Annotated in this window: 50 protein-coding genes and 1 tRNA gene (2 of these 51 cut by a window edge); 17 read left to right on the top strand and 34 right to left on the bottom strand. The window is 66.3% G+C overall.

The window, feature by feature from the left end; genetic code table 11:
- The 11 genes from bamA to ACZ1I5_RS09020 all read right to left on the bottom strand — a co-directional run.
- A protein-coding gene (bamA, locus tag ACZ1I5_RS09070; RefSeq protein ID WP_465173363.1) for an outer membrane protein assembly factor BamA crosses the window boundary here: on the bottom strand, positions 1–2,525 show its 5' portion. It extends 226 nt beyond the left edge of the window; 2,525 of the gene's 2,751 nt are visible here — the first part of the coding sequence; it begins with the start codon at positions 2,523–2,525; its stop codon lies beyond the left edge, outside the window.
- A 64-nt stretch (positions 2,526–2,589) separates the two neighbouring features.
- Complete coding sequence (gene rseP, locus ACZ1I5_RS09065; RefSeq protein ID WP_465173362.1) at positions 2,590–3,723, bottom strand: RIP metalloprotease RseP; 1,134 nt, start codon at positions 3,721–3,723, stop codon at positions 2,590–2,592.
- The gene (locus ACZ1I5_RS09060) at positions 3,720–4,877 is read right to left on the bottom strand and encodes a 1-deoxy-D-xylulose-5-phosphate reductoisomerase (protein WP_465173361.1); all 1,158 of its coding nucleotides are present in this window, start codon (positions 4,875–4,877) and stop codon (positions 3,720–3,722) included. The genes rseP and ACZ1I5_RS09060 overlap by 4 nt, the downstream gene beginning before the upstream one ends.
- A complete protein-coding gene (locus ACZ1I5_RS09055; protein ID WP_465173360.1) occupies positions 4,874–5,668 on the bottom strand; it encodes a phosphatidate cytidylyltransferase in 795 nt (264 codons plus the stop codon). Before ACZ1I5_RS09055 ends, ACZ1I5_RS09060 begins: the two co-directional genes overlap by 4 nt.
- Positions 5,665–6,390 (bottom strand): isoprenyl transferase, encoded by a 726-nt coding sequence (locus ACZ1I5_RS09050; protein ID WP_465173933.1) that lies wholly within the window; start codon positions 6,388–6,390, stop codon positions 5,665–5,667. Before ACZ1I5_RS09050 ends, ACZ1I5_RS09055 begins: the two co-directional genes overlap by 4 nt.
- 14 nt (positions 6,391–6,404) lie before the next feature.
- Positions 6,405–6,962, bottom strand: coding sequence for a ribosome recycling factor (gene frr, locus ACZ1I5_RS09045; protein ID WP_372854200.1), 558 nt, complete (start codon positions 6,960–6,962; stop codon positions 6,405–6,407).
- Positions 6,949–7,692, bottom strand: a complete 744-nt coding sequence (gene pyrH, locus ACZ1I5_RS09040) for a UMP kinase (RefSeq protein WP_465173359.1) — start codon at positions 7,690–7,692, stop codon at positions 6,949–6,951. Before pyrH ends, frr begins: the two co-directional genes overlap by 14 nt.
- A 206-nt stretch (positions 7,693–7,898) precedes the next feature.
- Complete coding sequence (tsf, locus tag ACZ1I5_RS09035) at positions 7,899–8,819, bottom strand: translation elongation factor Ts (protein WP_465173358.1); 921 nt, start codon at positions 8,817–8,819, stop codon at positions 7,899–7,901.
- Positions 8,820–8,905: 86 nt separating this feature from the next.
- Complete coding sequence (rpsB, locus tag ACZ1I5_RS09030) at positions 8,906–9,787, bottom strand: 30S ribosomal protein S2 (protein WP_465173357.1); 882 nt, start codon at positions 9,785–9,787, stop codon at positions 8,906–8,908.
- A gap of 401 nt (positions 9,788–10,188) precedes the next feature.
- Complete coding sequence (locus ACZ1I5_RS09025) at positions 10,189–11,043, bottom strand: CDP-alcohol phosphatidyltransferase family protein (RefSeq protein WP_465173356.1); 855 nt, start codon at positions 11,041–11,043, stop codon at positions 10,189–10,191.
- A gap of 10 nt (positions 11,044–11,053) precedes the next feature.
- Positions 11,054–11,785: a phosphatidylserine decarboxylase gene (locus ACZ1I5_RS09020; protein WP_465173355.1), complete on the bottom strand. Its 732-nt coding sequence runs from the start codon at positions 11,783–11,785 to the stop codon at positions 11,054–11,056.
- Between the two features lie 157 nt (positions 11,786–11,942).
- On the opposite strand from ACZ1I5_RS09020, the gene ACZ1I5_RS09015 reads away from it, so the two are divergent.
- Positions 11,943–13,163 (top strand): NADP-dependent isocitrate dehydrogenase, encoded by a 1,221-nt coding sequence (locus ACZ1I5_RS09015; protein WP_465173354.1) that lies wholly within the window; start codon positions 11,943–11,945, stop codon positions 13,161–13,163.
- A 145-nt stretch (positions 13,164–13,308) separates the two neighbouring features.
- Positions 13,309–15,084 carry a cation:proton antiporter domain-containing protein gene (locus ACZ1I5_RS09010; protein WP_465173353.1) on the top strand — a complete coding sequence of 592 codons (1,776 nt, stop codon included), beginning with the start codon at positions 13,309–13,311 and terminating at the stop codon, positions 15,082–15,084.
- On the opposite strand, the gene ACZ1I5_RS09005 is transcribed toward ACZ1I5_RS09010, so the two are convergent.
- Positions 15,085–16,824 carry an alpha/beta hydrolase family protein gene (locus ACZ1I5_RS09005; protein WP_465173352.1) on the bottom strand — a complete coding sequence of 580 codons (1,740 nt, stop codon included), beginning with the start codon at positions 16,822–16,824 and terminating at the stop codon, positions 15,085–15,087.
- 122 nt (positions 16,825–16,946) lie between these two features.
- On the opposite strand from ACZ1I5_RS09005, the gene ACZ1I5_RS09000 reads away from it, so the two are divergent.
- Positions 16,947–17,708 (top strand): NRDE family protein, encoded by a 762-nt coding sequence (locus ACZ1I5_RS09000; RefSeq protein ID WP_465173932.1) that lies wholly within the window; start codon positions 16,947–16,949, stop codon positions 17,706–17,708.
- A 9-nt stretch (positions 17,709–17,717) separates the two neighbouring features.
- On the opposite strand, the gene alaS is transcribed toward ACZ1I5_RS09000, so the two are convergent.
- Together alaS and ACZ1I5_RS08990 are read right to left on the bottom strand one after the other, a co-directional pair.
- Complete coding sequence (alaS, locus tag ACZ1I5_RS08995; RefSeq protein WP_465173351.1) at positions 17,718–20,375, bottom strand: alanine--tRNA ligase; 2,658 nt, start codon at positions 20,373–20,375, stop codon at positions 17,718–17,720.
- Between the two features lie 258 nt (positions 20,376–20,633).
- The gene (locus ACZ1I5_RS08990) at positions 20,634–21,854 is read right to left on the bottom strand and encodes a M24 family metallopeptidase (RefSeq protein WP_465173931.1); all 1,221 of its coding nucleotides are present in this window, start codon (positions 21,852–21,854) and stop codon (positions 20,634–20,636) included.
- Between the two features lie 133 nt (positions 21,855–21,987).
- Here ACZ1I5_RS08990 and ACZ1I5_RS08985 point away from each other — a divergent pair, with 133 nt between their 5' ends.
- Positions 21,988–23,280 (top strand): dicarboxylate/amino acid:cation symporter, encoded by a 1,293-nt coding sequence (locus ACZ1I5_RS08985; RefSeq protein WP_465173350.1) that lies wholly within the window; start codon positions 21,988–21,990, stop codon positions 23,278–23,280.
- Positions 23,281–23,648: 368 nt separating this feature from the next.
- Here ACZ1I5_RS08985 and ACZ1I5_RS08980 read toward each other — a convergent pair whose 3' ends face one another.
- The 4 genes from ACZ1I5_RS08980 to ACZ1I5_RS08965 form a co-directional block, all read right to left on the bottom strand.
- Positions 23,649–24,281 (bottom strand): glutathione S-transferase family protein, encoded by a 633-nt coding sequence (locus ACZ1I5_RS08980; protein WP_465173349.1) that lies wholly within the window; start codon positions 24,279–24,281, stop codon positions 23,649–23,651.
- 13 nt (positions 24,282–24,294) lie between these two features.
- Positions 24,295–25,128: a class I SAM-dependent methyltransferase gene (locus ACZ1I5_RS08975; RefSeq protein ID WP_465173348.1), complete on the bottom strand. Its 834-nt coding sequence runs from the start codon at positions 25,126–25,128 to the stop codon at positions 24,295–24,297.
- A 214-nt stretch (positions 25,129–25,342) separates the two neighbouring features.
- Complete coding sequence (gene recA, locus ACZ1I5_RS08970; protein ID WP_465173347.1) at positions 25,343–26,437, bottom strand: recombinase RecA; 1,095 nt, start codon at positions 26,435–26,437, stop codon at positions 25,343–25,345.
- 116 nt (positions 26,438–26,553) lie between these two features.
- Complete coding sequence (locus ACZ1I5_RS08965) at positions 26,554–27,003, bottom strand: hypothetical protein (RefSeq protein WP_465173346.1); 450 nt, start codon at positions 27,001–27,003, stop codon at positions 26,554–26,556.
- Between the two features lie 133 nt (positions 27,004–27,136).
- Here ACZ1I5_RS08965 and ACZ1I5_RS08960 point away from each other — a divergent pair, with 133 nt between their 5' ends.
- Both ACZ1I5_RS08960 and ACZ1I5_RS08955 read left to right on the top strand, forming a co-directional pair.
- Positions 27,137–28,147, top strand: coding sequence for an adenosine deaminase (locus tag ACZ1I5_RS08960; protein WP_465173345.1), 1,011 nt, complete (start codon positions 27,137–27,139; stop codon positions 28,145–28,147).
- Positions 28,144–28,659 carry a phosphoribosyltransferase gene (locus ACZ1I5_RS08955; RefSeq protein ID WP_465173344.1) on the top strand — a complete coding sequence of 172 codons (516 nt, stop codon included), beginning with the start codon at positions 28,144–28,146 and terminating at the stop codon, positions 28,657–28,659. Before ACZ1I5_RS08960 ends, ACZ1I5_RS08955 begins: the two co-directional genes overlap by 4 nt.
- A 128-nt stretch (positions 28,660–28,787) precedes the next feature.
- On the opposite strand, the gene ACZ1I5_RS08950 is transcribed toward ACZ1I5_RS08955, so the two are convergent.
- From ACZ1I5_RS08950 to mutL, 6 genes are all read right to left on the bottom strand, one after another.
- The gene (locus ACZ1I5_RS08950; RefSeq protein WP_465173343.1) at positions 28,788–29,141 is read right to left on the bottom strand and encodes a response regulator; all 354 of its coding nucleotides are present in this window, start codon (positions 29,139–29,141) and stop codon (positions 28,788–28,790) included.
- Between the two features lie 37 nt (positions 29,142–29,178).
- Positions 29,179–31,575 (bottom strand): hybrid sensor histidine kinase/response regulator, encoded by a 2,397-nt coding sequence (locus ACZ1I5_RS08945; protein WP_465173342.1) that lies wholly within the window; start codon positions 31,573–31,575, stop codon positions 29,179–29,181.
- A 41-nt stretch (positions 31,576–31,616) separates the two neighbouring features.
- Complete coding sequence (locus ACZ1I5_RS08940) at positions 31,617–33,665, bottom strand: M13 family metallopeptidase (protein WP_465173341.1); 2,049 nt, start codon at positions 33,663–33,665, stop codon at positions 31,617–31,619.
- An 84-nt stretch (positions 33,666–33,749) separates the two neighbouring features.
- Positions 33,750–34,259 (bottom strand): DUF2062 domain-containing protein, encoded by a 510-nt coding sequence (locus ACZ1I5_RS08935; RefSeq protein WP_465173930.1) that lies wholly within the window; start codon positions 34,257–34,259, stop codon positions 33,750–33,752.
- A gap of 46 nt (positions 34,260–34,305) precedes the next feature.
- Positions 34,306–34,788 (bottom strand): SsrA-binding protein SmpB, encoded by a 483-nt coding sequence (gene smpB, locus ACZ1I5_RS08930; RefSeq protein WP_372854156.1) that lies wholly within the window; start codon positions 34,786–34,788, stop codon positions 34,306–34,308.
- Between the two features lie 608 nt (positions 34,789–35,396).
- Complete coding sequence (gene mutL / locus ACZ1I5_RS08925) at positions 35,397–37,169, bottom strand: DNA mismatch repair endonuclease MutL (RefSeq protein WP_465173340.1); 1,773 nt, start codon at positions 37,167–37,169, stop codon at positions 35,397–35,399.
- A 158-nt stretch (positions 37,170–37,327) separates the two neighbouring features.
- On the opposite strand from mutL, the gene ACZ1I5_RS08920 reads away from it, so the two are divergent.
- The 6 genes from ACZ1I5_RS08920 (at position 37,328) to ACZ1I5_RS08895 (ending at position 43,181) form a co-directional block, all read left to right on the top strand.
- Positions 37,328–38,374, top strand: a complete 1,047-nt coding sequence (locus tag ACZ1I5_RS08920; RefSeq protein WP_465173339.1) for a rod shape-determining protein — start codon at positions 37,328–37,330, stop codon at positions 38,372–38,374.
- Positions 38,375–38,430: 56 nt separating this feature from the next.
- Entirely contained in the window at positions 38,431–39,300 is an 870-nt protein-coding gene (mreC, locus tag ACZ1I5_RS08915; RefSeq protein WP_465173338.1) for a rod shape-determining protein MreC, read from the top strand.
- Positions 39,297–39,809, top strand: coding sequence for a rod shape-determining protein MreD (mreD, locus tag ACZ1I5_RS08910; protein WP_465173337.1), 513 nt, complete (start codon positions 39,297–39,299; stop codon positions 39,807–39,809). Before mreC ends, mreD begins: the two co-directional genes overlap by 4 nt.
- On the top strand, positions 39,806–41,893 hold the full coding sequence (gene mrdA / locus ACZ1I5_RS08905; protein ID WP_465173336.1) for a penicillin-binding protein 2: 2,088 nt from the start codon (positions 39,806–39,808) through the stop codon (positions 41,891–41,893). Before mreD ends, mrdA begins: the two co-directional genes overlap by 4 nt.
- Complete coding sequence (gene rodA / locus ACZ1I5_RS08900) at positions 41,890–43,002, top strand: rod shape-determining protein RodA (RefSeq protein WP_465173335.1); 1,113 nt, start codon at positions 41,890–41,892, stop codon at positions 43,000–43,002. The genes mrdA and rodA overlap by 4 nt, the downstream gene beginning before the upstream one ends.
- A 103-nt stretch (positions 43,003–43,105) precedes the next feature.
- Positions 43,106–43,181 (top strand) — tRNA-Lys (locus tag ACZ1I5_RS08895).
- A 42-nt stretch (positions 43,182–43,223) separates the two neighbouring features.
- Here the strand turns inward: ACZ1I5_RS08895 and ACZ1I5_RS08890 are convergent.
- Entirely contained in the window at positions 43,224–43,676 is a 453-nt protein-coding gene (locus ACZ1I5_RS08890; protein ID WP_465173929.1) for an Lrp/AsnC family transcriptional regulator, read from the bottom strand.
- A 112-nt stretch (positions 43,677–43,788) separates the two neighbouring features.
- Here ACZ1I5_RS08890 and phhA point away from each other — a divergent pair, with 112 nt between their 5' ends.
- From phhA to ACZ1I5_RS08865, 5 genes are read left to right on the top strand one after another with little or no spacing between them, the layout of a single operon-like run.
- Positions 43,789–44,655, top strand: coding sequence for a phenylalanine 4-monooxygenase (gene phhA, locus ACZ1I5_RS08885; protein WP_465173334.1), 867 nt, complete (start codon positions 43,789–43,791; stop codon positions 44,653–44,655).
- Positions 44,652–45,869, top strand: coding sequence for an amino acid aminotransferase (locus ACZ1I5_RS08880; RefSeq protein WP_465173333.1), 1,218 nt, complete (start codon positions 44,652–44,654; stop codon positions 45,867–45,869). The genes phhA and ACZ1I5_RS08880 overlap by 4 nt, the downstream gene beginning before the upstream one ends.
- A gap of 7 nt (positions 45,870–45,876) precedes the next feature.
- Positions 45,877–47,193 carry a fumarylacetoacetase gene (gene fahA, locus ACZ1I5_RS08875; RefSeq protein WP_465173332.1) on the top strand — a complete coding sequence of 439 codons (1,317 nt, stop codon included), beginning with the start codon at positions 45,877–45,879 and terminating at the stop codon, positions 47,191–47,193.
- Positions 47,190–47,594: a Rieske (2Fe-2S) protein gene (locus tag ACZ1I5_RS08870; RefSeq protein WP_465173331.1), complete on the top strand. Its 405-nt coding sequence runs from the start codon at positions 47,190–47,192 to the stop codon at positions 47,592–47,594. The genes fahA and ACZ1I5_RS08870 overlap by 4 nt, the downstream gene beginning before the upstream one ends.
- Positions 47,572–47,865, top strand: coding sequence for a 4a-hydroxytetrahydrobiopterin dehydratase (locus ACZ1I5_RS08865; protein ID WP_465173330.1), 294 nt, complete (start codon positions 47,572–47,574; stop codon positions 47,863–47,865). The genes ACZ1I5_RS08870 and ACZ1I5_RS08865 overlap by 23 nt, the downstream gene beginning before the upstream one ends.
- 5 nt (positions 47,866–47,870) lie before the next feature.
- Here ACZ1I5_RS08865 and ACZ1I5_RS08860 read toward each other — a convergent pair whose 3' ends face one another.
- The 9 genes in view from ACZ1I5_RS08860 to ACZ1I5_RS08820 are tightly spaced (at most 19 nt apart) and all read right to left on the bottom strand, a layout consistent with a single transcriptional unit that may run on beyond the window.
- Positions 47,871–48,326 carry an acyl-CoA thioesterase gene (locus ACZ1I5_RS08860; RefSeq protein WP_465173329.1) on the bottom strand — a complete coding sequence of 152 codons (456 nt, stop codon included), beginning with the start codon at positions 48,324–48,326 and terminating at the stop codon, positions 47,871–47,873.
- Complete coding sequence (locus ACZ1I5_RS08855) at positions 48,319–48,903, bottom strand: carboxymuconolactone decarboxylase family protein (RefSeq protein WP_465173328.1); 585 nt, start codon at positions 48,901–48,903, stop codon at positions 48,319–48,321. The genes ACZ1I5_RS08860 and ACZ1I5_RS08855 overlap by 8 nt, the downstream gene beginning before the upstream one ends.
- A 1-nt stretch (position 48,904) precedes the next feature.
- The gene (locus ACZ1I5_RS08850) at positions 48,905–49,657 is read right to left on the bottom strand and encodes an SDR family oxidoreductase (protein ID WP_465173327.1); all 753 of its coding nucleotides are present in this window, start codon (positions 49,655–49,657) and stop codon (positions 48,905–48,907) included.
- A complete protein-coding gene (locus ACZ1I5_RS08845; RefSeq protein WP_465173326.1) occupies positions 49,654–51,432 on the bottom strand; it encodes a hydantoinase B/oxoprolinase family protein in 1,779 nt (592 codons plus the stop codon). Before ACZ1I5_RS08845 ends, ACZ1I5_RS08850 begins: the two co-directional genes overlap by 4 nt.
- 3 nt (positions 51,433–51,435) lie before the next feature.
- Positions 51,436–53,490, bottom strand: a complete 2,055-nt coding sequence (locus ACZ1I5_RS08840) for a hydantoinase/oxoprolinase family protein (protein ID WP_465173325.1) — start codon at positions 53,488–53,490, stop codon at positions 51,436–51,438.
- A 1-nt stretch (position 53,491) separates the two neighbouring features.
- Positions 53,492–54,424, bottom strand: a complete 933-nt coding sequence (gene kce, locus ACZ1I5_RS08835; RefSeq protein WP_465173324.1) for a 3,5-dioxohexanoate:acetyl-CoA acetone transferase — start codon at positions 54,422–54,424, stop codon at positions 53,492–53,494.
- 19 nt (positions 54,425–54,443) lie between these two features.
- Entirely contained in the window at positions 54,444–55,769 is a 1,326-nt protein-coding gene (locus ACZ1I5_RS08830; protein ID WP_465173323.1) for an MFS transporter, read from the bottom strand.
- Positions 55,769–56,536: an SDR family NAD(P)-dependent oxidoreductase gene (locus ACZ1I5_RS08825; protein ID WP_465173322.1), complete on the bottom strand. Its 768-nt coding sequence runs from the start codon at positions 56,534–56,536 to the stop codon at positions 55,769–55,771. The genes ACZ1I5_RS08830 and ACZ1I5_RS08825 overlap by 1 nt, the downstream gene beginning before the upstream one ends.
- Positions 56,533–57,671, bottom strand: partial view of a serine hydrolase domain-containing protein gene (locus ACZ1I5_RS08820; protein ID WP_465173321.1) — the 3' portion only. Its footprint extends 1 nt past the window's final position; only the last 1,139 of its 1,140 coding nucleotides appear in the window; its start codon straddles the right edge of the window (only 2 of its three bases are visible, at positions 57,670–57,671); the stop codon is at positions 56,533–56,535. Before ACZ1I5_RS08820 ends, ACZ1I5_RS08825 begins: the two co-directional genes overlap by 4 nt.

Below are 57,671 nucleotides of genomic sequence, written 5' to 3'. Positions count from 1 at the left end.
CCACCGAGCGTCGCCGAATAGCCGACGGTACAAGTGGTGGCGAGGCCGGCGTGATCCGCGTCGGTCGAGGGCACCACATACAATGGACGCCCGCTGCTGTCGAACTGCGGGGTCTGGAGCGGCAGGACGGTCACCCGGCCAGTGACCGGATCGGTGACCGTCGGGAAGGTCGCGGTCGGCGGCGGACGGGTGATGCCGAACAAAGCGCCGGCCTGAAGATAGATGGACGGCCGCAGCCCCATTTCGCGCGCGCCCGCGCCCAGAGGAATCTCGAGCTCGATCCGGCCGAGATAATAGGCCCGGCCGCCGAGCGCGTCGTCGATGAATTGCGTGCGGTCAGTCTGCAGAATCTGGTTACCAGCGCTGTCGGTGGTATAGCCGATGCGCTGAATGCGCGGGCCTACGCCGCGGATGTCGAAACCACGGAAATCCGGTTCACCCAGATAGAAGCGGTCGGTGATGCGGACCTTGTCGATCCCGTCGCCACGGCTCTTTTCGAGCGAGCGGATATAGCCGCCTTCGCCATTTGCCGACAGGATGAAGCCGCTGCCGACATTCCAGTATTTGGCGCCTTCGAACCGGGTGCGGACATATTTCACATCGCCGCCGAGCCCGGCGACGTCCGTGCTGAACACCAGGCGCTTGCCGGCGCTCGGGCGCAAACGGCTGTTCAGGCTGTCGTTGATCAGCGAGAAACCGACCGACGACGTCACGCGGTTGCCGATCGCGTCGCACAGATAGCGTCCCGCAACCAGGTTGTTGCAGGTGCCCGCCGCCGTGAAATAGCTCGAGTCGAGCCCGACCTGATCATAGGAAAGGCCGTAGCGACCCGATAGCGACCAATATTCGGTAAGCGGCAGGCCGGCGCGGATCTGGAAGCCGGTCGAAACCTGCGTGTAGGTCGTCTGGCGCTCGTTGTTGATGCCGTAGTTGAACGCATTATAGTCGCGCCGGAAGATGTCGCCGCCAACGGCGATGTTCTTGTCGAACAGATAAGGCTCGGTGAAGCCCACTTCGACTGACTTCGAATAGCTTGAATAGTTGACGCTCGCGCGCAGCTCCTGGCCCTTGCCGCGGAAGTTGCGCTGGCGGACCGACGCCTGGATGATGAAGCGCTCGAGGCTCGAATAGCCCGCGGAAAGCGACAGCTCGCCGGTCGACTTTTCCTCGAGATCGGCGGTGAGCACGACGCGGTCGGGCGCCGACCCCTGCGCCTTCTTGATCTCGAACTTCTCCTGGAAGAAGCCGAGCGAATTGATGCGGTCCTGCGAACGCTTGAGCTGGAAGCTGTTGAAGGCATCGCCCTCGGACAAGCGGATCTCGCGGCGGATCACCTTGTCCTGGGTCTGGGTGTTGCCGTTGATATCGATGCGCTCGACATAGGAGCGCTGCGCCGCGGCGATGTGGAAGTTGATCCCCATCGTCAGCGTGTCTTTGTCGCGGTTGTACTCGGGATTCACTTCCGTGAAGGCATAGCCGAACAGGCCGGTCGATTCGCTCAGGGAGTCGATCGCATCCTCGACCTGCTTGGCGTTGTACCATTCGCCCTTGTGCATCGGCAGCGTCGCGGCCAGCCGCTTGTTGTCGAAGTCGCGGATGTCGCTGTCGACGGTCACGTCGCCGAATTTGTAGCGCGGGCCCTCCTCCACCACATAAGTGATGATGAAGTCCTTCTTGTCCGGCGTCAGCTCGGCGACGGCCGACGTCACGCGGAAATCGGCATAGCCTTCTGTCAGGTAGAACTGACGCATCTTCTGCTGGTCATAGGCCATGCGATCCTGGTCGTAGCTCGTGTTCGAGCTCAGGAGCGTGGTCAGGCGGGCCTGCTTGGTTGCCATCTCGCCGCGCAGCTTGCCGTCGGAGAACACCTCGTTGCCGAGGATGTTGATCTGGCGGACCTTCGACTTGGGCCCCTCGGTGATCTCGAACACCACATCGACGCGATTCTGGTCGAGCGCGACCATCTTCGGTTCCACGACCGCCGCGAAACGGCCCTGGCGCCGATACAGTTCGATGATGCGGCCGACGTCCTGCCGGACGGCGGTGCGGGTGAAGATCTGCCGCGGCGCGAGCTTGATCTCCTTCTTGATCTTGTCTTCCTTCAGCCGCTTGTTGCCCTCGAGCAGCACGCGGTTGATCACCGGGTTTTCACGGATGCGCAGCACGATGTCGCCCGATTCCGCGCCGCTGATCGACACATCGGCGAACAGGTCGCTGGCGTAGAGATCCTTGATCGCCTGATCGAGCGTCTCGTTGGTGAAGGCGGTGCCTACCCGGAGCTTGGTGTAGGACAGCACGGTGTCGGATTCGATGCGCTGCGATCCCTCGACGCGCAACGTCTTGATCGTCCGCGTCACCGGGGGGGCGACCTGCACCTCCGGCAAGGCTGGCGTCGTGGCGGCGGGTGTCGCGGGTGCCGGAGTCGTCTGGGCGCTCACGGCCATCGGCACGCCAGACAGCATCGTCCCCGCGAGAAGCAGGACGGTGGCGCGGGCGCCGAAACTTGAAACCTTGATCGCTGTCACTATCCCACCCCAGTCGGAGAAATTACGCGGGCCGCTCTTGAAAGCCTGCCCTGCCTCAACCACGTCAGCCGATCAACCCGGCCAATTTGTTCCACAACCCGAACGATCCGAGATCGTTGAACGTCACGAGGACCATCAGCGCCAGCAACGCCGCAAGGCCGCCGCGGAACGCCCATTCCTGCACCTCGGGCCCGACCGGCTTACGACGGGCCGCCTCGATCGCGTAGAAGAACAAATGACCGCCATCCAGCATAGGAACTGGCAACAGGTTGATGAATCCCAGATTAATCGACACCAGCGCGATCAGCCAGACAAAGGCCGGAAGACCGAGGGAAAGCTGCTCGCCGGACACTTTTGCGATGCTCAGCGGCCCGCCCAGCTCCTTCACGGAGCGGCGGCCGGTGATGATCTGGCCGATCGTCTCGACCATCATGCTGACGATTTCGCCGGTCTGGCGCACCGCCACCTGAGGCGCCTCGGTCAGGCTCACCTGCACAAGTACCGGTTGCGAATTCTCGATTCCCAACCGGCCGATACGATACTCGTTTCCGAACCGGTCACGCTGGAGTTCCGTCGCGATGACCGCATTACGCTTTATCGGTGTGGTGCCCCGCACGAAATCAATGGTCACCGGTTCACCGGCCCTGATCTGTACGTAGCGAACCATGTCGCTGAATGTTTCGACCGGGCGGCCGCTCAGCGCGACGATCCGATCGCCTGGTTGCAGGCCCGCTTTCGCGGCGGCACCGTTTGCGACGATTCTGCCGACAATGGTCGGCGTGCGGCTGTCGCCATAAGCAAGCGCGAACCCGGCCAGGATCAGGATGGCGATGACGAAATTGGTGACCGGCCCCGCCGCGACGATGATCGCCCGCTGCCATACCGGCTTCGAGGGGAAGGTCCGTGCGCGTTCCTCGGGCGGCAGCAACAGCCAGTCCGCGTCGGGCACGCTTGCCGGGTTCATGTCGCCGGCGAAGCGCACATAGCCGCCGAGCGGAAGCCAGCCGAACTTCCAGCGCGTACCGCGCTTGTCGGTAACGCCGAAGACTTCACGCCCGAAGCCGATCGAGAAGGCCTCCACCTTCACCCCGAACAGCCGCCCGGCAAGGTAATGGCCCATCTCGTGAAGGAACACGAGCGGCCCGATGACGAGCGCAAAGGCGAGGATAGTCAGCAACAGGCCGGGGCTGTGGATCAAGCGACGCAGTCCTTTACACGCTCGCCCGCAAGCCTTCGTGCTTCAGCGTCCACGGTCAGGACGTCATCAAGCGTTGCGGGGGCGGGCGGATCGTAGCGATCGAGGGTATCGGAGACGATTGCGGCAATTTCGAGGAAGCCGATGCGCCGCGCCAGGAAGGCGGCCACCGCGATCTCGTTGGCCGCGTTCAGGATCGCCGGCCGGGCGCCACCGGCGTCGAGGGCGCGGCGCGCCAGCGCCAGCGCCGGAAAGCGTTCGGGGTCCGGCGCCTCGAAATCCAGACGCCCGATCGCCACCAGATCGAGCGGGGCCATCGGCGTTTCCATCCGGTCGGGCCAGGCAAGACAATGGGCGATCGGCGTACGCATATCGGGCGGCCCGAGCTGCGCCAGGGTCGACCCGTCGACATATTCGACCATCGAGTGAATCACCGACTGCCGGTGGAGGATGATCTCGATCCGGTCGGACGGCACCGGAAACAGGCGCGCGGCCTCGATCAGTTCCAGGCCCTTGTTCATCATCGTCGCCGAATCGACCGATATCTTGGCACCCATCGACCAATTGGGGTGCGCGACCGCCTGCTCCAGCGTCACCGCGCGCATCTTCTCCGTCGGCCAGTCGCGGAACGGGCCGCCGCTGGCCGTCAGGATGATGCGCCGGACTCGTTCGGGCCGGCTGAAATCGAAGCACTGGAAAATCGCATTATGCTCGGAATCGGCCGGCAGCAGCGTCGCGCCGTGATGCGCCGCGGCGGCGAGCACGACATCGCCGGCTGATACGAGTGGTTCCTTGTTGGCGAGGATCACGGTGCCGCCCTGCCCGATTGCCGCCATGATGGGTTCGAGGCCGGCGCAACCGACGATCGCGCCCATGGTGATGTCGGCACCCATCGCGGCCGCCTCGGACAAGCCCGCCCGCCCGCCCGCCGTTGCGATGCCGGAGCCGGCAAGTGCCGCGCGCAAATCGGGCAGGCAGCTTTCGTCCGCAACCACCGCGATCCGCGCATTGGTGCGGATCGCTGCTTTGGCGAGCTTTTCGGCGTCGCAATTGGCGGTCAGCGCCAGAACGTCGAACCGTTCGGGCTCGCGCTCGATCAGATCCAGTGTGGACGTACCGACCGATCCGGTTGCGCCGAGAATGGTGACGGTCTTCACCGATATAACTCCGGCAAAATGACGAGCAACGCGGCGAGCGGTGCGACCGGCACCATCCCGTCAAGGCGATCGAGGATGCCGCCATGGCCGGGCAACAGGTTGCCGCTGTCCTTCACCCCGGCACGGCGTTTCAGCCAGCTCTCGAACAGGTCGCCGGCCTGTGCGACGATCGCGAGCACCGGCGTCGCCAGCGTCAGCCGCCATGGCAGGCCGTGCAGGAAATGCAGTGAGACCGCGAACATCGTCGCGAGCAGGACGCCCCCCGCAAGGCCGGCCCAGGTCTTGTTGGGGCTGATCATGGGGGCAAGCTTCGCGCCGCCGATCGCGCGGCCGCTGAAATAGGCGCCGATATCGCACACCCATACAAGGGCGAGCGCCCAGAAAGTGAAGACGATCCCGTCGTCCTGCTTGCGGATCAGGAGGAGCGCGAGGATCGGCAATCCAACATAGACCGCTCCCAGCGCGAGGGTCGGGCGCCGCTGGACGATGACGATGAAGAAGGCGGCCGCCGCGATCAGCCCCAGCGCGAAGAAATCGGGGCCGGCCGCTATCGGCGCCATGATCGCCAACGGCACGGACAAGGCGAACTGGGCCAGCCGTTTCTGCGATGCCGAGGCGCCGTCGAGATCCGCCCATTCGGCCATCATGAACAGCCCGAGCACCGAACATAATATCCAGAAGACGATGCCGCCGAGCCACAATGCCACAAGCGCGACCGCGACCAGGGCCAGGCCGACAACGGTGCGAAGCGCCAGGTCGGACGGTCGCTTGGTCGGTGAATCGGTGTTCACAGGCCTCCGAAGCGGCGCTGGCGGCTGCCGAACGCCGCCACTGCGTCCGCCAGGGTCGCGGCGTCGAAATCGGGCCAGAGCGTATCGACGAACAGCAATTCGGCATAAGCCGCCTGCCACAGCAGGAAGTTCGACAGCCTTACCTCCCCTGAGGTCCGGATCAGCAGGTCGAGCGGCGGAAGGTCGCTGGTGTCGAGTTCGGCCTCGATCGCGTTCGCGTCGATCTGCGATGGGTCGAGCGCCCCGTCACGCACCTTTTCGGCCAGGCGCCGCGCGGCAGTCGCGATTTCCGCCTGTGCGCCATAGTTGAGCGCGATCACCAGGATCGGGCCGGTATTGGTGGAGGTTCGCGCAATTGCGTCGTCGACCAGCGTCACCAGATCGGGCGAAAAGCGCCGATAATCGCCGATCACCCGCAGCCGGACATTCTCCTGCGCCATCTCGTTGAGATCGGTGCGGATGAACAGCCGCAACAGGCCCATCAGGTCGCTGACCTCGTCCTCGGGACGGCGCCAGTTCTCCGACGAGAAGGCGTAGAGCGTCAGCGCCTCGATCCCCATCGCGCGGGCAGCACGGGAGACGCGACGGACCGCCTCGACGCCCTGACGATGCCCGGCGATGCGCGGCAAATGCCGCTTCTTCGCCCAGCGGCCATTGCCGTCCATGATGATCGCGACATGGCGCGGCAATATGGTCGCGCCTCCGGCCGGGATCGGTGCCATGGCGGGCGACGAGCTCACTTGCCCAGGATTTCCTTTTCCTTGGCGGAAGCCGCGGCATCGATATCGGCAATCGTGCTGTCGGTCAGTTTCTGGACCTCGGTTTCGTGGCGTTTGCGCTCGTCTTCGGAGAACACGCCCTTCTTCTCGTCGGTCTTCAGATTGTCATTGCCATCGCGGCGCACGTTGCGCGCGGCGATACGCGCCTTTTCGGCATATTGGCCGGCGAGTTTCGCCAGTTCCTTGCGGCGCTCCTCGGTCAGGTCCGGGATCGGCAGGCGCAGCGTGGTGCCGTCGACGATCGGGTTGAGGCCGAGGCCTGCCGAACGGATCGCCTTGTCGGCCGGGCCGACATTGGACTTGTCCCATACCTGCACCGAGAGCATGCGCGGCTCCGGCGCCGAGACGGTCGCGATGGTGTTGAGCGGCATGTGCGAACCATAGACCTCGACGGTCACCGGATCGAGCAGCGAGGTCGAGGCACGGCCGGTGCGAAGACCGCCCAGATCATGCTTCAGTGCCTCGACGGCGCCCGCCATGCGGCGTTCGAGATCGGCCTTGTCATAGGCGGCCATTGGCTTCCTCCTCTTCGTTGCGGACGATCGTCGATGTGCCCTCGCCCCGCAGGACGGCGGCGAGATTGCCCTCGCCGCGGATGTTGAACACGACGATCGGAATATTGTTCTCGCGGCACAGCGCCACGGCGGCGGCGTCCATTACCTTGAGATTGTCGGCAAGCACCCGGCCGAAGCTCAGGCTCTCATAGCGTGTGGCGCTCGGCACGATCTTGGGATCGGCATTGTACACGCCGTCGACGCTGGTGCCCTTGAACAGCGCGTCGCAGTTCATCTCGGCAGCGCGGAGCGCGGCGGCCGTGTCGGTGGTGAAGAACGGATTGCCGGTGCCGGCCGCGAAGATCACGATCCGGCCCTTCTCGATATGCCGTTCGGCGCGCCGGCGGATATAGGGCTCGCACACGCTGGCCATCGGGATTGCCGACTGGACCCGGGTCTGCACCCCGATCTTCTCCAGCGCGTTCTGCACGGCGAGCGCGTTCATCACCGTCGCCAGCATGCCCATATAATCGGCGCTGGTCCGGTCGAAGCCCTTGGCCGCCGCCGCGAGGCCGCGGAAGATATTGCCGCCGCCGACGACCAGGCACAGCTCATGCCCGGCCTCCTTGGCGGCCTTGATCTCGCCCGCGACGCGGTCGACGGTTGCCGGGTCTATACCGAACTGGTTCGGGCCCATCAGGACCTCGCCAGACAATTTCAGCAGGATGCGTTTGAAGCGAGGTGTCGTCACAAGTTCCAACATGCTGAGGGTCTGGGCGGCGCGGACCTTAGTATCGCGTCATCGCGATGCCAAGCGATGATACCGCTCGGGAACGGTGCAAATCCGATGCATGATTTGCTCGGAATCGTTATATCACAGATACTTAAGCTGCAACATATGAGAAGGGCGAGGTCGGCACTGCCGAACCCCGCCCCTCTGATGCGATGTCGAAGCGATCAGACGCCGGCTGCGGCCGCGACTTCAGCCGCGAAATCGCTGACTTCCTTCTCGATGCCTTCGCCGAGCTGAAAGCGGACATAGTCTTTCAGCACGATCGGCTTGCCGGCTGCCTTGGCGGCGTTGGCGACGACGTCGGAGATCTTGGTCTTGCCGTCCATCACCAGCAGCTGGCTGACCAGTGCGTTCTCCTTGCGGTACTTGGCGATCGCGCCTTCCACCATCTTGGCGATGATATCCGCCGGCTTGCCCGATTCGGCGGCCTTTTCGGTCGCGATCGCGCGCTCGCGGGCGACGATCTCGGGGTCGAGGCCGTCCTCGTCCAGCGCCAGCGGAAAGGCAGCCGCGATGTGCATCGCGATCTGCTTGCCGAGCGGCTCGAGGATGTCGGCGCCGGCTTCGCTCTCGAGCGCGACGAGCACGCCGATCTTGCCGAGACCCGGAGCGGCCGCGTTATGGACATAGGGAACGATCGCGCCCGAGGTCACTTCGAGGCGCTTCGCACGGCGAATCGTCTGATTCTCGCCGATCGTCGCGATATTGTTGGTCAGGATCTCTTCGACGGTCTTGTCGCCAAGCTGCGCCGACTTGATCGTGTCGAGCGAATCGCCCAGTTCGAGCGCGACTGAGGTCACGTCGCGCACGAACGTCTGGAACTGCGCGTTCTTCGCGACGAAATCGGTCTCGGAATTGACCTCGACCGCGGCGCCCTTGGTGCCGGAAACCTCGACGCCCACCAGGCCCTCGGCCGCGGTGCGGCTGGACTTCTTGGCGGCAGCGGCCAGGCCCTTGGTGCGCAGCCAATCGATCGCGGCGGTCATGTCGCCGCCGGTTTCGGTCAACGCCTTCTTGCAGTCCATCATGCCGGCGCCGCTCTGCTCGCGCAGATCCTTCACCGCTGCTGCCGTGATCTCGGCCATGTCTCTTGTCCTCTTGTGCTTCGGATATGGTTGCGGACGGGGAAAGGCCTGCGCCCTACCCCGCCCGTATTTCAGTTCAGCGACGCTCAGGCGTCGAGCTGACGCTCTTCCTCGGCGGCAGCTTCGGACGCCACGGCTTCGTCAGCTGCCGGAGCAGCTTCAGGGGCCGGCGTGAAGTCGATCGCCTCGACTGGCTCGGCGGCTGGCGCCGGCTCGACCGTCAGGGCTTCCTCGACCGGCGGCGCGTCCATTGCGCCGACATCGACGCCGCGGCGAGCGACCTGCTCGTTGCCGCCACGGGTCGCGGCGATCGCGATCGCCTCGCAGTACAGGCGGATGGCGCGGCTTGCGTCGTCATTGGCGGGAACCGGGAAGGCGATGCCGTCCGGCGACACGTTCGAATCGAGGATCGCGACCACCGGGATGCCCAGGGTGTTGGCTTCCTTGATCGCCAGCTCTTCCTTGTTGGCGTCGATCACGAACATCACGTCCGGAATGCCGCCCATGTCGCGGATGCCGCCGAGCGACAGCTCGAGCTTGTCCTTCTCGCGGGTGAGCTGAAGCACTTCCTTCTTGGTCAGGCCGTGCGTGTCGCCCGAAAGCTGCTCCTCGAGCGTCTTGAGGCGCTTGATCGAGTTGGAGATGGTCTTCCAGTTGGTGAGCATGCCGCCCAGCCAGCGATGGTTGACGAAATGCTGGCCCGAACGGCGGGCCGCGTCGGCGACGGGCTCCTGCGCCTGGCGCTTGGTACCGACGAACAGCACCTTGCCGCCGGCCGCGACCGAGGCATTCACGAATTCGAGCGCGCGCGCGAACAGCGGCACGGTCTGCGAAAGATCGAGGATATGGACGCCGTTGCGGTCGCCAAAGATGTAAGGCTTCATCTTCGGGTTCCAGCGGTGGGTCTGGTGGCCGAAATGCGCGCCCGTTTCGAGCAATTGCTGCATGGTGACGACTGGTGCCGCCATAAGATAGTTCCTTTCCGGTTGTGCCTCTGGGAAGCGAGTAATCCGGATTGCTCCGGACACCGGCGATGTGTGCTTCCCATGCGGTGTGAAGGCGCGCCACTTAGCGAAGCCCTTCGTGTAAATCAAGCATTGACAATGAGAACACTAAGAGAACATATAGTGCTCACAGCGGGGACATGGAACGGAACACCGGCTCGCCCGGTTTTTTTGAATCCGGTTTCTGCCCACGCAATCAGGGAGTTGGGCGATGATGACGGTTCTCGGTATCCTGGTTTTCGCCGGCGCCCTTGCGGCTGCCGTTTCGGTGTTCGCGTTCACGCTGGTTCCGGCGCTGCCGCGAGTCATTGCCCTGCTCCGCGGCGAAGCCGATCCGGCTTATGCTCCCGCACCGATGCTGATCCTCAGCGATCGTCGCCTTCGCGCCCGCCTTCGCTCGGTACCGGCAGGAGCAATTGCGGGTCGGCGGCAGGCGCTCCGCGCAGCCGCCTGACCCGCCGATAGGCATTGATGCTGAACGGCATGGTCGCGAGATAGGCAATGCAGACCAGCGACAGCGTATGCCATGGCGCCGAGATCAGCGCCGCGCCCAGGATCACGACGATCACGATCGCCTCGAACCGGATATTGTTGCGCAGCTTGAGCGACGACCAGCTGTACGTCGCAAAGCTCGACACCATCAGCGTCGCGACGAACCCGACCCAGGGCGCCACCAGCAGGGGCGAGCGCAGCCAGGGCAGGTCATTCCAGAAAGACAGATAGAGCGGCAGCATCGCCAGCCCCGCGCCCGCCGGTGCCGGAATGCCGGTCAGGAAACCCGCCGATTTGTGCGGCTGCTCGGTCACGTCGATATTGGCGTTGAACCGGGCAAGACGCAGCGCGCAGAACACGGCGAAGACCAGCGCGACCAGCCAGCCGACGCGCGGCAACTCCTTCAGCGACCAGAGATAGAGGATCAGCGCCGGCGACACGCCGAAGGAGATCGCATCCGACAGCGAATCGAGCTCGGCACCGAACCGGCTCTCTCCCCGCACCAGCCGCGCGACGCTGCCGTCGAGCCCGTCGAGCACGCCGGCGATCATGATCATCGTCACCGCCAGTTCCCAATGGCCTTCAGTCAGGGGCAGGCCGCTGCTCGCCGAGATGGCGAAGCGGATGCCGGTCAGGCCGAAGCACAGGGCAAGCGCGGTGACCGCGTTGGGGGCGACCGCGCGTAGCGGGAGGCCGCGCGGCGTTCGCCTGGCGAGCGGACGCCTCATCGGATGCCCGTCATTGCGCGATGCCGGTCGCGGCGCTCATGCCTGGCCGGCCGAGGATGGTCTCGCCCGCGACACTGCGCTGGCCGAGCGCGACCTGGGGTGCGATATCGTCGGGTAGATAGACGTCGACCCGGCTGCCGAAGCGGATCAGGCCGACGCGCTGGCCGGTCGCGACCATGTCGCCGGGCTTCACGAAGCCGACGATGCGCCGCGCGACCAGCCCGGCGATCTGGGTGAAGCCGATGCGGCGGCCATCACGTCCCTCCACCACGATATGCTGACGCTCATTCTCTTCGCTCGCCTTGTCGAGATCGGCGTTGAGGAACTTGCCCGAGATATAGACGACCTGGCGGATCGTGCCTGCGATCGGGGTGCGGTTGATATGCACGTCGAACACCGACATGAAGATCGAGACGCGCACCAGCGGCGCATCGCCCAGGCCGTTCTCGCCGGCCAGCTCGCGCGGCACCGGCACACGCTCGATCATGGTGATCAGCCCGTCGGCAGGCGCGATGATCAGCCCCTCCCCTTGCGGCGTGACGCGTACCGGATCGCGGAAGAACGCCGCGACCCACACGGTCAGCCCGACCAGCGGCCAGGCCATGAACCAGCCGAACCACCACAGCGCCAGCAACGTGACCGCGCCGGACAGGAGAACATATTTGCGCCCCTCGGGATGCATGTCGGGAAAGCGCCATTTGATCGCGGGCGTGCCCGACGGCGGCGTATCTATTGAAGCCATCGACGCGGTCTATCCCGTGTGCCCCCTCAAGACAATGATGCCCGTGGCCGACGGCCGAAGACGGCCGGTGAGAAAAGGTCGCCACGACGATGTTGATCCGCGCGTGCCTTCCTCCTAGACGCACCTCGAAACCTCCCCCTCTTGAAAGCGAGTATCGATGGCGAAGATCAAGGTGAAGACGCCTGTCGTGGAGATCGACGGCGACGAGATGACGCGGATCATCTGGCAATGGATTCGCGAGCGCCTGATCCTCCCCTATCTCGACATCGATCTCGATTATTACGATCTGGGCATCCAGAAGCGTGACGAGACCGACGACAAGATCACCGTCGACAGCGCCAAGGCAATCCAGAAATACGGCGTCGGCGTGAAGTGCGCCACGATCACCCCGGACGAGGCGCGCGTCGAGGAATTCGGTCTCAAGAAGATGTGGAAGTCGCCCAACGGCACGATCCGCAACATCCTGGGCGGTGTCGTGTTCCGCGAGCCGATCGTGATGAAGAACGTGCCTCGCCTGATCCCGGGCTGGACTCACCCGATCGTCGTCGGTCGCCACGCCTTTGGCGACCAGTATCGCGCGACCGATTACCGCGTCCCCGGCCCCGGCAAGCTGCGCCTGGTGTTCGAGGGCGACGACGGCACCGTGATCGACGAGGAAGTGTTCCAGTTCCCGTCCTCGGGCGTCGCCATGGCGATGTACAATCTCGACGATTCGATCCGCGATTTCGCCCGCGCCTCGATGCATTACGGCCTCAATCTCGGCTGGCCGGTCTATCTCTCGACCAAGAACACCATCCTCAAGGCCTATGACGGCCGCTTCAAGGATCTGTTCGCCGAGGTTTTCGAGAGCGAATTCAAGGACAAGTTCAAGGAAGCTGGCATCGTCTATGAGCATCGCCTGATCGACGACATGGTCGCATCGGCGCTGAAATGGCATGGCGAGTTCGTCTGGGCCTGCAAGAATTACGACGGCGACGTCCAGTCGGACCAGGTCGCGCAGGGCTTCGGCTCGCTCGGCCTGATGACCTCGGTGCTGCTCACGCCCGACGGCAAGACGGTCGAGGCCGAAGCGGCGCACGGCACCGTCACCCGCCACTTCCGCATGCACGAGCAGGGCAAGGCGACGTCGACCAACCCGATTGCGTCGATCTTCGCCTGGACCGGTGGTCTCAAATATCGCGGCAAGTTCGACGGCACCCCCGAGGTTACCGAGTTCGCCGAGCTGCTCGAGAAGGTCTGTGTCGACACGGTCGAGAGCGGCAAGATGACCAAGGATCTCGCGATCCTGATCGGCCCGGATCAGCCCTGGATGACCACGGAACAGTTCTTCGAGGAAGTGCGCATCAACCTCGAACAGGCCATGGGCGCCTCGAAATAACGGCACCTGCCGGAAGCGCTGACACCGCCCGCTACATCCAACGGGGTGTAGCGGGCGGTTTTTTATTGGAGCCGGGCGCGGACAATCGACACTTAAGCGTCCTTCACCGGCTGACAAACCGTCCCCGGGGTGGTTAAGTACCCCCATGGCAATGGGATTGGATAATAAGGGCTTCAGCGATGCCCTGGTAATTTTGGGGGCCGCGGGCCTGGTCATTCCGGCATTTGCGCGGTTGAAGATCAGCCCGGTCATCGGGTTCATCCTGGTCGGGCTGCTCGTCGGCCCGTCCTGTCTCGGGGCGCTCGTCGGCGACTATCCGTGGCTTTATTACCTAACCATCTCGGATCCGCATTCGATCGAGCCCTTCGCTGAATTCGGCATCATCCTGCTGCTCTTCTCGATCGGACTGGAGCTGTCGCTCAAGCGATTATGGTCGATGCGAACTCTCGTGTTCGGCACCGGCGCGGCCGAACTGATCGGCTCGGGCCTCATCATCGGCCTGGCGATCCATTTCACCGGCTTGGGCTGGGCCGGCTCGATCGGCCTCGGTTTCGCCCTCGCTCTCTCCTCCACCGCGCTGGTGCTGCCGATCGCCGGCACGAGCAGTCCCGTCGGGCGCTCCGCCTTTGCGATGCTGTTGTTCGAGGATCTGGCGCTTGTCCCGATCATCTTCGTGCTGGCGGCGCTCGGCCCCGGCGCGGGCGATGGCTGGGCGCCGGTCGTGCGGGTGATCGGCGGCGGTGTGCTGACCATCGCCGTCATGTTCATCGGCGGCCGCGTGGTGCTGCCCCGCCTCTTCGCTCAGGCCGCGCGGACCAAGAGCCCGGAACTGTTCCTTGCCGCCTCGCTGCTCGTGGTCATCGTCGCCAGCCTGGCGACGGCCGCGGTCGGCCTGTCGCCGATCGTCGGCGCCCTGCTCGCCGGCGTGCTGATCGCCGAGACCGACTATCACAGCGAAGTCGAAGTGATGACCGCGCCGTTCAAGGGCCTCGCGCTCGGCGTGTTCCTCATCACCGTGGGCATGAGCCTCGATCTCGGCTCGATCATGGAGAACTGGCCGGCGCTGGCCGCGGCGATCGTCGCGGTGGTGGCGGTGAAGGCGTTGGTCACCTTCGGCCTGCTCAAGCTTGCCGGCATCCGCAACGGCGTCGCCGCGGAGACCGGCCTGTTGATGGGCAGCCCCTCCGAGACCACGCTGATCGTGCTCGGCACCGCCGCGGCGGCCGGCCTGATCCTGCCCGCGACCGCGAGCTTCTGGCAGACGGTCACCGCGATCGGCCTGACCATCACGCCCCTGCTCGCCTGGCTCGGCCAGAAGGTGGCGCGCCGGATCGAACTGCGCGCCGGCGGCGACGCGCCCGAGGCGGAGATATCCGCGGAGGGGCCCGGTACGGTTGTCATCGGCTTCGGCCGCGTCGGGCGCATGGTGGCGGACATGCTCAAGGTGCACGGCCAGCCCTTCATCGCGGTCGAGGCCGATATCGACGCAGTGAAGGCAGCGCGCGCCGACGGTTATCCCGTCATCTTCGGCGACGTCGCGCGGTCGGAGCTGGTCGACCGCCTCAATCTCGGCCGTGCCAGGGCGCTGATCCTGACGATGGACGATCCGGTCCTGTCGGTGCAGCTGACGCGCCGGGTGCGCGGCTGGGTGCCCGACCTGACCATCGTCACCCGCGCCCGCGATACCGCGCACGCCGCCGAACTCTACCGCGCCGGCGCGACCGACGCGGTGCCCGAGACGCTGGAGAGCTCGCTGCAATTGTCCGAGGCGCTGCTGGTCGATCTCGGCATCGCCGTCGGCCCGGTCATCGCCTCGATCCACGAGAAGCGCGACGAACTCCGCAAGGAGATCAAGGAAGCGGCCGACATGGTACGCGAACCGCGCCTGCGCCGCGCGCGCAAGGCGACTGTCGAAACCTGATCAGCCCTGGGTTGCCGTCCCGGCCACGACATAGAGCGTGACCAGCATCCCCGCGAGCACCGCGCCGGGCCGATGGCTGCCGGTACGGCTCCACGCAAAGGTCATGATGGCACCCACAGCAGCCAGCACCGGCACGAACTGGATCGCGATGACGGTGGTCAGCGGATCGAAGCCGGTCACCAGCGTGCCGGTCGCGAAGAAGGTGCCGTAGACGAGGCCCAGCAGCACGACGAACCCGCCGCACAGGATCAGCATGGCCGAGACATATCGGCCCAGAGCTCCGTCGCGCATGACCGTCAGCGAGCGCAGCACGCGCCCGGTCATCAGGAAGGCCAGCGTGATCGGCACGACATAGATCAGCGCGATCAGCCATTGCCGCGCGCTTGGCGGCTTCACCGCCACGACCCAGAAGCGGAGGTCCGTCAACAACAGTCCCTGCACTACCGCCAGGACCAGATAGGCGGCCAGCGTTACCAGGAGTGCGAGCAGGATCGTCCTGACCCAAGCCGCCCCCGGCTCCTGCCCGGCAAGGCCCCGCCGCCCGAACAGCCAGGTGAGCCCCGCCCCGACCAGCGCCCACACCGTGACCTGAGTCGTCACCGTCTGCGGCAGGATCGCCGTCGCCGGCACCAGCAGGAAGATCGCGATGAAGGCCGGGAAGAAGGTCAGCATCGGCACGCCGGCGGCGATGATGACCCTGCGCCACCATCGCGCATCCCGGCCCGGCCCTGCGGCAACGGCATTGCCCCGCAGCGAGGCGAAGAACGGCGCTGCCAGTAGCAGGTCGAACAGCCCGAGCACCAGCGGCACGAATCCGAGCAGGCCGATACCCGTCCCGATCTCCTTCCAGAACCAGATCTGATCGGCGACGGGGCGCGGATGGCCGCCGGTGAGGGTGTGCGCAAACCAGTCGGTCGCGTCCCCGATCGCCGTCGTCGAGATGTGATCGCCCGGGTGCGTGGTAGAGGGCTGTACCAGATAACGCGCCGTGCCCGCCGGGATCGACCCATAGAGCTTTCCAGGCTGCACCGTGCCCGCCGTGCCGAACAGTTGCTTCAGCTTGGCGCTCTGCCCGACATCCATGGCACGCGGGGCGCCCCACATCAGCTGCGAGAATTCGTCGTAGCGGCTATAGACCAGCCCGAGATTGCGCGGCCATGCGGGCGTGCCCTCCTTGGCATAGGGCGCCCCGGTGGACGATCCTTCCAGCACGATCGCGCGATAGGCGTCAGGCATCGCCGCCGCCGCGGCGAGCACCGTCCAGCCGCCCATGCTGTGCCCCTCCAGCCCGAGCTGACCTTTGTCGACGAAGGGCAGCGAGCGGAGATAGGCGAGCCCGTCCGGCCCGCCAAAGCCGTTCGAGAATGCCTTGCCGCCGCTATAGCCATGCCCGGTCTGGTCCATCGCCAGCACGACATAGCCGCGCCGCGCGAACTCGATCGCAAAGCCGTCCTGCATTTCGCGCGAATTGATATAGCCATGCACCGCGAGGATACCGGGCGCCGGCCTGGCCGGGCTCGCGGCCGCCGGCACATAAAGCAGCGCGCTCATCTCCGTGCCGTCGGCGCCCCTGAAGCGGATATCGCTCACGCGCGTGCCGCCGGAGGTCTGGATCGCGCTGGCGAGCAGCGCTCCGCCAAGGATCATCGCCAGCCCGATCGCCGCCAGTATCCAGCCCGGCCAACGCCGAACCGCCGAGGGCGAATCGAGATCGGCCGAAGCCTGCTGCTGGCTGTCCATTACATCCCTCCCCCATCGGGCCCGGTCGCACGGCGCCGGCGCTCTCGGACGATGTCATGCGCCACCGGACGAACCCTGTCGAGACGATGTCAAATTTGCCCAAGCCACTCTATTGGACCTGCATGTGTGTCCTGGCCTTTGCGTGGCAAGCGCATCCCCGCTGGCGGCTTCTGCTCGCCGGCAACCGCGACGAACTCCATGCCCGACCGGCGCAGCCGCTCGAGCGCTGGCACGAGCCCGACCATCTCCTTGCCGGCCGCGATCTCCAGTCGGGCGGGACCTGGCTCGGCGTGTCCGAACAAGGCCGGTTCGCCGTCGTTACCAACCTGCGCGGCTTCGGCGCGCCGGTGGCGGGCCTCGCCTCGCGGGGCGCATTGGTGACGGATTATCTGGCGGGAGCTGGTGCCTACGCCGATCCGCTCGCCGCCGATCTGTCGGCCTTCAATCCGGTCAATCTGATCGTGGCGGATCGGCAAGGCGCGCATTTCCTGTCGAACCGACCGGACATCACGCGGAGCGCCCTCGCCTCGGGCCTGTACGGCCTGTCCAACGGCAGGCTCGACGAACCCTGGCCCAAGACGATGCGGCTGAAATCATGCCTGCTCGACTGGATCACCGGCGATGCGCGCGACCCGGAGCGGCTGTTCGAAGGCCTGCACGAACAGGTGCTGCCCGATATCGGCCTCGAACCGCGCTCGCCTTCCGATGTGCCACAGGAACCGCTTCAGTCGCCGATCTTCATCCGCAATCCGGTCTATGGAACGCGGTGCAGCACCGTCGTCGCGATCGACACACAGGGCCGCGGCGTCATCATGGAACGGCGCTTCGCGGCGGATGCCAGCGAAACGGGCAGGACGAGCCTGACCTTTTCCTGGCCCGACTGACCCGACGGTTCAGGCCGTTGCGGGCTGCTCGGCCAGCGCTGCCCTGATCGCCTCGACCGCTTCCGCGCCCTTCGACCCATCCGGCCCGCCGCCCTGCGCCATGTCGGGCCGGCCGCCCCCGCCCTGCCCGCCCAGCACGGTGACGGCGCGGCGCAGCAGGTCGACCGCGCTATAGCTCGCGACCAGATCGTCGGTCACGCCGACCGCGATCGAGGCGCGGCCTTCATTGACCGCGACCATCACCGCCACGCCGGACCCGATCCGCTGCTTGGTCTCGTCGACCGCGCCGCGCAGGCCCTTGGCGTCGAAATCCTGGACGACCTGGCCGACGAAATTGACGCCGCCGACCTGCTCCGGCCCCGCCGCGGCGGATGAGCCGCCGCCCAGCGCCAGCGCCTTCTTCGCCTCGGCCAGTTCGCGCTCCAGCCGCCTCCGGTCCTCGACCAGCGCCGCGACACGCGCCGGCACTTCGTCGGGCGACGCCTTCAGCGCCGCCGCCGCCTCGCGCAGCTTCTCGTCGCGCGCCGTGAACCATTGCCGTGCCGCCTCGCCGGTCAGCGCCTCGATCCGGCGGATGCCGCTCGACACCGCACTCTCGCCAACGACCTTGAACAGGCCGATATCGCCGAGCTGCTTCACATGCGTGCCGCCGCACAGCTCGAGCGAATAGGTCTTGTCGCCTTCGCGGCCCATCGAGACCACGCGGACCTCGTCGCCATATTTCTCGCCGAACAGCGCCATCGCGCCTTCGTTGATCGCCTCCTCAGGCGTCATCAGCCGAGTCGAGACGTCGCCATTCTCGCGGATATGCCGGTTCACATCGGCCTCGACCTCGGCGATGCGCACCGGCTCGATCGCCGTTGGCTGGGAGAAATCGAAGCGCAGGCGGTCGGGCGCGACCAGGCTGCCCTTCTGCGCGACATGCAGCCCCAGCCGCTGGCGCAGCGCCTCATGCAACAGGTGAGTCGCCGAATGATTGGCGCGGATCGCACCGCGACGGCCATGGTCCACCGTCAGGCGCACTGCATCGCCCACCGAGATATCGCCCGCCTCGACATAGAGGCGGTGCGCCCAGAGGCGGCCGAGATGCTTCTGGGTGTCCTGGATCGACCCGCGCAGACCCTTCTCGCTGGCGATCGACCCGGCATCCCCCACCTGGCCACCGCTCTCGCCATAGAAAGGCGTCTGGTTGACGACGAGGTCGACCGTATCGCCCGGCCCCGCGCGATCGACGCGCGCACCATCCTTGATCAGCGCGAGCACCTGGCCCTCGCCATCTTCAGCCGAATAGCCGAGGAATTCGGTGCTGCCGGTTTCCTCGGCGATGTCGAACCAGATGTCGTCCGACGCCCGATCGCCCGAGCCCTTCCACGCCGCGCGCGCCTTGCGTTTCTGCTCTGCCATGGCTTCGTCGAAGCCAGCGCGATCGACGCCGAAGCCCTGCGCGCGCAGGGCATCCTCGGTCAGGTCGTACGGGAAGCCGAACGTGTCGTAGAGCTTGAACGCCGTCTCGCCCGCGAGCGTCGCGCCGGGCCCCATGCCGGCGGTCGCCTCGTCGAGCAGGCGCAGCCCGTTGGTCAGGGTGCGGCGGAACTGAGTCTCTTCCTGCAGCAGGGTCGCCTCGATCGAGGCCTGGGCGCGCAGCAGCTCGGGATAGGCGGAGCCCATCTCGGTCATCAGCGCAGGCACCAGCCGATGCATCAACGGCTCCTTGGCGCCGAGCAGATGCGCGTGCCGCATCGCGCGGCGCATGATCCGGCGCAGCACATAGCCGCGGCCTTCGTTCGCCGGCAGCACGCCGTCCGCGACGAGGAAGCCCGAGGCACGGAGATGATCGGCGATGACGCGGTGGCTCGCCTGGGTGTCGCCCGTGCTCGGCGTCCGGGTCAGCGCGCTCGATTCGGCGATCAGCGCCTTGAACGTGTCGGTATCGTAATTGTCGTGCACGCCCTGCAGCACCGCCGCGACGCGCTCCAGCCCCATGCCGGTGTCGATCGACGGGCGCGGCAAATTGGTGCGCGTGCCGTCGGCCGACTGCTCGAACTGCATGAAGACGAGGTTCCAGATCTCGACGAACCGGTCGCCATCCTCGTCCGGGCTGCCGGGAGGGCCGCCGAAGATATGGTCGCCATGATCGTAGAAGATCTCGGAACAGGGGCCGCACGGCCCGGTGTCACCCATCGACCAGAAATTGTCGGAGGTCGCGATGCGGATGATCCGGCTCTCCGGCAGGCCCGCGATCTTGCGCCAAAGGTCGTACGCCTCGTCATCGGTATGATAGACGGTGACGGTCAACCGGTCGCCCGAAATGCCCCATTCCTTCGTGATCAAATTCCAGGCGAGCGAGATCGCGCGTTCCTTGAAATAATCGCCGAACGAGAAATTGCCGAGCATCTCGAAGAACGTGTGATGACGCGCGGTATAACCGACATTGTCCAGGTCGTTATGCTTGCCGCCGGCGCGCACGCACTTTTGCGAGGAGGTCGCGGTCACATAAGGCCGGGTTTCCAGGCCAGTGAACACGTTCTTGAACGGCACCATCCCGGCGTTGACGAACATCAGCGTCGGATCGTTCTGCGGCACCAGCGGCGCGGACTGAACGCGGGCATGCCCCTCGGCTTCGAAATAGTCGAGAAAGGATCGGCGGATGTCGTTGGTCGATGTCATGCTGGCGACTTAAGGCCCATCCATCGTTCCCGCAACGGTTCTGACGGTGGCCTGCCGTGCGGCGATCCGGTACGCTGGCACGATCGAGCGAGGCTGGCACGGCGGCAAAGCGGATCCATTCGCTAAAACGTGCCAGAGCCACCTCCCTCGTTCGTTTCGAGCGAAGTCGAGAAACAAACCGCAAAAGCTGATTACGGTTTCTCGACTTCGCTCGAAACGAACGGAAGGATAGAAATCGCGCTCCGGCTGAACCTGAGCCTACCCGAACGGCCGCTCGATCGATGGCGGCGGCGCGCTGAACCATTTCGGCCCGGCTTCGGTCATGTGGAAACAATCCTCCAGCCGCACCCCGAACTTGCCCGGCAGGTAAAGCCCCGGCTCGTCCGAGAAGCACATGCCGGGCGCGAGCGGCGTCGTCTCGCCATGGACGAGGTTGACCGGCTCGTGCCCGTCCAGCCCGATGCCGTGGCCGGTGCGGTGGGAGAGGCCGGGGAGCTTGTAACGCGGGCCATAGCCCAGGCTCTCGTAGAGCCGTCGCACCGCGTCATCGACACTGCCCGCCGGCGCGCCCAGCTTCGCCGCGGCAAAGGCCGTCGCCTGCCCCTGATGGACATGATCCCACACCGTGCGCTGCTCGGCATTCGGGGTGCCGAAGACGAAGGTGCGCGAGACGTCGGACTGATAGCCCTGCACCGTGCAGCCGCAGTCCATCAGCACCACCTGGCCGTCGGCCACCACCTGCGGCGCGCGGCTGCCATGCGGATAGGCCGCCGCCTCGCCGATCAGGATCAGCGCGAATTCGGGGTCACCCCCCAGCTTTTCGGTCGCGGCGTTCATCAGCGCGCCGATATCGGCCGGCTTCATGCCCTTTTCGATTCGCGGATGAGTCCAGCGATAGGCAGCGATCGTCACATCCGTCGCGGCCTGCATCAGCGCGATCTCGGGCGCGGTCTTGATCATGCGGCAGCCGCGCACGACCGGATTGGCGGAAACGAGTTTAGCGCCCGGCAGTGCCCTGGCCAGGCCGTTGACCGCGAAATAGCGCAGGGTCTCCTCAATGCCGATCGGGCGCGTGGCCAGCTTGCGGTCCTTCAGGAAGCCGGCGACGACCACCAGCGGGTCCTCATCCTCCTGCCATACCCGAACCTCGGCCGGCACGCCGAGCGTCTGGCGCACCGAGGGTTCCTCGAAGAACGGCGTAACGATGCACGGATCGCCCTCGACCGGCAGTACGGCCGCGGTCAGCCGCTCGCTGCGGCCCCAGCGCACGCCGGTGAAATAGATCAGCGACGATCCCGGCTCGATCAGCACCGCGCCGATGCCGTTCGCCTTCATCAGCCCCTGCGCCCGGGCGATCCGCGCACGGCGCTCGTCGGCGCCGATCGGGGCAGTCCCGCCGGTAATGGCGTTCAGTGCGGAAAGATCGGGTTCCGCCGCGCGCAGGATCGACGGCACCGCGAGCAACGAAAGACCCGTCATCGCGCCGCCGAGCAGTTCACGTTTCGTCACGCGCATGGGGCGCCCTTTCCGTTTGTTGCGCGCGGACATAAGGCGCTTGACCGCGCCGCCGCAATCCCCTTCCCTGCCGCGCAAATCTCCCGGGGACATCTTCATGGCCAAGCGCCTTACGCTCTACATCATCATCGGCCTGGTGCTTGGCCTGGTCGTCGGCTGGGGCCTGCATGTCGCGATCGACGACGGCACGCCCGCCTCCGCTGCGGCGCTCGAGAAGATCGCCGGCTATTTCTCGATCATCACGACGCTGTTCCTGCGCCTGATCAAGATGATCATCGCGCCGCTCGTCTTCTCCACGCTCGTCGTCGGCATCGCGCATATGGGCGATACCGGCGCGCTCGGCCGGGTCGGGCTGCGCTCGCTCGCCTGGTTCATCTGCGCCAGCCTGTTGTCGCTGACGCTCGGCATGATCCTCGTGAACCTGCTCCAGCCGGGCGTCGGCCTCGGCCTGCCGATCCCGCCCGCCAATGCGGATGCGGGCATCGTGAAGACCGCCTTCAACCTGAAGGACTTCGTCACGCACGTCGTGCCGTCGTCGATGATCGAGGCGATGTCGACCAATGAGATCATCCAGATCGTGGTCTTCTCGGTGTTCGTCGGCGTCGCGATCACCGCGGTCGGCGACAAGGCCGCGCCGCTCGTCCGCGCGCTCGAAGGCCTGGTCGCGGTGATGCTGCAGATCACCAATTACGTGATGCGCTTCGCCCCTTTCGCAGTGTTCGCGGCCGTCGCCAGCACGCTCGCCGAGCGCGGGCCGGGCGTACTCGCCGATCTCGGCTATTTTATTCTCACTTTCTATATCGGGCTGGTGCTGCTCTGGCTGCTGCTGATCGGGATCGGTTTCCTGTTCATCGGCAAGCGCACCGCGCTCCTCGTCCGCTATATCCGCGATCCGCTGATCCTCGCTTTCTCGACGGCGTCGTCCGAGGCGGCCTATCCGCGCACCCTGGAGGCGCTCGACCGGTTCGGCGTGCCGCCCAAGATCGGCAGCTTCGTCCTGCCGCTCGGCTATTCGTTCAACCTCGACGGCTCGATGATGTACATGACCTTCGCGTCGCTGTTCATCGCCCAGGCGTACGGCATCCATCTGTCGATCGGCGAGCAGATCACCATGCTGCTGGTGCTGATGGTCACGTCGAAGGGCATTGCCGGCGTGCCGCGCGCGAGCCTGGTGGTAATCGCGGCGACGCTGTCGCTGTTCAAGATCCCCGAAGCAGGCCTGTTGCTGATCCTCGCGGTCGACCATTTCCTCGACATGGGCCGCTCCGCCACCAACGTCGTCGGCAATGCGATCGCGGCGAGCGTCGTGGCGAAATGGGAGGGCACCCTCGATCCAATCGAGCCGCCGGATGTGGAACCGCCGCATGCGCCGTCAAAGGGCGTGCTGTAGGGCATCGCAAGCGCCTAGAGTAGCTTGCATTAAATCAGAGCCACCACCGCCCGTTCGTCCTGAGTAGCCATCGAGGTGCCGCGCAGCGGCGTATCGAGAGGGCGTATCGAAGGACAGGTTCCGCGCGACAACCTGTCCTTCGATACGGGCTCTCGATACGCCTTCGGCACCTCGATCCCTACTCAGGACGAACGGATCAGATTTTACGCTCGCCGCTCTAAAGCCTGCTCCCCAATCACCGTTCGTCCCGAGTAGCTATCGAGCTTGTCGAGATGGCGTATCGAGGGACATGAGTCTCGGTACGGGTTCTCGACAAGCTCGAACCCTACTCGAGACGAACGGCATTGGTCGATCCCAGCGAGTTCGCCTCAGGCGTAAGCGTAAGGCCCGCCCTTCGCGAGCGCCGCCTGATAGGCCGGCCGCGCATGAATCCGGTCGAGCCAGGCGATGGTATGCGGGCGCGAGGCATCGAGCCCGGCACGATTGCGCGCGGCTTCGAGCGGGAAGCTCATCATGATGTCGGCGCCGCTGATTTCCTCGCCGGCGAACCATGGACGCTGGGCCAGTTCGGATTCGACATAGTCGAGATGGACGTCGATCATCGGCTGGATGCGCTTCGCGACCTTCTTGCCGAGGAACGGGATGCGATTGACGACGAGCTTCACCAGCAGGGGCGGCATCATCGATCCTTCCGCATAATGCAGGAACTGGCGGTAGCGGAGTACTGAATCGCGGTGCGGCTGCGGGCCGAGCTGACCGTCGGCCTTCTCGACCAGATAATCGATGATCGCGCCGGTTTCGGCAATGACCCGGCCGTCGTCGCTGTCTTCGATCACCGGCGACTTGCCGAGCGGGTGCACCTTTTTCAGCTCGGGCGGGGCAAGCATGGTCTGCTTGTTCCGCTCGTACCGCCTGACCTCATAAGGCATGCCGAGCTCCTCGAGCATCCACAGGATGCGCTGCGAGCGGGAATTTTCGAGGTGGTGCACGATGATCGTCATGGGCGATCCTCTCTTATCTGTTGTGTGCCGACCATAACCACGCCGCGGCCGGGAAATCCACGACATCGCCGGAACGGTGACGCGCGATGACGGCCTCGACCCGGCCCAGCATCGCCGCCCGCTCCCCGGCCGGCGCCTGGCGGAGCAGCGACGCAGCCGGCCCGATCCGCTGCAACAGGCTCAGCGCATCGGCGAGCGGATCGATCCCCTGTCCGGCGCGATAGGCGAAATCGACCGGTCTGGCCTCGATCCGCGACCATCCCGCCGCGTCCAGCATGGCACGGACGAAATCCGGATCGGCAAAGGCGAAGGGGCCGGGCACGTAACCCTCAGGCGCCGGCGGCATGTCGCCGATGGCGGCGGTGACGAGCTCGGTCGCCCAAGGGTTGAGCGCCGTTTCCCGGAAACAGGAAAAGATCAGGCCGGCGCCGGGCTCCGTCCCCTCGCGCAAGGTCGCAAAGGCCGTAACGGGATCGGGGAAGAACATCACGCCGTGGCGCGAGACGATGAGATCTACGGGTGCGAGACCGGCGAGATGATCCTCCGCCGGGCCGCAGCGGAAGGAGAGATTGTCCAGGCCGCGCGCGCGTTCGGTGGCGATTGCGATCAGCGAGGGCGAGATGTCGATCCCGACTACCTGCCGCTCCGGCAATGCCCCGGCCGCGGCCAGGCTGGTAGCGCCGGCGCCGCAGCCGATATCGACGATCGTCTTGCTGCCCGACGCCGCCATGTCGAGGATCGCGGCGTTGAGATGCGCCGCCAGCCCGGCGAGGCAGCGGTCGGTCCGCTGCCATTCCTCCGCCCAGACATCGCCGACCGTGCCGGACCAGTCGTTCGCGCTCGTCATGCTTTCCGTCTCCACATTCGCGCGATCAAAGGCCCGCCGGGGCCGCTCTATCCCGCATCCGCCGGGCGAACCAGCATGGCGAAGGGAAATCGCAGCCCTCAATCCCAACCCGAAATCCCCGGCCAAACCCCGTGCCCCACAATATGAAAGGCCCGCCGACGCGGGCGGGCCTTTCCGGGTTTTGCGACGGGGAAACGCCGCGTGAAGTCAGGTCTCAGAGATCGCCGTCATCGTCCTCGGGCTCGGGGCCGGCCATCATCTCTTCGGCGACCTTGTCGGTCCGGGCCCGGATCGCCTTTTCCAGGCGATTGGACATTTCGGGGTTTTCCTTGAGGAAGGTCTTCGAATTCTCCCGGCCCTGGCCGATGCGCACGCTGTCGTAGGAGAACCAGGCGCCCGACTTCTCGACCAGCCCCGCCTTCACGCCGAGATCGAGGATCTCGCCGATCTTGGAGATGCCCTGGCCGTACATGATGTCGAATTCGACCTGCTTGAACGGCGGCGCGACCTTGTTCTTGACGACCTTCACCCGGGTGGTGTTGCCGATGATTTCCTCGCGGTCCTTGATCTGCCCGGTGCGACGGATGTCGAGACGGACCGAGGCGTAGAATTTCAGCGCATTGCCGCCCGTCGTGGTCTCCGGGTTGCCGTACATCACGCCGATCTTCATGCGCAGCTGGTTGATGAAGATCACCATGCAGCGCGAGCGGCTGATCGAGCCGGTCAGCTTGCGCAGCGACTGCGACATCAGCCGGGCCTGAAGGCCGACATGGCTGTCGCCCATCTCGCCCTCGATTTCCGCGCGCGGCACCAGAGCCGCGACCGAATCGACCACCAGCACGTCGATCGCGTTGGACCGCACCAGGGTGTCGACGATCTCGAGCGCCTGTTCGCCGGTGTCGGGCTGCGACACGATCAGCTCGTCGATATTGACGCCGAGCTTCTTGGCATAGACCGGGTCGAGCGCATGCTCGGCATCGACGAACGCCGCCGTGCCGCCGTTCCGCTGTGCCTCGGCGATGACGTGGAGCGCGAGCGTGGTCTTGCCCGAGCTTTCCGGCCCGTAGATCTCGATCACGCGGCCGCGCGGCAGGCCGCCAACGCCGAGCGCGATGTCGAGCCCGAGCGAGCCGGTCGAGATCGCCTCGACCTGCATGGTTTCCTTGGAGCCCAGCCGCATGGCCGAGCCCTTGCCGAATGCGCGATCGATCTGAGCGAGCGCCGCGTCGAGTGCCTTGGCGCGCTCGGAGCTCGCCTTGTCGTTGGAGACTGCCATTTTGTTGTCGATGACCTTCAAAGATGCCGCCACAGGAGCCTCCGTCGCTAGACTGATCGTGCCACGCATTCAATGCGTGTTGGAAGCTCCGTATATGGTTTGTTCCAGGAGAACAAGAGTGGAACGAAATTTTTCTGCAGTCGGAGGATTCAGCGAATGAATCCGGCAGACGTTACCCCCTTTAGGGCGGCTTTGATCGCTTCACACGGCGGCCCACCAAAATTCCATAACTGCGCCCTCGTGTAGTATCCCGACTGGCTGCGATAGTAACCGACAGTACGCGGCGTGCTCATCGACACCTCGAACGACACGAACCACATGTCTTTGGCGTAGGGCATGTCTTTCACCAGGATCGCCTGCATGAAGCGACTGGTAGGTAGTTTAGCGTCCGCTTTGCTGGGAGCATCGGTCTGCAGGATGGGCGAGCCGCTCTCGGCCATCTCATTGTTTGAAATTCTGGCTAGGTCATCGCGAATCTCCGGTGGCAGGTCGGGGAGGCGAGAAGCTGTCGCGGTGGCGTGAATCTCTTGAGCGCAGGATGATACTGCATCGGTCGGAACGACTACTGCCCCGATCGTGATAGCCATCATAGAGATCATGATTATCCCCTATCCCGAAGAACTCACCCCGGCGCCACTTTGCCACTGCAGGGCCGTCGCCACTAGCCATACGGGGCCTGCGGTCTGATGCTAGCGGGCTTGCCGGGATCGACAAGCCGCGCGATGAAGCGTCATGACCCAGGATTTCATCGCCGGCCTGCCCAAGGCGGAACTCCACCTCCATATCGAGGGCAGCCTCGAGCCCGAGCTGATGTTCGCCCTCGCAACGCGCAACGGCATCGCCATTCCCTATGCCAGCGTCGAGGAGGTCCGCGCCGCGTACAGTTTCTCCCGGCTGCAGGATTTCCTCGACATCTATTATGCCGGCGCGGCCGTGCTGCAGACGCAGGAGGATTTCCGCGACCTGGCCACGGCCTATTTCGACCGCGCCGCGGCGGACGGCGTCGTCCATGCCGAGATCATGTTCGATCCCCAGACTCACACCGATCGCGGCATCGCCTTCGGCACGGTGATCGAAGGGCTGCTGGCGGGCATGGACGCCGCGAAAGCCCGGCATGGCATGACCACGAAGCTGATCCTGAGCTTCCTGCGCCATCTCGACGAGGACGCGGCGTTCGCCACGCTGGAAGCGGCCGAGCCCTGGCTCGACCGGATCGACGCGGTCGGGCTCGATTCGTCCGAGCTCGGCCATCCGCCCGAGAAATTTGCCCGCGTCTTCGCCGCCGCCCGCGCCAGGGGGCTGCGCCTCGTCGCCCATGCCGGCGAGGAAGGCCCGCCCGATTATGTCTATCAGGCGCTCGACCTGCTCGATGTCGACCGGCTCGACCATGGCAATCGCAGCCTGGAGGATCCGGTGCTCACCGCGCGCCTCGCGCGCACCGGCATGACCCTTACGGTCTGCCCGCTGTCCAACCTGAAGCTCTGCGTGATCGACGACATGGCCAACCACCCGATCGACCGGATGCTCAAGGCGGGCTTGCGCGCCACGATCAATTCCGACGATCCGGCCTATTTCGGCGGCTACATCGCCGACAATTACCGCGCGGCGGCGGCAGCGCGCGGGCTCGACCGGGAGGATCTCGCGATGCTCGCGCGCAACTCCTTCCTCGGCTCCTTCCTGCCCGACGATGCGGTGGCGGCGCATCTCGCCAGCCTCGACGCCTATCTGGAGGCCAGCCGATGACCGTCTTTACCGACATCCCGCACGACGAGTTCGTCGCCGCAGTCCACGCGCTCGCCGCCCTGCTGGCCGATGACGACTGGAAGCCCGATTTCATCATCGGCATCGGCCGCGGCGGTCTTGCCCCGGCAGTGTATCTCAGCCACGCGACCGGCATGCCGATGCTCTCGGTCGATTATTCGAGCCAGGTGAAGGATTTCGCCGACGAACCGCTGGCGAAACTGGCGCGCCGTACCCAAGGCGGCGAGCGGCTGCTGTTCCTCGACGACATCAATGATTCGGGCCGCACGATCAGCCATCTGCGCGACGTGCTGAGCGCGGCCGGCGCCGCGCCCGGCCGCATCCGCTTCGCCACGCTGATCGACAATGTCAGCTCGGCGCAAAAGGTCGACTATCGCGCGCGGACGATCGACCGGACGGTGAACAAGGACTGGTTCGTCTTTCCCTGGGAGGCAGTGGCCCCCGCCCAGTCGCTGGTCGAGGATGCCGCGGCAGTGCCGGAACGAATCGCCTGAAGTCGTATCCCCGGGCGGTATCAAACCCGTTCGTTTCGAGCGACGTCGAGAAACCGGCCCCATCGCCAGCCAATGTGTCCCGACGTCGCTCGACACGAACGGAGCGAGAAATCGCGCCCCGGCGAGGTTTATCCGAGAGCGTCCAGTGCCTTGGACACCGCGTCCATGGTGAAGGGCTTGGGCAGGGTCGGCCGGTCGCGATAGGCGTCGGCCAGGCTGTCGGCCGATCCGCCGGTCGCGAAGACATAGGGAATACCCCGCGCCGTCAGCGCATCGGCGATCGGCCAGCTCTTCTCCCCGGCGCGCAGGTTCACGTCGAGGATCGCCGCGTCCACGCCGCCCGCCTCGATCACCGCCAGCGCGTCGGCCACCGTGTCGGCACTGCCGGCCATGGTCTTGCCAAGCACGTCGAGGAAATCCTCGAGCATCATCGCGATCAGTGGTTCGTCCTCGACGACAAGAATATTCTGCGGACCGCTCATCGCCGCTCCTTAATCGCCAGCACCCGTCCCCGCCAAGTCATTTCGCTGCCAGCGCGTCCCGCGTGGCCTCGGCAAGCTGTTGAACCGAGAAGGGTTTGGCCAGGAACGAGACATTGTCGAGATCGATCGACCTGCGCAGCTGCTCCTCGGCATAGCCCGACATGAACAGGATCGGCAGGTCGGGATAGCGCGCGCGGACCTGGCGGACCATGGTCGGCCCGTCCATCACCGGCATCACCACGTCGGAGATGAGCAGGTCGGGCCGGTCGTGCCGCTCCAGCAGGTCGAGCGCGACCTCGCCATTCTCCGCGGTCAGCACGGTATAGCCCTGCCGCGCCAGTGCCCGCTCGGCGACCGCGCGCACCATGTCCTCGTCCTCGACCAGCAGGACGGTGCCCGTGCCCCACAAGTCGCTCGGCTTGTCCCGGTTTTTCATGGGCACGCTAGGCCTGGCCAGCTGAGACGCGGTATGGACGGGGAGGTAGATGGTGAAGATCGCCCCCTGGTCCTTGTTGTCGGCGAAGATATAGCCGCCCGATTGCTTGACGATGCCATAGACGGTCGACAGGCCGAGCCCGGTGCCCTTGCCCACTTCCTTGGTGGTGAAGAAGGGCTCGAAGATCTTGGGGAGATACTCGACGGGAATGCCGCCGCCGGTATCGGCGACCTCGAGCGCGATATAGTCGGCGATCGGCAGGATGTCCGACCCCATCCGCCGCACGTCGGTCGCGCTGACCGCCTTGGTCTGGATCGTGAGCGTGCCGCCGCCGCGCGGGTCCTTGGCCAGCATCGCATCGCGCGCATTGACCGCGAGATTGACCACGACCTGCTCGAGCTGCCCCGGATCGGCCCGCACTGGGCCCAGGTTGCGGCCATGCTTCACCGTCAGGATCACCGTCTCGCCCAGCAGGCGCTTGAGCAGTTGCGACACTTCGGAGATCACGTCGGGCAGCTGCAGCACCTGCGGCACCAGGGTCTGCTGACGCGAAAAGGCGAGCAGCTGGCGGGTCAGGCTCGCCGCGCGATTCGAATTGGCGCGGATCTGCTGGATGTCGTCATAATCGCTGTCGCCCGGCGAATGGCGCATCAGCATCAGGTCGCAATGGCCCAGGATCGCGGTCAGGATATTGTTGAAATCATGCGCCACGCCGCCGGCGAGCTGGCCGACCGCCTGCATCTTCGTCGCCTGCGCCACCTCGCGCTTCAGCCGCGTCTCCTCGCTATTGTCCTTGAGGCTGAGCAGCACCGCGGCATCGCCCAGCCCGCGCGCGCCCGCGATCGACAGCGCGACGGGCTCTTCCGGATGGTCCTTCAGCCGGACCGCGAGGTCGGTCGAATGAGTCGCGCCGTGCGCGAATCGCCGGATCGCATCGGCGACGACGCCCTTGTCCTCGCGCACCAGCAGGTCGCCGGGGTAGAGCGGCGGCGCGGCGGGGTCGACCGCGGCGGCGCGGGCAAAGGCATCGTTCATCTGCAGGAACCGGCCGTCGCGGTCGACCAGCGCCATGCCGAACGGCATCAGCGAGACGAGGCTGCGCACATGCGCGCTGGCGCTGGCGCCGATCGCTGGTGCGCTCGCCCCGCTTTCCTCGTCGAGCATGACCACCAGCATCGGCGCGTCGTCGCCGTCGAGGAACGGCACCTGGAGCACTCGCAGGGCGCTACCGGTCAGCCCCTCGCGCTCGAACCGGACCAGCCCATGACTGTCGGTGATGAGGAAGCGCGCAAAGTCGCGGCCGGTCACCACATTTTCCTCATGGCCCATGGCGCGGGCGCGCAGCACGCGATTGGCGGCGCGGATCCGGCCGTCCGGGCCGATCAGCGCGGCCATGACCCCGGCCGCCGCGAGCCGGTCGCCGGTCGGGCCGCCGATCAGGCTCTCGACGGTGGCCGCGAGGTCGAGCGCCTCGACCCCGCGGAACCGCCAGACGAGCAGATCGTCGTCCACCCCTGCCCGCTCGATCTCCGCGCGGAGCGGGGTGCCGCGCCCGAGCAGCCGGTCGATCGAGGCGCTGCCGTCGCGCCAGGCCGCGCGGCCGGCGGCGCCAAGGTCGCTGACTCCCGTTTCGTGCACGGGAACGGCCGGCGGCGTCGGGAACCCGCCGAACAGGTCTTCATATCGGTCGTTCGCGCACACCAGCCGCCCGGCGCGATCGGTGATCGCGACCGCATCGGGGCTGCTCGCCGCCAGCACGCGCGCGACGCTCCAGTCGGGCTCGGCGGTGTCGCCCCCGGCGGATGGGAAAAGGCGGCTGAACAGCAGCAGGGCGCCGACGATCACCAGGCAGGTCGCAAGGAAGGCGGCGGCCGCCACGAGGCTCCCGACCACGGCAAGAATCAGCAGCGCCGCGACCAGTCCGCAGGCACCCGCCAGCAGCGCGGCGACCAGCACGGGCGCGCGCGTCGCGGTGGAAGAGACAGGAAATCTGGCCATCCCGTTTCTCTTTGGCCGCCCTCAGGGACGCGTCAAGCCGCTTACCAGATACGAACGCGCTGTTCCGGCGCCAGATAGAGTTTCTGGTCGGGCCCAGGCTTGAACGCGTCATACCAGGGATCGAGATTGCGCACGATCCAGGCCCGCTGCCGCGAAGGAGCATGGGGGTCGGTCAGCAGCCGGTTGCGCATGTCCGCCTCGCGGTAGCTGCGCCGCCACACCTGCGCCCAGCCGAGATAGAATCGCTGGTCGCCGGTATAGCCGTTGATGACCGGCGCCGCCTTGCCGTTCAGCGAGGCATGATAGGCGTCATAGGCGGCGCTCAGCCCGGCGAGATCGGCGGTGTTCTCGCCCAGCGTCAGCCTGCCCTTCACCTTCATGCCCGGCAGCGGCTCATAGGCGTCATATTCCGCGACGAGCGCATCGGTGCGCTTGTTGAAATTCTCGACATCCTGCGGCGTCCACCATTCGGTCAGTCGGCCGTGCAGGTCGAAGCTCGCGCCCTGGTCGTCGAAATGATGGCTCATCTCATGGCCGATCACCGCGCCGATGCCGCCATAATTGACCGCCGGATCGGCCTTGGGGTCGAAGAAGGGCGGCTGCAGGATCGCCGCCGGAAACGTGATCGCGACCAGCGTCGGGTTGGCCTGGGCGTTCACCGTCATCGGGGTCATGCCCCATTCCCAGCGATAGATCGGCTTGCCGAGCTTCCTGACATTATAGGCATGCGCCCATTGGTTGGCGCGCCGGGCATTGCCGAAGGCGTCGCCGGGCACGATCTTCAGCGCCGCATAATCCCGCCACTGGCTCGGATAGCCGATCCTCGGCGTGAACGCGGCCAGCTTGGCATGCGCCTTGACCTTGGTCTCGGGCGTCATCCAGTCGAGCTTGTCGATCCGCGCGTTCATCGCCGCGATGATGTTCTTCACCAGCGCATCCGCCGCCGCCTTGGTCTCGGGCGGGAAATATTTCGCGACATAGAGCTTGCTGACATCGTCGGTCAGGATCGCGCTGACATGGTCGACCGCGCGCTTCCAGCGGTCCGGTTGTTCCGGCGTGCCCGAAATCACCGTGCCGAACATCGCGAAACGCTCGTCGTCGAACGCCTTGGGCAGCACCGCCGAATAACCATCGAGCGAACGCAGCAGCAGCTGGTCGCGCAGCACGCCGATCGGCGCCTCGCCGATCAGCTTCGCGATTCCGGCAACGGCGGTGGGCTGCGCCACGATCACCGTGTCGACCGGCGTGCCGACGCCCTTGAAATAGGCCGCGAAGTCGAAGCCGGGCGCGATCTTCTTCAGGTTCGCGACCGACATCTTGTTATAGGTCTTGTTGGCATCGCGATTGTCGATGTTGCTCCAGCTGACCTTTGCGATCGCCGTCTCGAACTCGACGATCGCCCTCGCCCGCGCCCCGGCATCGGGTTCGCCGGCAAGCGTGAACATCCTGGCGATATGCGCCTGATAGGCCGTCTTGGCCTCGGCGAGCTTGCCATCGGTCGCGAGATAATAGTCGCGGTCCAGCGCCAGCCCGCCCTGCCGCATCTGCAGCGCATAATGGTCGGGGTCCTTGGCGTCCTGGCCCACGCCCGCGACGAACGGCACGGGCACGCCGTTGATATCGGCCTCGGCGGCAAGCTTCGCATAGCCCGATCTGGAGTTCAGCGCCTTGATCCGGTCGAGCCAGGGCCTGATCGGCGCAAGGCCCTTCGCCTCGATCGCCGCGGTGTCGAGATAGGCGGCATAAGCGGCGCCGATTTTCGAGCCCCTCGCCTTCTCCGCCTCGAGGATGTCATGCGTGCGCTCGCGCGACATGTCCTGCAGCCCGTCGAACGCGCCGTAATTGGCCTTGTCCGCCGGGATCGGCGTGTTCTTCTCCCAGATGCCGTTCACATAGCCGTAAAAATCGTCGCCCGGCAGGTTCGTCCTGTCCATGCCGGCCTCGTCCACGCCGAAATCGCCAAAGGCCGGTTTGGCCGCGGGCGCCTCGGCGTCGGCCGGGGCCGGCGTGCGCGGCGCGGGGCTGGCGGCGGACAGGCCCGCCAGCATCGTGGCGGAGAGCAGGAAAATCGTGAAGGCGGATCTGTGCATGGAGCATCCTGGACGGGAATAGGGATGCGCGCGTGTTCTAACCCGATAACACGCCTAGTCAATTTCGCGGTAGCGAACGGTGCGTTATTTCGGCCGAGCGTGCGCGCGGGCGCGCCATTTCCGGGCGACTCTCCAGCGCCAGCCAAGCGCCGCCACGGCATAGCCGAGAACAGAGAGAGTCAGGGTGATGATGAACAGCCCGACCACGGTCGCCGGTCCCGCCGTGGAGAGCAGCCAGTGCAGCCAGCTCGAATTGGCCGCGACCTGAGTCGCGATCGGTGCCCCCGGCACCTTTGCGTCGAGATGCAGCACCCATTTGCCGATCCAATAGGCGGCGACCCAGAGCGGTGGCGTGGTGAACGGGTTGGTGATGAAGGTCATCGCCGCCGCGACCGGGATATTGGCGCGGATCGGCAGCGCCAGCACCGCCGAAAAGGCGATCTGCGCGACCGGGAACAGGATGCCCGTGACCATGCCGAGCGCCACGCCGCGCGGCACGGAGCGACGGGTGAAGCGCCAGAGCGCGGGCGCGAGCACGCGGTGCGCCACCGGCCGCAACAGCCGGTTCTGTTCCATGCTCTCGCGCGTCGGCATGGTGCGCTGCCACCAGTCGGCGACGCGCTGCGAAAGGCCGGGCTTGTCAGCCACGATCACGCATGATCCTTCCCTGCTCGCGCTTCCAGTCGCGCTCCTTGATCGTCGCGCGCTTGTCGTGATCCTTCTTGCCCTTGGCCAGGGCCAGTTCCACCTTCGCGCGACCCTTTGAATTGAAATAGATCATCAGCGGCACCAGGGTCATGCCCTCGCGCGCCACCGCGCCGTGCATCTTGTTGATCTCGCGCTCGTGCAGCAGCAATTTGCGCGCACGCTTCGGTTCATGGTTGAAGCGGTTGCCATGGCTGAATTCCGGCACGTTGGAATTGATCAGCCAGACCTGCCCGTCCTTCACCTCGGCATAGCTTTCGGCGATCGACCCGGTGCCGCTGCGCAGCGACTTCACTTCGGTCCCGGTCAGCGCGATGCCTGCCTCGTACACGGTGTCGATGGCATAATCGAACCGCGCCCGCCGGTTCTCGGCGACGATCTTGGTTTTCTCGAAGACAGGGGGCTTGGGGCGGGACATGGGACGGGCGATGTAGGCGTTTGATCCAGAGAACGAAAGCCGGTTGGCACGGACCGAGTCGTATTTCCGTCACTTTGTTGCAGTGCGGGCAACAGAGCTGATGACCATGAGTCCCTGGCCCGCTCTCACCGGGGCGGATCGTTCGACCTCAATCGACGGATCCAGGTCGAGCCATTGCGAGCGAACGGGGTGGTCAGGTTCACCTCAGGCTTCGGAGACCATCCCTCCGGCGAGCGCCATACGAAGCTTTTTATCCTCGATTCAACCTCTCCTCTCGTCGACTTAGCATACGCTCATGACCGTCCTCACGCCGCAAACCGCCACGACCAGGCAGCCCCATATTAGGTGGACCCTTTCGCTGTTATGCTCCCGCTCCTTCCCTGTTCCGCGCGACACCTTTCCCTGTTATCAACTATCAGGGAAAATCCAACTATCCTATTGATAGTAATGGCTAATATCTCCAACGAATCGCCTGAATCCAGGCCAGAAAAAAATCGCTTCCCTGTTCTTCGCTGTTCCGGGCCGATAACAGCGACGAGTCACGGCCGCCCGGACGGCGTCTCGACGGTGCCGCGCGGCGGATCATCCATCTGCCTGTCCGTGCGCCCTCACTTCCGCCCGAACAGCTTCTCGATATCGCCATGCGCCAGCTTCACCCAGGTCGGGCGGCCATGGTTGCACTGGCCCGAATGCGGCGTGATCTCCATCTCGCGCAGCAGCGCGTTCATCTCGGTGACCGAGAGGATGCGCCCTGCCCGCACCGATCCGTGGCAGGCCATGGTCGCCGCGACATGGTCGAGCCGCTCCTTCAGGCTGAGCGCTTCGTCGAACGCGGCCAGTTCGTCGGCGAGATCGGTGACCAGGCCGGTCACGTCGCTTTGCCCGAGCATCGCCGGAACGCTGCGCACCAGCATCGCGCGCGGGCCGAATCGCTCCAGATCGAGCCCGAATTCGGTCAGCTCGGCGGCGCGCGCTTCGAGGCGGTCGCAGGCCGGCTCGTCCAGCTCGATCACTTCGGGCAGCAGCAGCGCCTGGGCCACGACACCGCCATTGGCCATCGCCTTGCGCATCCGCTCGAGCACCAGCCGCTCATGCGCCGCATGCTGGTCGACCAGCACCAGCCCGTCCTCCGCCTCGGCGACGATATAGGTCTTGGCCACCTGCCCCCGCGCCACGCCGAGCGGGAAGGATATGGTCTCGGGTGGCGGCGCATAGGCCGGCTCGGCGCGTGCCATCGGCGGGGCGATGAAGCCCGGGCGGCGGTCGAATACGGCGTGCTGGCCGGAAGTTGGCCGACTGTCCCATTGCCGGTCTTCCCAGAGCTGCGGCGATGCGGGCGCCATCGGCTCTTGCTGCCACGCCGCCAGCGCCGTCTCGCTTGGCCGCTGCACGCTGCGATGCCCCGCTTCGTCGAGCGCGCGTTTCAGGCCGCTGACGATCATGCCGCGCACCATTGCCGGCTCGCGGAAACGCACCTCGGTCTTGGCCGGATGGACGTTCACATCGACCATGTCGGCCGGCACCTCGAGGAACAGGGCGACCACGGCATGCCGGTCGCGCGCGAGCAGCTCGGCATAGGCGCCGCGCACCGCGCCGACGAGCAGCCGGTCCTTCACCGGCCGGCCGTTGACGAACAGATATTGATGATCCGCCACGCCGCGGTTGAACGTCGGCAGCCCGGCGACCCCGCCCAGCTTCAACCCCTCGCGCTCGAGATCGATCGGCACGCCATTGTCGATCAGCGCCCGGTCAGTCAGCGCGGCGACCCGGTCGGGCAGGCTCTCGCCCGCCGGCACCGACAGCGAGCGGCGCCCGTCATGCTCCAGGCTGAAGGCGATATCCGGCCGCGCCATGGCGAGCCTGCGCACCACGTCCAGGTTCGCGGCATATTCGGAGCGCGCCGAGCGCAGGAACTTGCGCCGCGCCGGCACCCGCTCGAACAATGCCTCGACCCGCACGCGCGTGCCGGGAGGAATCGCGGCGGGCCCCTCCGATACCAGCACGCCATTGTCCACCGCGCGAGACCAGCCTTCGCTACCCCGCACCCTGCTCTCCAGCGTCAGGCGCGCGACGCTTGCGATCGAGGGCAACGCCTCGCCGCGAAATCCCAACGTCACGACGTTCTCGATGGCTTCGTCGGGCAGCTTGGAGGTCGCGTGCCGCTCCAGCGCGAGCGCCATGTCGGCGGGGCTCATGCCGCATCCGTCGTCCGTCACCTCGATCAGGTCGGTGCCGCCGCTCACGAGGCGAATCGCGATGCGGCGCGCGCCGGCATCGATGGCGTTTTCGACCAGCTCCTTCAACGCGCTGGCGGGGCGTTCCACCACTTCACCGGCGGCGATACGATTGACGAGATGTTCAGGCAGTCGGCGTATTGACATGGGTGTAGCTCTAGCCCAAGCGACGCCATCCCGCGACCCGCATCTACTCGGCAAACAGAGCGTGGAATTTCCAGCTCTGGCCGGGCCATAACAGGTGTTGGGAAGCGACAGTGCGAACTGCCGGACCGTATAGCGGCCGGCCTGGAACGGAACGATCAATGGGCTTCTTCTCGCGTTTCTTCAGACTCATGTCGCACGATATGGCGATCGACCTCGGAACGGCGAACACGGTGGTATATCTGCGCGGACGCGGCATCGTGCTGAACGAGCCGTCGGTTGTCGCGGTGGAGACGATCAACGGCGTCAAGCGCGTCAAGGCGGTCGGCGACGACGCCAAGCTGATGATGGGCAAGACCCCCGACAGCATTCAGGCGATCCGCCCGCTGCGCGACGGCGTCATCGCCGACATCGACGTCGCCGAGCAGATGATCAAGCACTTCATCCACAAGGTGCATGGCGGGCAGCGGCGCTTCATGCGCTGGCCGCAGATCGTGATCTGCGTGCCATCGGGCTCGACCTCGGTCGAGCGCCGCGCGATCCGCGACGCCGCGTCGAACGCCGGCGCCTCGCAGGTGTGGCTGATCGAGGAGCCGATGGCGGCCGCGATCGGTGCCGACATGCCCGTCACCGAGCCGATCGGCTCGATGGTCGTCGATATCGGCGGCGGCACGACGGAAGTCGCGGTGCTCTCGCTGCGCGGCCTCGCCTACACCACCTCGGTGCGTGTCGGCGGCGACAAGATGGACGAGGCGATCGTCTCCTATGTCCGCCGCAACCACAACCTCCTGATCGGCGATTCGACCGCGGAGCGCATCAAGCAGGAGGTCGGCGTGGCAAAGCCGCCGCCCGACGGCATCGGCCTGACCATCCACGTCAAGGGCCGCGACCTGGTCAATGGCGTGCCCAAGGAAATCCAGATCAACCAGGGCCAGATCGCGGAAGCGCTCTCGGAACCGGTCGGCCAGATCGTCGAGGGCGTGCGCATCGCGCTGGAGAACACCGCGCCGGAGCTGGCGGCGGACATCGTCGACCAGGGCATCGTGCTCACCGGCGGCGGCGCGCTGCTCAAGGGCATCGACGAGGTGCTGCGCGACGAAACCGGCCTGCCCGTGACGATCGCGGACGATCCGTTGACCTGCGTTGCGCTCGGCACCGGCCGCGCGCTCGAGGACCCGATGTTCCGCGGTGTGCTGCACAGCGCCTGATCAGATGGTGAAGCGCCGGTGCCGATGGGCGCTCCGGACCTTCGATGAGGGGCAATATGGCGCCGTCTCGTAACCGGCCCGGTTTCTCGCGGCGGGCGCAATACAGCCTGTTTCTGGGATATGTCCTGACCGCCGCGGGCGCCCTCGTGGCCGCGGCACTGCTGGCGTTCGCGACCTTCGATCCGGCCAGATTCGCGGCGTTTCGCGCGACCGTGGCGGAGGTGACGACTCCCGTCTCGTCGGGCACCGCGGCGATCGGGCGCGGCATTGCCTCCATACCGGCATCGGTGTCGGACTATATCGGCGTGCGCAAACAGAATGAGCAGCTCCGCAAGGAACTGGCCGATAACCGCGCCTTGCTGATGCGCGCGCGCACTTTGTCCTACGACAATCGCCGCCTGCAGGCGCTGCTTCAGCTGCGGGAGCGATCGGCCGATCCGGTGGTGGCGGCGCGTCTGGTCAGTTCCTCGGCCTCGAGCACACGCCGTTTCGCCGTGCTCAACGCTGGTTCCTGGCAGGGCGTGAAGGCCGGTCAGCCGGTACGCGGCCCGGAGGGCCTGATCGGTCGCATTCTCGAGACCGGGCCCAACACCGCGCGCATCCTTCTCCTGTCCGATCCGGAAAGCATCGTGCCGGTACGCCGGACGCGCGACGGCCTGCCCGCGCTCGCCGCCGGTCGCGGCGACGGATTGCTCGACATCCGCTCGGCGTCCGTCGCCAATGTCGGCTTCGAACCGGGCGACATCTTCGTGACCTCGGGCATCGGCGGGATCTACTCGCCCAATATCCCGGTGGCGCGCGTGCTGAAGCGTGCCCGGGATACGGCGCTGGCCCGGACCTTCGCGCATCCCGACACGCTCGATTTCGCGCTCGTCCAGCAGGCATTCCTGCCGGTCACTGTCCCAGCGGCCGCGCCGGCACCATGAGGCAGCCCAGCCGCGGCCCGTTCGACGCCGCGCCTCCGCCCGCGGCCGCACGGCTCCTGCCGCCGGTGTCAGTGCTGCTCGGCTCGCTGGCGACCACCTGGCCGTTCGTCGCGACCTTTCCGGTTCTGCCGCCGCTCGGCCTGATGATGCTGCTTGGCTGGCGGCTGAGCCGCCCGGATGTGTTCCGCATCTGGGCGCCCCTGCCGCTCGGCTTTTTCGACGATCTGGTCAGCGGCCAGCCGCTCGGCAACGCGATGCTGCTCTGGACCCTGTGCTTCTTCATGATCGACCTGATCGACCAGCGGCTGGTGTTCCGCGACTTCTGGCAGGACTGGCTGATCGCGACCGGCTCGATCGGTTTCTGCCTCATCGTGGGCCGGCTCGTCGCGTCTCCTATCGGCGCGCATGTCGATACCGTGCTATTACTCCAGATCGTGATCTCGACGATGCTCTTCCCTCTGGTTGCGCGATTCTGCGCCTGGCTTGATCGCAAGCGCGGGGCGGAATGAACCGGCCAACGCGCGTGATCACCGAGGCGACGCAGACCTACAGCTTCTCGCGCCGCGCGCTCGTGCTGGGCGCCGGCCAGGCAGCCGTGGGGCTGCTGCTCGCCGGCCGCATGAGCTGGCTCGCGGTTGCCGAGAACGAGCATTACAGCCTGTTGTCCGAGAGCAACCGGGTGAACATGACCCTGGTCCCGCCCCGGCGCGGCTGGATCGTCGACCGCAATGGCGTGCCGATCGCCAACAACCGCACCGATTTCCGCGTCGACATCATCCCGGATCGGCTCGAGGACAAGGAAAAGACGCTCGGGCTGCTCAGCCAGATCCTCAATCTCCCCCCCGAAGAGCTGGACCGCATCCGGACCGACCTGAAACATGCGGCGGGCTTCCAGCCGGTCCAGGTTTCCGAGAATCTCGATCTGGAAAAATTCTCGGCGATCAGCGTTCGTCTGCCGGAATTGCCCGGTGTCGCGCCGTCCCGAGGCTTTGCGCGCAGCTATCCTGCGGGGGCGGCGGTCGCGCACCTGACCGGCTATGTCGGCGCCGCCTCGGCGGAACAATATCAGAAGGTCAAGGACCCGCTGATGGTCACGCCCGGCTTCAAGCTGGGCAAGGACGGCCTGGAAAAGACGCTGGAGCAGGGCCTGCGCGGCAAGCCGGGCGCCAAGCGAGTCGAGGTAACGGCGCGCGGCAAGCTGGTGCGCGAACTGGCGACCAAGCCGGACGAACCCGGCACGACGGCGCGCCTGACGATCGATGCCGGCCTGCAGGAATATGCCGCGCGCCGCCTCGGAACCAATTCCGGCTCGGCGGTCGTGATTGATTGCCAGAATGGCGAGATTCTCGCGATGGTGTCGATGCCGGCCTATGACCCGAACAATTTTTCCGACGGGATCAGCCACCTGGAATGGAAGATGCTGTCCGAGGACGATCATGTTCCACTGATGAACAAGGTGCTGCAGGGGCTCTATCCGCCCGGCTCCACCGTCAAGCCGATGAACGCGCTGGCGCTGCTCGAGGCAGGTGTGCACCCCGACGACCGCGTGAGCTGTGGCGGCGCCTTGCGGGTGGGCAACGGCATTTTCCATTGCCACAAGCGCAGCGGCCATGGCGCGCTCGACATGAAACATGCCGTCATGCAGAGCTGCGACATCTATTTCTACGAAATGGCGCGCCGGCTCGGGTATGACAAGATCGCACCGATCGCGCGGACCGTTGGCCTCGGACAGAAATTCGACCTGCCCTTTTCCACGCAGCGATATGGCACCATGCCCGATCCGACGTGGAAGCTGCGCCGGTACAAGCAGGCCTGGACGGTCGCGGATTCGCTCAATGCCTCGATCGGTCAGGGCTATGTCCTCGCCAATCCGCTGCAGCTGGCGGTGATGGCCTCGCGCATAGCCTCCGGCCGGGCGTTGATGCCGAGTATCCTCGCCAACCATGTTCATCACGGGGCCCAGCCCCTGCCCGTATCGCCCGACAATCTCGCACTCGTGCGAAACGCGATGTACGGCGTGGTCAACGAGGGCGGAACCGGCGGAGCATCCCGCATGCAGGTCCCCGGCATTACGCTGGCCGCAAAAACCGGCACGGCCCAGGTTCGTCGCATCACGATGGCGGAGCGCAGTTCGGGCGTCCTGAAAAATGGCGCTCTGCCCTTCAAGCTGCGCGACCATGCATTGTTCGTGTGCTTCGCACCTGCGGACAACCCGCGCTACGCGGCTGCCGTGGTGCTTGAACATAATGGTCACATCATCCGCAACCTGGATACGCCACTGATCGGGCGGGACATCATGACCTATTTGTTCGACCGGGATCGCGCCCTGGCTGCTCTGACGGAGGTCGAACCGACCTGGGGCGGTGATATCAAGACCCGGATGGCAGCGCAGGCGGCGGAGTATCGCGCCGCCGCCAACGCGCCGACTCCTATTGTCGCTGCACAAACGGAAATGAACGCTACCGCGCCGACGGATGCGCCCGCGGTGGAGGCCGCGACCAGTGCCGCCGATGCGAGCGCCGATGCCATCGCCAACGCGACCATGCGCGGTGACGGCATCGCCCAGACCGGCTCGACGGAGAGCGACCGGTGAGCGGCCTGAGCTTCGTTCCGGCGCCGCTCGCGCAGCTTCCGTGGAAGATCATCCTTTTGGTCCTGGCGATCGGCGTGTTCGGGTTGCTGGTGATGTATTCGGCCGCCGGGGGCAACCTGCGTCCCTGGGCGCTGATCCAGGGCATCCGTTTCTTCGTCTTTCTCGCCGGCGCCGTCGCATTGTCGCGCGTGCGCGAATCGGCCTGGCAGGCGCTGGCGATCCCGGCCTATGTGAGCCTGATCGTCATGCTTGTCCTTGTCGAGCTGATCGGCGCGGTGCGCGGCGGCGGGCAGCGCTGGCTGGACCTCGGCATCATCCGCCTGCAGCCGTCCGAGTTGATGAAAGTGTTCATCGTGCTCGCGACCGCGCGTTTCTATCACGCGCTGCCTCCCAACGAGACACGGCGCTTTTCAGCGATCTGGCCGGCGGCGGTATTGATCCTGATCCCGGCCGCTTTGGTCATGAAGCAACCAGATCTCGGCACCGCCCTCATGATCACCGTCGGCGGCGCGACGGTGATGTTCCTCGCCGGCGTGCCCCTGCGCCTGTTCATCGGCGGCGCGCTGGCGCTGGGCGCTGCGATCCCGCTCGCCGTGAACTTCGTTCTGCACGGCTATCAGCGCAACCGCATCCTCGTCTTCCTCGATCCGGAAAGCGATCCGCTGGGTATCGGCTATCATATCAGCCAGTCGAAGATCGCGATCGGATCCGGCGGCATCTTCGGCAAGGGTTTCCTCAATGGTACCCAGAGCCATCTCGACTATCTGCCTGAAGGTCATACCGATTTCGCGCTGGCGACGATGATGGAGGAATGGGGCCTGATCGGCGGGGTCCTGCTGATCGTCGCCTTCATGATCATCATTCAATGGGGCGTGTCGGTCGCCCTGCGCGCGCAGACTCGTTTCGGCCGGCTCTCCGCGGCGGGCATCGCCACCACGATCTTCTTCTATGTCGCCATCAACATGGCGATGGTGATGGGCCTGGCGCCGGTGGTGGGGGTTCCCCTGCCGCTGATCAGCTTCGGCGGATCGTCGCAGATGACCATCATGCTGTGCATCGGATTCCTGATGTCGATCGATCGCCAGAACCGCCAGACGGTGCGCTGGTAGCGAACCGGCAAAAAAAGGGTTTGCAACTCCGGCGACGGGTGCTAACGGGCGCCCTCCCCGATGCGGCGGCGCCTTCCAACGCGCCACTTTAGCTGCCCGGTATGGACGCATAGCTCAGTTGGTAGAGCAGCTGACTCTTAATCAGCGGGTCCTTGGTTCGAGCCCAAGTGCGTCCACCATTTTTGTTCGGCAATTCGATCGCTTCGGTTCATCCGTTCGCGCTAAACGGGCACCACCGTCGTATATTTCGTCAGCGACAGCGCGAAATGCGACGATGCCCCGCCGACTGACGGATGATCGAGCAGCGTGCGCATGAGGAAATGCTCATAGTCGGCGACATCGGCCACGACGACGCGCAGCAGATAATCCCATTCTCCCGACATCGAGAAACACTCCATGATCTCGGGCCGGGAGCGGACAAAGTCCTCGAACCGGACGATGCTGTCGCGCGCATGGCTCTTCATCCGCACGTCGCACAACACGTTGACGCCGCGCCCGACCTTTTCGGCATCGACCAGACGCACCGTCGCGGTCAGCACCCCTGCCGCCTCGAGCGCCTTGATCCGGCGCCAGCAGGACGCGGTCGAGCTGCCGACCCGCTCCGCAAGTTCGGCGCTGCTGAGCGATGCGTCGGCCTGCAGCTCGCAAACGATCCGTTTGTCGATCGCATCCATCATGACATTTTGTTTCAGAAATAACCCCAAGCTGATCGCGATCGATCAATAATCCGCTGAAACCACCCCATTTTGGAAAGCATGCCCGCGCTTCCCGTGCAAGATATCCATCATGGAAAATCTTCAGGCAAGACATCCCGACGGCGCCGCTCCCGACTGGACCATCCCGCAGGACTGGCACCGCTATACGCCGGCCGAGCATGCGATGTGGGACAGGCTGTTCGAACGCCAGGCCAGGCTCCTGCCCGGCCGCGTCGCCCCCGAGTTCATCGACGGGCTTGATGTACTGCGCATGTCGAAACCCGGCATTCCCGACTTCGCCGAATTGTCCGACCGGCTGATGCGGGCGACCGGCTGGCAGGTCGTCGCGGTGCCCGGCCTGATCCCCGACGACGTCTTCTTCGATCACCTGGCGAACCGCCGTTTCGTCTCTGGAAACTTCATCCGCACGCCCGAGCAATGCGACTATCTGCAGGAACCCGACATCTTCCATGACGTGTTCGGCCATGTGCCGCTGCTCGCCAATCCGGTCTTTGCCGACTACATGCAGGCTTACGGCCAGGGCGGCCAGCGCGCGGCCGGGCTCGGCGTCATCGCCAACCTGTCGCGGCTCTATTGGTACACGGTCGAGTTCGGCCTGATCCGCAACGGCGACGATCTCAACATCTACGGTGCCGGGATCGTCTCCTCTCATGGCGAGACCCGGTTCGCGCTCGACGATCCCTCGCCGAACCGGCTCGGCTTCGATCTGACGCGCGTGATGCGCACGAAATACCGGATCGACGACTATCAGCAGACCTATTTCGTCATCGACAGCTTCGAGGATCTGCTGCGGCAGACGCTCGATACCGATTTCGGCCCGGTTTATGCCGCCTTGGCCGGCCAGCCCGACATCGAGATCGAAACGATCCTGCCCGACGATCGCGTGATAACCCGCGGAACCCAGGCCTATGCGCGCGGCAAGCAGGTGGCGGCATGACCGCCCAGCCCGCCCTCGCGGTGATCGAAGGACAGGCCGCGCTGTTCGACCCGCTGCGGCCGCAGCCAGCCGATGCGCTGCTCGCCCTGATCGGCGTGCACCGCGCCGATCCACGCCCCGACAAGATCGATCTCGGCGTGGGTGTGTACCGCGACGCGGCCGGCGCCACGCCGGTCCTGCGCGCGGTCAAGGCGGCTGAAGCCGCGCTGGTGCGTGATCAGCCGACCAAGGCCTATATCGGCCCGGAAGGTGACGCCCGCTTCACCGAGTTGCTCGCCCCGATCGTCTTCGGCCCCGCCATGGCGGCGTCGGACCGGCTGACCGGCGTTCAGACTCCGGGCGGAACCGGTGCGCTGCGGCTCGGCGCCGATCTGCTCCACCGCGCGGGCATGACCGGCCGGGTCTGGATCGGTACGCCGACCTGGCCCAACCACGCCCCGATCTTCGAGGCGGCCGGCCTGACGGTCGCGGCGCACACCTATTACGACAGTGCCACCTCGACGCTCGATTTCGCGGCGATGATGGCCGATCTCAAGCTTGCGGTGCGCGGCGATGTGGTGCTGCTGCACGGTTGCTGCCACAACCCCACCGGCACCGGCTTCTCGATCGCCGAATGGCGCGCACTGGCCGAGGATTTCTCGGCACGCGGCATCCTCCCGTTCGTCGACCTGGCCTATCAGGGGCTGGGCGATGGCCTTGAGGAAGACGCCGCCGGCATGCGCATCCTGCTCGAGGCCGTGCCGGAAGCGTTGATCGCCTATAGCTGCGACAAGAATTTCGGCCTCTATCGCGAACGGGTGGGCGCGCTGTGGGCCCTTTCGGCAGGCGCCGCGTCAGTTCCCGCGGTTCGCGGCAACCTGCTCGTACTGGCCCGCAGCCTCTGGTCGATGCCGCCGGATCACGGCGCGGCCGTGGTGCGCCTCATCCTCGAAAATCCGGGGCTGACCGGGCTGTGGCGCACCGAGCTGGAGGAGATGCGCGTCCGTGTCGGCAGCTTGCGGACCGCGCTGGCCGAGGCCGAGCCGCGTCTTGCCGCGATCGCCGCGCAGCGTGGCCTGTTCGCCATCCTGCCGATCGACCCGGCCGCGGTTGCGGCGCTGCGCGCGGATCACGGCATCTACATGGCCGGTTCCGGCCGGATCAATGTGGCCGGGCTGCACCTGGACAGCATCGACCGGTTCGCCGCCGCTCTTGCCCCCTATCTGCCGGCGTAGGCCAGGAGTGTTCAGCGTGCTCGACGATACCCATGATCCCGGCCGGACAAGCTGGGTCGCCACCGCTGCCGGCCATGCGGACTTCCCGATCCAGAACCTGCCGCTGGGCATTTTCTCGCCGCCGGGCGAGGCGCCACGCGGGGGGATCGCGATCGGGGATTCGATCCTCGACCTGAACGGGCTCGCCGCCGGCGGCCTGCTGGAGGGCGATGCCCTTGGCGCAGCCCAGGCGGCAGCCGGTCCGGCGCTCAATCCGTTGCTGGCCATCGGTGCCGGACCGCGCCGGGCGCTCCGCGCGCGGGTGTCGATGCTGCTGTCCGATCCGGACCACGAGGCTGCGATAGCGCCGCTGCTGTACGAGGCCGCAACCTGCACGATGCACCTGCCGGCAACGATCGGCGATTATACCGACTTCTATGTCGGCATTCACCATGCGACCAATATCGGGCGGCTGTTCCGGCCGGACAATCCGCTGCTGCCCAACTACAAGCACGTCCCGATCGGCTATCATGGCCGGGCGTCGTCGATCGGCGTATCGGGCGCAGCGGTGCGGCGGCCCAATGGCCAGCTCAAACTCCCCGATGCGGAAGCGCCGGTCTTCGGCCCCACCGCCCGGCTCGATTACGAGCTCGAAATGGGTGTCTGGATCGGGCCCGGGAATGTGCCGGGCGAGATGATCCCGATCGCGGACGCCCCCACGCACATTGCCGGATTGTCGCTGCTGAACGACTGGTCGGCTCGCGACCTGCAGGGCTGGGAATATCAGCCGCTCGGTCCGTTCCTGGCCAAGAGCTTCGCCACGACGATCTCGCCCTGGATCGTGACGGAAGAGGCGCTCGCGCCGTTCCGAATCCCTCAGCCGGCGCGGCCGGCGGGGGACCCCCGCCCCCTGCCCTATCTCGACGATGCGGCCGATCAGGCGCTCGGCGCCTATGCGATCACGCTGGAGGCGTGGATCGCAACGGCCCGGATGCGCGACGCCGGGCTCGCCCCGCACCGCCTGAGCCGCGGCCCGGCAAGCAGCATGTACTGGACGGTCGCGCAGATGGTCACGCATCATGCCTCCAATGGCTGCAATCTCAACCCCGGCGACCTGCTCGGCACCGGCACCATCTCGGCCCCGACCGAAGACGGCTATGGCAGCCTGATCGAACTCAGCCGGGGTGGGCAGCAGGCGATCGCCTTGCCCGGCGGCGAGACCCGCCGGTTCCTGGAGGACGGCGACGCCCTCATCCTGACCGGCCGGATGGCGGCGGAGGGTTTCGTCCCGATCGGGTTCGGTCCCTGCATGGGCATCATCGGCCCAGCCGTGTCGCACCCGTGACGGGCGCACGCCTTTCCGCGACCCCTGCGGGGATAGGATTATGCGCCCTTGACGCGATTCCGTCGGGGACGGCGCGCAATTTCGTCGTGCAGCTGGAAGGGGGCCGGTTCCACGGCTTCGTCGTCCGGCGGGGACGGGAGGTCAGCGGCTATGTCGACCGCTGTCCTCATGCCGGCATGCCCCTCGCCCATGCGCTCGACCGTTATCTGACGCCCGACGGCACGCTGATCCAGTGCGACTGGCACGGCGCACTGTTCTCGATCGACGATGGCCGGTGCATCGCCGGCCCGTGCAAGGGCGCCCGGCTGACGGCATGGCCGGTCGCCGTCAAAGACGATCTGATCAGAACGGCCAGTGCGCCGGGAGAGGAGCCGCGCGATGGACGCACTGACCGAGCATGAGCGCGACGCCGCGCTGCGCGGCTTGCCGGAGTGGAGCTATGACGAGCTGCGCGGCGCGCTCTACCGGCGCGTCGTGCTAGCCGATTTCTCGGCCGCCTTCGGAGTGATGACCCGGATCGCGCTGGCCGCGGAGAAGAGCGACCATCATCCCGAATGGTTCAACGTCTATAACCGGCTCGAGATCTGGCTGACGACGCATGACGCGGGCGGCGTCTCCGTGCGCGACACCGCAATGGCGGGCATGATCGACCGGCTGCTCCAGGCCGGCTGACGGCGTCAGGCGGGGATATTCGCCGATCGCTGCTCGGGCAGCACGCCGAACAGGCCGGCGGCCCTTTCGATCAGCGCTGGCGGCAATGGCCGCGACCGGCGCGCGGCGAGATCGAAACAGACGGTGCGCGCCACCAAGGTCGCGCATAGCCGATCGTCCGACCGGGCGAACAGGCGGAGCTCGGTCGTGATGGAGCTGCGCCCGAGCGCCTGCACGCGACCGTCGATCCGGATCAGGGCGCCCGCAGGCAGCTCGGCACGATACTCGAGCTCATGCCGTACATCGGCCCAACCCTGCTGTGCGACCTTCCCGGCCGCAGGATCGTAACCGAGCGCCGCGAAGAGCTGATAGGAAGCATCGTCGAAAAAGGCGAGGTAATGCCGGGTCGTCAAATGCCCCATGGCATCGCACAGCCACGGATGGACCACCCCGAATCCGCACTCGACATAGGTGTCAGCCATGATTGCCGACGTCCCACCCATGGGCGGCGATCGTGGCCTGGGCGAAGTTCAGCGGCGTGGCTTCGAGCGGGATCGCCAGGCTGTCGTTCCAGCGATTGAAGAAGCCGTACAGCGCCACGACCGACAGCAACTCGACAATCTCGATGTCGCTATAGTGCCGCTTCAGCTCGGCGACGTCCTCGTCCTGTACGCCTGAGGGCGCCTGGCCTGCCAGCTGCGCGAAGCGCAGCGCGGCGCGCTCGGCGTCGCTGAACAACGGGCTGCGCTCATAGTCCCAGACCGCGGCGACCTTCTCCGAACCAGCGCCGTGCGCCGCGTTGCTCGCGGTATGCGCCGAACAATAACGGCACCCGGCCGACATGCTCGCCAGATAGCCGGCGAGATATTTGAGCTCGGCAGGGAGCGAGCCCGCCCCCATCACCGCCTGCCACAGGACAAGCGTGCCCTGCAGGATATCGGGGCGATGGCCGAGCGTCGCGACGCTGCCGGGCAGCTCGGCGAAATCCTTCAGGAACGGCGATACGTCGACGCCGCGCTCCTGCAGCTGATCGATGCTCAGCATCGTGATCCGTGACATCCTATCCCTCCCATTCAGCATTGCCGTCGACGCCGACGATCTGGCCAGTGATGTGGTGCGCGGCGTCCGAGGCGAAGAACCATGCCATTTCGCCGATCTCGCTCGGCTGGATCTTGGTGCGCAGCGAGATATAACCGAGCGCCTCGGCCTCGACCTCGGGCACGGTGCGGCCGCTCCGTTCCGCCGCGCGCGCCATGATCCCGCGCATCCGCTCGGTATCCATGAATCCCGGCCGGATCGCGTTGACCCGGATGCCGGCCGGACCAAGCTCGCGCGCGAGCGTCCGCGTCAGCCCCTCGAGCGCCCATTTCGACGCGACATAGGCGGACCGCCCGGGGAGACCCGTCACGGTCGACGCGGTGGAGATGTTGATGATCGTGCCGCCCCCCGCCGCGCGCATCGCCGGGACGACCGCCCGGATCATGTGGAAGGCACCGTGGACATTCACCGCGAAGCAGCGCGCCCAGTCGTCGGGATCGTTGGTCTCGATGCCGCCCACCGGACCGGCCACGCCGGCATTGTTGATCAGGACCTCCACCGGACCCGCCTCAGCGACCAGCCCAGCAACTGCGGCAGGATCGGACACGTCGGCCCGGATCGCGACCAGTCCCTCCAGTTGCCCGGCCGCGCTGTCGAGCGCTGCCTGATCGACATCGCATACGATCACGCGATCGCCGCGGGCGACGAAGACCTCGGCAATGGCCAGACCGATCCCGGAAGCGCCGGCGGTGACGAGCACCGAACGGGCGCTCATGCCATCGCTTCCCGGGCCTGAGCCGTCGCCGCCACGGCGACCGTGCCGTCGGGCGACAGCACGACGCCATAGATCGAATGCGCGCGATCCACGCTGATCAGCCCATCGGCGACATCCTCCGCGACCCGGTCGGCCGCGCGGCCCGCCGGCGGCCCATAGCCACCGCCCCCGCACGATATCGCAATGATGCGCTCGCCCTGTCTGATGCGGACCTGAGCGCACGCCTCGAGCGCACCCCTTATGCCGTCACGATCGATCAGATATTGATCGGCCCCGCCGCCCCTGCCCCCGCCGCGAACGCCGGTGGGGGGATTGCTGTGACCGTCGGACAGATAGCCGATATCGATATCGGCGCCGAGCGGACCGAACTCGACGATGGTCGAGGGCGCGCCGGTATTCGTCCCGGCGCCCTCGGTATCGGGCATGAAGCCGCGGGCATGGACCACGATCGGCTGCGACAGCTCGGCCAGCTCGACGCCGTCGATGCAGCACAGGCCGGCATTGCCGACATGTCCGATCGTCCACCACGCGTCGCTCGCCGGGCTGGCGGCGCCGCCGCTCATCGCCAGGAACATCTGGTTGACGAAGGGCTGGCCCGAGCGGGGATCGATCCCCGAGACCACGCCGGCGGACGGCGCGATGACCGATCCGACCTCCGCCATGCCGATCCCCTCGCCCAGCGCGGCCAGGCCGGTCTGCACGCTGTTGGCGACGCGGTCGGCGATATTGGTGGTGGCGGCCGAACAGGAGAAGGGATGGATCGGGATACCGGCGATGCACCCCTCGCGCAGGGCCACATCGATCCGGCGGAACGATCCCGCATTCTTCGGCACGCGATGATCGATGCTGTTGAACACCCCGATCATCGCTGCGGTGCGCGCGCAGGCCTCGGACAGGTTCATGCCGCACGGCAGGCAATCGGGATTGTCGGTGAGATCGACGGCGACGCGGCCGCCGACGGGATCGACATCGATCCTGGCCTGGATTTTCAGGCCCTCGGCCGGCAGGCCGGGAAAGGGATCATGCGTGCTCGATCCGGTGACCGATCCGGCCGGCAGCTTGCCGATCGCTTCCGCCATCAGCGTTTCGGAATAATCGAACCACTGGCCGGAAAAAGCCTCGATTCGGTCCCAGCCGATTTCGCTGGCCAGCTGAGTCAGCGCTTTCTCGCCGATGCGCACCGCCCCGACGGTGGAGAGATAATCGCCGCGCCATTGATGCGGCACGCGGATGCGCATCTCGCACATGCGGATGATATCGTCGATGTCCTGCCAGCCGCGCTGCACCTGCACCGCCGGGAAGATCAGCGCGCCCTCATGATAGACGTCACGCGCCTCCGCCATGTAGGTGGTCGGCTGCGAATTGCCGATGTCCGCCTGATGCGCCTTGGCAAGGACGGTGAAGCGGTGGTTGCCGGCCTCGTCCATCACTGGCGCGATGACCGTCAGATCGGCCGGATGCGAGCAGCCATGATAAGGCGAATTGTGCAGAAACGCGTCGCCCGCCCGCTGATCGGGATGGAACAGCGCGACCGATCGCGCCATCAGGTCGGGGCCGGACAGGACATGGATCGGCAGGCTGTCCGCCGCGCTGAGCAGCTCGCCGGCCCGCGTCAGCAGGCAGCAGGAGAAATCGCGCGCGCGGTTGAGCACGCCCGACCGCCCGGTCCGCAGCAGCGTGTTGGACATCTTGCGCACGATCCCGTCCAGGCGGCTGCGCATCACGGCCATTTCCGCGCCGTTCATCACCGCGCCCGGGGCAACAGCTTGGTTCATCGTTCAGGCCTCGATCAAAAGCGCGCCGGCGACCGACCGGCGGAAACGCGCGGGCGGATCGACGACGACCGTGGTGAAGGGAGATTCGATCAGGGCCGGCCCGTCAAAGTCCCTATCGGCGGGGATCGCGTCCCAGCGCAGGATCGGCGTGTCGATCCAGCCCGCGCCGGCGAAATAGACGGGTCGGGTGCGCAACGACGATTCCGTTGCGGGTGCCGGCTTGAGCAGGAAGGGAGCCTCGGACCGTGCAGCACAGCGGATGCGGGCGCGCAGCCCGATCAATTCCACGTCGGACGCTTCGTCGCGAATGGTGAAGATTTGCTCATGCATCGCGTCGAAGGCAGTGCGAAACGCCGCGACATCGTCAGCAGTCGCGAACTCGGTCGAGGCCAGCGGCACGTCGATGTCCCAGGCCTGGCCTTCATAGCGCGCCTCGGCGATGAATTCGGTCACGCCGGGCAAGCCGGTGCGGACCGCGAACGCGTCCGCCTCGCCCCGCAACCGGTCGATCGCGGCATTGGCTCGTCCGCTGTCGAACGCGGCCGTGGAGGTGTGCGCCGTCACCGCGAATTCGCTGGTGATATCGGAGATCATCGCGCCGGCCGCGCTCATCGCCGCGCCGGTTTCGGGGATGAGCAGCCTGCGGCAGCCGAGCCGTCGGGCGATGAACACCGAATTGAGCCCGGCCGCGCCGCCGCCGCCGATCAGCACTGCTTCGGCCGGGTCGATGCCCTGATTGACCGTCAGTTCCTGGATTGCCTGGACCATATTCTCGGTGGCGAGATCGAGGATGCTCCAGGCAGCTTCCTCCACGCTGGTGCCGAGGCGCCCGGCGACGTCGCGCGCGATGGTCTCCCGGGAGGCCGCCGCATCCAGCTTCATCGAGCCGCCGAGGAAATAGTCCGGATCGAGATAGCCGAGCACCATGCAGGCATCGGTCACCGTCGGCCGGGTGCCGCCACGGCCGTAACAGGCGGGGCCTGGCGTCGATCCGGCGCTGTCCGGCCCGACATGGAGCAGGCCCGCACCGTCGAGCGACGCGATGCTGCCGCCGCCGGCACCGACGCTCTTCACATCGACTGACGGATAACCGGCGAGATGGCCGCGATAGGGTTCCCCGATCCACAGGTCGCGGGTCATCGGGATACGCCCGTCGCTGACCAGGCTGATGTCGTAGGTCGTGCCGCCCGTGTCGGCGACGATGGCGGTACGCCAGCCGCCTTCGCGCTCGGCATAATGGCGCCCGGCGACCGGGGCCATGGACGGCCCCGAATTGATGATCCGGATCGGCGCGGCCGCCACCTCGGACGCTTCGACCATGCCGCCCGCGCTTGTCAGCACCATCACCTCGCCGGCAAAGCCTTCCGCCGCCAGGCGAGCCGAAAGGCTGCCGAGATAGCGCGTCATCAACGGCTTGAGCGACGCGTCGATCGCCGCCGACGACGCGCGGCGGAATTCGCGCAGCGTGGCATTGACCGCGTGCGACAGGCTGTAGGGGATGCCCGGCAAATGCGTTTCGATCAGTTCCCCGATGCGCAGCTCATGAGCGGGATGCACGGTCGACCAGAGGAGCGACACGGCGACCGCTTCGATCTCGAGGCTGCGCATCTGTTCGAGCACCGCGATCACCGCCGCTTCGTCGAGCGGGACCAGCACAGTCCCGTCCGCCAGCAGCCGCTCCGGCGCCTCGAAGGTGAGCGCGCGCGGGATATAGGGCTTGGGATAGGGAATCGTGTGGTTGAACGGCTCGGTCCTTCCGCCTTCGCGAAACAGCAGGATGTCGCGGTGGCCGGCCGTCACGATCAGTCCGGTGCGCGCGGCGCGTCCGGTGATGATCGCGTTGATCGCATGGGTGGTGCCGTGGATGAAGCTGTCCGCCCTGGCGAGCAGCGCGCGCAGGGTCAGCCCACGCGCCTCGGCCGCGACGGCCAGCGCGTCGAGCACGCCCGCGACCGGATCGGACGGAATGGTGGATGCCTTGTGCAGGGTGATCGAGCCGTCATCGTCCTCCACCACCAGATCGGTGAAGGTGCCCCCCGTGTCGGTTGCGAACCGCATCTCAGAAAGTCACCGCGTCGGCGCCCTTGAGGCCAAGCATGACGCGGGCCTCGGCCGGAGTCGCGACGTCGATCTCCAGCGCGTCCAGGATCGACCGGAGCTTCAGCACCTGCTGGGCGTTGCTCGTCGCCAGCTCGCCCTTGCTGATATAAAGACTGTCCTCAAGCCCGACCCGGACGCTGCCGCCGACCAGCGCGCACTGGGCGAGGAACTTCATCTGCGGGCGGCCGACCGCGAAGCAGGACAGCATGTAATCATCGCCGAACAGGCGATCCGCCGTCTGCTTGAACATCATGAAATTTTCGAGATCGGCGCCGATCCCGCCAAGGATGCCGAAAATCCCCTGGATCAGGAAGGGCGGCTTGATCAGCCCCAGATCGGCAAAATGCTTGACGTTGTAGAGATGCCCGATGTCGTAGCATTCATATTCGAAACGCGTGCCATGCCCCTGCCCCAGCTCGACCATGATCCGCTCGATCAGCGCGAAATTATGGTTGGCCGGAAATCGCTTTGACCCGAGCATCAGCTCGCGTTCCCAGTCGTGCTTCCAGTCGAATTTGTCGGCGAGGCCGAAAAAGCCGAAATTCATCGATCCCATGTTGAGCGACGTCATCTCGGGGCTGGCGCGCAGCGGGCCCGCCAGCCGGTCTTCCTCGCTGAAGCCCGGCGCGCCGCCCGTGGTGATGTTGATGACGACGTCCGACGCCTGTTTGATCCGGGGCAGGAACTGCATGTAGAGCTCGGGGTCGGGGGACGGCCGGCCATCGGCCGGGTCGCGTGCGTGCAGATGCAGGATCGCCGCGCCCGCTTCGGCCGCCGCGATCGCCTGTTCCGCGATCTCGTCCGGCGTGACCGGCAGATAGGGCGACATTGAAGGGGTATGGATGGACCCGGTCACCGCGCAGGTGATGATGGCCTTGCCGGTCTTGCGCATGGAAATACTCCTGGTTGAATCAGCGCGCGGCCGCGGTGAGCGCGGCGGTGCGTTCGAAGGGGCGCTGACTGGCGAGCGCGAGGACGATGCCGATCCCGGCAACGCCGGAAATGACGATCATCAGGGCATTGCCGAGCTCGAGCGGCCCGCCGGCGAGATCGCTGCAAATGCCGATCAGGGCCGGGCCGATGCCGATCCCGACCAGCGTCGTGACGGCAAGGAACATCGAGGTGACGATGCCGCGCAGCCGATCGGGCGTCAGCATCTGTACGCCCGCCAGCGATGCGGGCGCGGCCAGCGTGGCGAAGAAGCTGAGCAGCCCATAAGCCGCCAGCGAGACCGGCAGGCTCGAACTCGTCACGAACAGCACCACGCTGGGGATCGCGCAGGCCAGGCCGATCACGATCACCGGCGCCGCCGGCGACGGCCAGCGCCGCGCCTGGAACCAGTCAGTCAGCATGCCGCCGGTCAGATGGCCGAGCGGCGCCGCAATCAGGATGACGGATCCGATCGCGAGGCCCGCCTGGGGCGCCGTCATATGGAAAAAGCGCACATAGAAGGATGGCGCCCAGGCACCCAGCGACTGGATGGTCAGCACGACCAGGGCAGACGCACCGGTATGGCGGACAAAGGCCGCGCGGTGAGCGACGACGTAGCGCCAGGCCTCGGCGATGCCGGGCCGGGCGATCAGGCTCGCGGTCCGCGCCGGTTCCCGCACGCTGAACATCAGCAACGCCAGCACGATGCCGGGGATCGCCATGATGACGAAGGTCCCCTGCCAGGGCGCCAGTCGGCCGAAACCAACCAGGTCGAGGCCGCCGGCCGCCGTCAGTACGGCGAGGACCGCCCCGCCGCCGATCAGCGCCGCGCTCTTGCCGAGCGACGCGCCGGTGGTGAACAGCGATACGGCGCGGCCCAGCTGCTGCCGCGGAAAATAGGCGGCAAGCAGCGACATCGCCGCCGGCACCAGCGCTGCCTCGCCGAAACCGACCCCGATGCGCGCGGCGAAGAGCCAGCCGAAGGACGAAGCAAGGCCGCACATCGCGGTCGCGAGACTCCAGACGAGAATGCCCGCGACGATCAGGTTGCGGCGATTGACCCGATCGGCGGTCAGCCCGAGCGGCACCGCGACCAGGGTATAGAGCACCACGAAGCCGGTTCCCTGCAGGAGCCCGAGCTGCGTGTCGCTGACGCCGAGATCCGCCTTGAGCGGCTCCATCATCAGGCTCATCAGATAGCGGTCGATGAACGACACCAGGTGCGCGGTGGCGAGCAGCAGCGCGACATACCACGCATAGGCCGGCGCCGAAGGCGCGACTGGGAGACGGTCCGCCGCGATCGCCATCACCCGATCGCCGCCGAAATGCCTTCGTCGGCAAGCCAGACCGCGCCGTGAACCGGCCGCGCGCGTTCCGACAGAAGGAACAGCACAATGCCGGCAATGTCGGCGACATCGCTAAAGGCGGTGCCGCTGGGGGTCATCTGTCGCATGCCCTCGGCCATGGCCGGGTCCGCCCGCACTCCGGCGTTCATCGGCGTCGCCGTGTTGCCCGGCGCCACGGCATTCACCGCGATATTGTCGGGCGCGAGTTCGGCGGCGAGCGCGCGGGTCATCATCGCGACCGCGGCCTTGCTCGCGCAATAGAGCGCAAAGCCCTTGATCCCGACAAAAGCAGCGACGGAAGCGAGGTTGACGATCCGCCCGCCGCCGCGCCGCTGCATCGCCGGAACCGTTGCCGAGATCGCATTCCACAGGCCCGAAACGTTGATGTCGATCATGCGCGCACCCGCGGCCGGATCGCCATCGGCGACCGGCGTGGGATAGAAGACGCCGGCCGCGTTGACGAGGAGATCGACCCCGCCGAAGCGCTGCTCCACCGTCGCGACCAGCGCCGCGAACGCGGTCGCGTCCCGCACATCGGCGGCCACGCCGATCGCGCTGCCGCCATTGGCGACGATCGCGCCGGCGACCGCTTCGGCCTTGTCGAGGCTGCTGCTCGCGACCACTGCGACATGGGCGCCGCCGGCCGCCAGCGCCTCGGCCACGGCCTGGCCGATACCGGAACTGCCACCAGTGACGATCGCCACCTTGCCGGCGAATTCGCCGCTCATGCGTACACCGCCGAGGTCAAAGCGAGGCAGCGCTCACCAAGGCCGCCCCCGGCGCACATCAGCGATGGGCTATACGAAAAGGCGATGCCGTTTTCGGGATCGGCGAAGCCCAGCGATCCACCGGCGCCCGGATGCCCGAAGGCACGCGGATTGGTGCCCATCGGGGACATCAGCGGCTCGTTCAAGAAGAAGCCATAGGCATAACGGAAAATCCGATCAGTCATTTCACAGGGTCCAAACCAGCTTTCGGTGCGCATCCGGTCGATCGTCTCCGGCGAGACGAGGCGGACGCCGTCGAGCGTGCCGCCCGACGCGAGCGCGGCGTAGATGCGGGCAACGGCGCGTGCATTGCCGTGCCCGTTGGTCGAGGGCAGCAGCCCCGAACGCATCCGCGCGTCATTGTAATGGTCGGGCGAATCCGGCCGCATCCGCCATGCCCGACCCATCTTGGTCGAGGGATCGCGCGACTGGACGAAGGTGTGGCTGTCCTGGTTGGGAATGATATCCGCCACCCGGTCCGGATCGGCCCAGGCCGCCCCATAACCATAATCGGCGCCGAGCGGCGCGGTCACTTCCTCGCGCAGGAACTGGTCGAGCGGACGGCCATCGACCTGGCGAATGAGCTCGCCGAACAGATATCCGGCAGTTGCCGAGTGATAGCCATGGGCGGTGCCCGGTTCCCAGGCCGGTTCCTGACGCTCGAGCGCGTCGATCATCACGTCCCAGTCATAGCCGGCACCAGCGGGAGCGTGATCGGCGTAGAGCAGGCCCGCCTTGCCCGCCAACAAGGTCCCGACCGTGATGGAGCCCTTGCCGGCTTGCGCGAAGCCCGGCCAGTATCTTGCCACGGGTGCGTCGAGATCGATCAACCCGCGATCGATCAGCATCCAGACGCCTAGGGCCGCCATGCCCTTGCCGACCGACATCATGCAAACGATCGTATCCTGCTGCCAGGGACGAGTCTGCGCGGCATCGGCCCAGCCGCCCCATAGATCGACCACCTTTTGCCCATGCCGATAGACGGCGACCGCGGCCCCGATTTCTCCCCGATCGCGAAAATTCGCGGCGAAGGTCTCGCCGACTTTCGCGAACGCCGGGTCGCAATATCCGCTCATGGGGCCGGGCGCCGTCGTCA

The sequence above is a fragment of the Sphingomonas sp. BL-S-30 genome (assembly GCF_055521475.1).
Note: the sequence above shows the minus strand (reverse complement) of the source record. Positions and strands in the feature narration are given on the sequence as shown.

Coding starts and splice junctions, on each gene's coding strand:
- ACZ1I5_RS08855 (WP_465173328.1), bottom strand. CDS start 48,903: ATGTCACGGATCACGATGCTGAGCATCGATCAGCTGCAGGAGCGCGGC.
- ACZ1I5_RS08860 (WP_465173329.1), bottom strand. CDS start 48,326: ATGGCTGACACCTATGTCGAGTGCGGATTCGGGGTGGTCCATCCGTGG.
- ACZ1I5_RS08955 (WP_465173344.1), top strand. CDS start 28,144: ATGACCGTCTTTACCGACATCCCGCACGACGAGTTCGTCGCCGCAGTC.
- ACZ1I5_RS08990 (WP_465173931.1), bottom strand. CDS start 21,854: ATGACGGGTCTTTCGTTGCTCGCGGTGCCGTCGATCCTGCGCGCGGCG.
- phhA (WP_465173334.1), top strand. CDS start 43,789: ATGGAAAATCTTCAGGCAAGACATCCCGACGGCGCCGCTCCCGACTGG.
- ACZ1I5_RS08845 (WP_465173326.1), bottom strand. CDS start 51,432: ATGAACCAAGCTGTTGCCCCGGGCGCGGTGATGAACGGCGCGGAAATG.
- mreC (WP_465173338.1), top strand. CDS start 38,431: ATGGCGCCGTCTCGTAACCGGCCCGGTTTCTCGCGGCGGGCGCAATAC.
- mrdA (WP_465173336.1), top strand. CDS start 39,806: ATGAACCGGCCAACGCGCGTGATCACCGAGGCGACGCAGACCTACAGC.
- mreD (WP_465173337.1), top strand. CDS start 39,297: ATGAGGCAGCCCAGCCGCGGCCCGTTCGACGCCGCGCCTCCGCCCGCG.
- kce (WP_465173324.1), bottom strand. CDS start 54,424: ATGCGCAAGACCGGCAAGGCCATCATCACCTGCGCGGTGACCGGGTCC.
- ACZ1I5_RS08920 (WP_465173339.1), top strand. CDS start 37,328: ATGGGCTTCTTCTCGCGTTTCTTCAGACTCATGTCGCACGATATGGCG.
- ACZ1I5_RS08830 (WP_465173323.1), bottom strand. CDS start 55,769: ATGGCGATCGCGGCGGACCGTCTCCCAGTCGCGCCTTCGGCGCCGGCC.
- ACZ1I5_RS08950 (WP_465173343.1), bottom strand. CDS start 29,141: ATGAGCGGTCCGCAGAATATTCTTGTCGTCGAGGACGAACCACTGATC.
- ACZ1I5_RS09000 (WP_465173932.1), top strand. CDS start 16,947: ATGTGTGTCCTGGCCTTTGCGTGGCAAGCGCATCCCCGCTGGCGGCTT.
- ACZ1I5_RS09005 (WP_465173352.1), bottom strand. CDS start 16,824: ATGGACAGCCAGCAGCAGGCTTCGGCCGATCTCGATTCGCCCTCGGCG.
- smpB (WP_372854156.1), bottom strand. CDS start 34,788: ATGTCCCGCCCCAAGCCCCCTGTCTTCGAGAAAACCAAGATCGTCGCC.
- ACZ1I5_RS08975 (WP_465173348.1), bottom strand. CDS start 25,128: ATGACGAGCGCGAACGACTGGTCCGGCACGGTCGGCGATGTCTGGGCG.
- ACZ1I5_RS08965 (WP_465173346.1), bottom strand. CDS start 27,003: ATGATCTCTATGATGGCTATCACGATCGGGGCAGTAGTCGTTCCGACC.
- ACZ1I5_RS08960 (WP_465173345.1), top strand. CDS start 27,137: ATGACCCAGGATTTCATCGCCGGCCTGCCCAAGGCGGAACTCCACCTC.
- ACZ1I5_RS09010 (WP_465173353.1), top strand. CDS start 13,309: ATGGCAATGGGATTGGATAATAAGGGCTTCAGCGATGCCCTGGTAATT.
- ACZ1I5_RS08980 (WP_465173349.1), bottom strand. CDS start 24,281: ATGACGATCATCGTGCACCACCTCGAAAATTCCCGCTCGCAGCGCATC.
- mutL (WP_465173340.1), bottom strand. CDS start 37,169: ATGTCAATACGCCGACTGCCTGAACATCTCGTCAATCGTATCGCCGCC.
- ACZ1I5_RS09050 (WP_465173933.1), bottom strand. CDS start 6,390: ATGGCACCGATCCCGGCCGGAGGCGCGACCATATTGCCGCGCCATGTC.
- tsf (WP_465173358.1), bottom strand. CDS start 8,819: ATGGCCGAGATCACGGCAGCAGCGGTGAAGGATCTGCGCGAGCAGAGC.
- ACZ1I5_RS09025 (WP_465173356.1), bottom strand. CDS start 11,043: ATGAGGCGTCCGCTCGCCAGGCGAACGCCGCGCGGCCTCCCGCTACGC.
- rpsB (WP_465173357.1), bottom strand. CDS start 9,787: ATGGCGGCACCAGTCGTCACCATGCAGCAATTGCTCGAAACGGGCGCG.
- ACZ1I5_RS08940 (WP_465173341.1), bottom strand. CDS start 33,665: ATGCACAGATCCGCCTTCACGATTTTCCTGCTCTCCGCCACGATGCTG.
- ACZ1I5_RS08985 (WP_465173350.1), top strand. CDS start 21,988: ATGGCCAAGCGCCTTACGCTCTACATCATCATCGGCCTGGTGCTTGGC.
- ACZ1I5_RS08865 (WP_465173330.1), top strand. CDS start 47,572: ATGGACGCACTGACCGAGCATGAGCGCGACGCCGCGCTGCGCGGCTTG.
- ACZ1I5_RS09015 (WP_465173354.1), top strand. CDS start 11,943: ATGGCGAAGATCAAGGTGAAGACGCCTGTCGTGGAGATCGACGGCGAC.
- ACZ1I5_RS08825 (WP_465173322.1), bottom strand. CDS start 56,536: ATGAGCGGCGAATTCGCCGGCAAGGTGGCGATCGTCACTGGTGGCAGT.
- ACZ1I5_RS08840 (WP_465173325.1), bottom strand. CDS start 53,490: ATGCGGTTCGCAACCGACACGGGGGGCACCTTCACCGATCTGGTGGTG.
- ACZ1I5_RS08945 (WP_465173342.1), bottom strand. CDS start 31,575: ATGGCCAGATTTCCTGTCTCTTCCACCGCGACGCGCGCGCCCGTGCTG.
- ACZ1I5_RS08850 (WP_465173327.1), bottom strand. CDS start 49,657: ATGAGCGCCCGTTCGGTGCTCGTCACCGCCGGCGCTTCCGGGATCGGT.
- ACZ1I5_RS09020 (WP_465173355.1), bottom strand. CDS start 11,785: ATGGCTTCAATAGATACGCCGCCGTCGGGCACGCCCGCGATCAAATGG.
- alaS (WP_465173351.1), bottom strand. CDS start 20,375: ATGACATCGACCAACGACATCCGCCGATCCTTTCTCGACTATTTCGAA.
- ACZ1I5_RS08935 (WP_465173930.1), bottom strand. CDS start 34,259: ATGCCGACGCGCGAGAGCATGGAACAGAACCGGCTGTTGCGGCCGGTG.
- ACZ1I5_RS08880 (WP_465173333.1), top strand. CDS start 44,652: ATGACCGCCCAGCCCGCCCTCGCGGTGATCGAAGGACAGGCCGCGCTG.
- ACZ1I5_RS08890 (WP_465173929.1), bottom strand. CDS start 43,676: ATGGATGCGATCGACAAACGGATCGTTTGCGAGCTGCAGGCCGACGCA.
- frr (WP_372854200.1), bottom strand. CDS start 6,962: ATGGCCGCCTATGACAAGGCCGATCTCGAACGCCGCATGGCGGGCGCC.